This window comes from Sporolactobacillus sp. Y61 (assembly GCF_040529185.1).
Lineage (GTDB): Bacteria > Bacillota > Bacilli > Bacillales > Sporolactobacillaceae > Sporolactobacillus.
Genome location: NZ_CP159510.1, coordinates 1,153,429 through 1,211,099 on the forward strand (window position 1 = coordinate 1,153,429; position 57,671 = coordinate 1,211,099).

Here is a 57,671-nt window from a genome sequence, read left to right on the forward strand (position 1 = left end):
AGAATTGGGGAAGTGTGGACGGATGTGAAATTCTATTCAAAAACCGGAGATTAAGGCAGGATTCATTTGGTTGGCAGCACCAGGGTTTTAAAAGCTGCCAACAAATCGAAGCTTATGAGACGATGGGTGCACTGAACAACTGGCTGGGTAACCTAACCGCCTGTTGTGATGACCGTAAGTCGTTCTTTATTGAGGAAGTGCAGGAGATTCAGCAATGTCTTTTTGATGCAGGGCATGATCTTGCATGCGCCCCGAATCATTCTGATTGTATTTTTCCGATCATTAAATGAAGCAACTGGAACAGAAAATCGATTTTTAAAGTGCTCACTCGCCGGAAATCAGGCAATTCATCCTTCCAGGAGGCAGTAAAATGACAGCTGTTCTGTATCTTGCACGAACGGTTGCCCGCAGATTAGATTAGAGCGGAATACCTTTGTAATGAAGAATGAATCGACCATCAATCGGCATCATTAAAGTGTCAAACCCAAATCAACCGAGTAGTGTTCATACCAAAACGTATATTACGAAATGACCATTTATCAGATGACATTTTAACTTCCGGCCAAACCTTTTTTGCTCATTTTCATTTGGACCTAGATTGCGTGGGTCTTCAATATGACAAAGCGAAGGGGGGACTTTCTGCGTGCTGCTCTGCTATTTGCTCTGTACTATTTTTTCAACAAGTCGACGTATCGCGGTTATCCGAAGAATCAGGATCAGTTGAATTTCTCGGATAAAACGTTCCGCAACCTGCTCAACAACGGCTGGATCAACTAGCAAAAGTTTTTGATTCTGCTCTGCCGCCAAATGATCCGGTTCATCGAAACGGTGACGGATGCGACACGGAAGAACGTGTTCATTGTGGACGACTCCATGTACGAACGTGCCCATACCAAACATGTGGTCCTGGTAGCCTTTCAGTTTGAACACGCCAGGCATAGATCATAGATATACCCGCGGCATTCGCTTTCTTCAGCTGGGCTGGAGCGATGGCAACTCGTTCCTGCCGGTGACTTTTTCTCTGCTTTACGTTCAGCATCAGGTCTGCGGTGCATATGGGGTCCCAAAAAGTTTCTGAATAAACTGCCACCCAGCTTGCTATCAGAAACAGCTGAAAAAGGTAGCGGGCTGAGCTAATTTATCCAGGAAAAACATAGAACCAGCAAGGGGTAGGGACACTTTTCTATCTTTCAGAAAAATAAATGGTGATGTTATATGCTTATTCAGTATCTAAACGCAGAACACGACAACACTGAAATTCATGGTAAATCAGTTCCTCAGGAACGTTATACAGAAGCATTTGAATATAGCTTAATATGTTTGATTAAAGAAGGCGTTAAGCCTTATGCAGTCAAATATCGTGATCATCTGTGGGGCATTTCAATCACTTAAAGATGATTGGACGCACACAAAAATGGAACTGGTCTTTTCGACCAGTTCCAAAATAATGTAGTTTAATGGCCTAGCACGTCCGTTGTTGCATCGCCATCATGCTGACGATGACAGTCATGATCAGTGAAAAGACCTGTAAACGATCGGGACTCGTGCTGGACCCAACGAACAGCGAAACGCGAGACGCGAAACGCATTTTATGAGATATGGCGACCACATAACCGATTGATTGAAAGGCGCTTTGGAAGCCTGTCCCTATAATAACCGAGAGATCAGGTTCGTCATGTAGTTCGTGACAAATGCCGGTATAGTCCCGGCGATTACGACTAACAACAGGTCGATCGCGATGGTCGACTTTGCGCCGATATGTTCTGCGATCCAACCGCTAATACCAACATGATCGTGACGGAAATAGTGGGCACGGTCGCCAATATTTCGATTGCTACTAAAGTTTCTTCCGGCATCGCATGGCTCATGGGCGGGAGTGCCCCAGAGTTTACATAAGGAGAGGTCAAAACTAATGAAATTGACAGCAACGAGAATTATGACTCGCGCTGATAGATTGCTTCTTTACCATGATAATCCCTCAATTGATCTTTTTGTAGGCAGGCAATGATGCCAACGTGACTGGGACCTTTTTGGCCGTTTGACCTGTGATGATCGTCTGGTCATCGTCCAATGCTTGCCACTTGCCGGCTGGGAAGTACACGGTCTTCGTCGTCGCGCCTTTTTCGATGACCGGTGCGACGAGCAGCTTGTCGCCCAGCATGAATTGCGTCTTTAAGAATTGGACATCTGTTTCCGGATAGTCATAGTTCATCGGGCGCGTGATCGGTTCGCCAGTTTTTGCCGCATTTTCGGCCAGTGCGGCAATGTCATCGGCATATTGCACGTGCAGACGGGCTGCTTGTTGGCAAAGCGCAAGATGTTCCTCATCTAAGACCCGCCATGGCGCAACTGAGAATTGCATCATCGCCATGAGCGCCGCACATTGTGCAGATCGTACGATCAGTTCCTGGTCCAACGTACTTGTATGCAAGAAACTCAGATATTCCCCGCCGCCGATCATATCGGGGCAATTGTAGTAATAACCCAGCAGGCCCTGCGTCAGCGTGTCTGGGATCAATTCGGCCAAGCCGTCTTTGCCCCAATCAAAAGCTTTATCTTGCAGCCGGTTAACCAAGGGCAGTCCCTGATTTTTGTAGTTGATACGGTATTCGTTATATGGGAATTCGGTCCCAAAGCGGCCCCACAATTCAGGTTGCTGCTGCTTGGTCAGATGCATGTAAGACACATCGTTATCCGAGTAGTACTTCGGATCGCCTGCATCGAATTTGAACCCATCGACACCGGTGTCTGCTTGCAAGGCCTGCAGTTGATCCTTCATCCACGCATATGTCTCAGGATTCGACATGTCGAGCATCGCACTGTAACCGTTCCACCACTTGCGTACGATTGGTTCCCCATCCTGCGTAAAAAGTAGCATGTGCTTGTCCCGCAGCTCATGGTACTCAGGCGTATCCGCAGTCACATATGGGCAGACCCAGACCATGACCTTAAAGCCCATGTCGTGCAGTTCCGCGATCATCTTTTTCGCATCTGGAAACTTTCGGGTGGAGAACTGCCAGCGGCCATAATACTCGCCCCAGAAATCATCGATCATGATGATCCCGGCCGGGAACCCGTTATCCTTGATTCCGTGGGCATATTTCAGCACATCATGCTGATTCTGTTTGTACAGTAACTCGATCCATGTGTTCCATTGCGGCATCTTGAAAAATTCTTTAGGCGGCATTTGCCCGAGTGTGAAAGTCTTGTGCGCAAGTGTCTGCTGCGCATCCTTCAGCGTCTTTCCAGAATCATCGAGATAGACCGTACCGCGACTTATCAACGTCATCTTGTCGCTGACCACTTTTAAACTGAACGGTTCATCGCTCCACAAGGACCGGCCATGTGTCGACATGAATGCTGGTGCAACCTGGTTGGGGCTATCCAGATCGATCAGGTTCAATGCATAGCCACTGCCCGCAGTAAACGGATATTTCGAGCCGTCCATCACACACCCTCCATACCAATATTCATCTTGTTCGATCGGAATTGTAATTGTTGAACGTAATGAACTCCTCAATGTCTTTGACATCATTTATCACGCTCCATATCATAGTAATTGAACCGGCCACGAAATCCATCGACGGTCACTAACTTATTCCACTGGATTACATTTATATTGTAAGCGTAACAAGGGTCAGACAGTTAGGGACAGACGTGAAGCGTTTTTGGCTTTTTGTTGAATGTATCAAGTTAAAAAGAAGGTAGACCGATGGAAAAAGAAACCCTGATCAAAACATTCCCGGGTCATTGGTTGGATCTGCGGTTGCTCTTCACAGGAGCAGCAACCTGTTACAATGGCCATTCCTATGGTCCTGCCGTACGACCATATTATTTGATCCACTTCATCCGTTCTGGAAAAGGGATCTTAAAGATTGCTGACCATACCTTCCATTTGCATGCCCATCAGGCATTCGTGATCAAACCAAATGAACTCACTTATTATCAGGCAGATTTCGATGCTCCCTGGCAATACACATGGATCGCCTTTGATGGGCGGATGGCGGCAACTTTGATGACTCAGCTCGGCTTCGAGTTTCCCTTTGTTTTTGCCTCGTTATCCGCCGAGGAATTCCATGCGATCGACCAGCAACTGGGTCGGCTAAAACAACAAAATAACAATTTGGTGGTTGATCAATTGCTGGATCAGTCCTGCCTCTTAAATATCTTGCTGACCTTGGCCGAGATCAGCCGCATCCCAGGAACGCATAAGCGGTCCAATGTGGAACCCGCGGCGAAAAAATACGTCGATCAGGCGATTGCTTTGATCCAACAAAATTACAAACGACCGCTGACGACAAAAAAATTAGCAGCAAAAATCAACATAGATAGGTCCTATTTATCAACAATTTTTCGACGGCAGACTGGCATGACCCTGAAAGACTACCTGACTCTATTCCGCATCTCACGCAGCAAAGAAATCTTGTTCACGACGGATTGGCCCATCACCGAAGTCGCCCGGATTAGCGGATACAATAGTGTGTCTTACTTTTCAAAAGCCTTCAAACATCATTTGGGAATGTCTCCGCGTTCTTATCGGCAGTGGCGGCGCACCCGTTTAGAGGGCAAAAAATAGATTTGTCCAAATTGCGGTTCTGGGCAGGATTTAAATCGTTCTTGATTAAAGTCCATGTGCTTTTACGGTTACGGGCGAGGATCGGTCCGTTTGACCGGACACAGGGCAACAAAGGATAAAGAGGTCTGGATTGCGGCATTACAACGTTCTTCAATGTCTGCGGCAGCGAAACGGACCTGCAGTAGGAAAATAATATCCCATAGGTCATTCTAGCCGGCTGCGCACTCAATGTGAAACTGATGGTCCAAACTATAAATTGATGATTGAATATGACGGCGGGCGATATAAAGGCTGGCAGCGTCTCGGTGCAGAGGAGAAAACAATTCGGGGGAAATCGAACAGGCTCTGTCGCCTAGGACGGGAGACGGGATCAAGAATTTTCTCAATCATTATCTGCCGGAGGATATCAGTATAACGCACATCACGAGGGCCCCTGAACGCTTTCACGCACGTTATCATGCTAAAGGAAAAACTTATCTGTATAAGATCTGGAACAGGGATTATTCGCATCCGTTCCTGCGAAAATACAGCATGCATATTCCGGGGAAACTGGATCTTGACAGGATGAAGAAGGCAGCTTCTTTTTTTATCGGGGAGCATGATTTTACCGCTTATTCAAATGCGAAATCAAAGAAAAAGTATGATAATTAGAAAATGTTAAAGGGCAATTAAAATATTTACAGGGAATTGTTCAGTTGATCTTTCCAACGAGACATGCGGTTGGCCTTGTTTCTAACTCTCGTATTGTGGCTATGATTCACATTGAAATTGGAACAGTCAAATTAAAGGGAACTGGATTTGTGCCTTAACTTTAAGCGCGGGAAACATGTTAAGCAAGGTGATTTGTTAATTGAAAATTCTGGAATCCGGTTATAAGAAAGAAGGAATTGACGATACGGTCATTGTCACAATACTGAATTCCAATCAACTGACTTAATTTGAAGTGTTGAATGATAGTGAGCACGTCAAAAGTATCGAACCTCAACTCAATTTAAAAAAATAAACGAATAGTGTCATTACATATGCGGAGAGCAGCCTGACTATGATGGTGTGGGCGAATAGATGTATTTATCTACACCTTTTTTAACATTTAAGAAATCGTTAATGGAAAGAAATGAAATTAGACTAATATAATTTAGTAAATAATTGATTTGTTTACTAAAGTGTAATACAATGTTCTTGTGATAAAGCGCTTACTTTTGGGAGATGGTTATTTTGGAACGACTGGAGTCTAGGAAAAATTCAAATCTTTTTTTGGAACTGGAGTGGAATCCGTATTTTTTTCACCAGGCCGTATCAATTTGATTGGCGAACACACAACATACGTATTATAATGGCGGACATGCTTTTTCTTGTGCCATTACGATTGGTACTTACGGGTGCCGTTCACAAACAGCTAATTGGAAATTACATTCTATTTGGAAAACTTCAGAGACTTATCCATTATCGAATCCGACTTGAATCAATTAGAGTACCACCCAGAGGATAAATGAACGAACTATCCAAAGGGTATGATTCATTCTTGTAAAAATAAGTATGTGTCTAAAGTGAATCAGGGTCTTGATATATACCTTAACGGTAATATTCTTAAATGGCGTTGCCCTTTCGTCATCGGCTTCGATCGAATTGCTTATGGGTGTTATCCTGGATCATGTGTTTCACTTGAACGTAGACCAACTTGAACTTGTAAAAATGGGTATGCAGACAGAAAATGAATTTATTGGTGTCAATTTAGGTATTATGGATTAATTTGCTGTTGGAATGGGCAAAGCGGAACGAGTAATCCTTCTTGATACGCAGACACTTAATTAGATTATGTTCTGTTGGATCTGAAGGATAACGTTATTGTGATCATGAATACGAATAAGTGCAGGGAGCTTACCGATTCGAAATGAACGACGTGCAGAATGCGAAAAAGCTATGACGAACTAGCATAAGAAAGTTGGTGTGAAATCACTCGGCGATCTGACTTTTACTCAGTTTGATGAATATAGTTATCTGATTGAAGGGGAATATTGTTGCATTTGCCGCAAGTGCGCAAGTCATGCGGTGTTAGAAAATCAACGGACGTTGAAAGCCAAATCGGCTATGCTCCATCATTCTATATTGCTGAAGTCGCGGATGGAACACAAGTGCTCTAATAATGGGGGGATAAATCATGGCAATTTTAGTATTAGGCGGTGCGGGCTATATTGGTTCCCATACCGTGGACCGATTGGTTGAAAAAGGCGACAAGGCGGTTGTTGTTGATAATCTTGTGACAGGGCATCGACAGGCTGTGAATAAAAACGCAAAGTTTTACCAAGGGGATATTGCTGATCAGGAATTTATGCGTCATGTATTCTTAGAAAACCCTGATCTTGATGCAGTGATTCATTTCGCAGCGTTCTCACTTGTTGCTGAATCGATGACAAATCCGCTGAAGTACTTTGACAATAATACCGCAGGATTGATAAAACTGCTCGAAGTTATGAATGAAGTAGGCGTTAAGAAGCTTGTGTTTTCTTCGACAGCAGCAACCTACGGAATCCCGAAAGAAATGCCGATCAAAGAAACCGATTCGCAAGAGCCGATCAATCCATATGGGGAAAGTAAACTGATGATGGAAAAGATCATGCACTGGTCGGATCTGGCTTATGGCATCAAATTTGTGGCTTTACGCTATTTTAACGTTGCCGGTGCAAAACCGGACGGAAGCATTGGTGAAGATCACCATCCGGAAACGCACTTGCTGCCGATCGTTCTTCAGGTCGCAGCAGGATCGCGAGACAAACTGAAAATTTTTGGCAATGATTATGAGACACCGGACGGAACCAACGTCCGCGATTATGTACATCCCTATGACCTTGCCGATGCGCATATTTTAGCTGTCGATTACTTGCGTGCCGGGCATGAAAGCACCGCCTTTAACCTGGGTTCATCAAAAGGATTCTCAAATATGGAGATTTTGAAGACAGCGCGGGAAGTGACTGGAAAAGCGATTCCGGCTGAATTTGCTCCGCGTCGTCCTGGAGATCCGGATACATTGATTGCAGCTTCAGATAAAGCCAAAACTATTCTTGGTTGGAACCCGCAGTTTGATGATATTCATAAAATTATTGCCACTGCGTGGAAATGGCATTCCACTCATCCAAATGGTTATGAAGACGGCAGGTGATCGAAAATGGACGAAAAAACGCTTATTAATCAATTCGTTGAAAAGGTTATTGAGAACAGTAGTTTTCAAGAAATGGATAAAGTTTACCTGTTTAATCAGGTGCTTTCAATTGTGGGATTGACTGATCAGGATCTGGATATTGCGGATGGAGATTTTCTATCGTTACGCGACGCACTCGTGGAGGCTGCTGTAAAATCCGGTCAGATTGAAGATCTGTCGGGCATAAGAGAAATTATTGGCGCGAAACTCATGAATCTGATTACGCCTCCCCCTTCAACTGTTAATCAAGTATTTTGGGATAAGTATCAGGAACAAGGAGCCGATGAGGCGCTGAGTTACTTTTTTAACTTAAGCAGAAACAATGATTATATCAAAGTTAGAGAAATTGCTAAAAATATTTATTTCACCGTACCTACAGAATACGGTGAGATCGAAATGACTATCAATTTATCCAAGCCGGAAAAAGATCCGAAAATGATTGCAAAAATGAAGACATTGAAAGTATCCGGCTATCCATTGTGCCAGCTGTGTATGGAAAATGAGGGATACGCGGGCAGACTCGATTTCCCTGCAAGAACGAATCACCGGATCGTTCGTTGCGATCTGCTTGATGAAAAGTGGGGTTTCCAGTATTCGCCATACGCCTATTTTAATGAACACTGTATTTTTCTCGACGAAAAACATGAGCCAATGATCATCAATCAGAAAACGTTTGAACGCTTATTACGTATCGTTCAACTGTTTCCTTCCTATTTTGTGGGGAGCAATGCCGATCTTCCCATTGTCGGCGGTTCGATTCTGACTCATGAGCACTATCAGGGCGGAAAACATTGTTTTGCAATGGAGAAGGCGCCAATTGAAACGAAGCTATGCTTTACAGATTATCATGATATAAAGGCCGGCATTGTCAAGTGGCCGATGTCGGTCATCCGATTACAAGGTGATCATTCTGAACGGCTCGTCTCATTGGCTGTGAAAATTTTAAATAGCTGGGCACACTACTCCGATGAAGACGTTGATGTCAGAGCCTATTCTAAAGGAACCAAGCACCATACTGTTACTCCGATCGCGAGAAAACGGGACGGCAAATTTGAACTTGATCTCGTGTTGCGTGATAATCAGACTTCATCTCAATATCCGGATGGCATTTTTCATCCGCATAAAGATGTACAGCATATTAAAAAAGAAAACATCGGATTGATCGAAGTCATGGGCCTGGCGATATTACCGCCTAGACTGAAAAAAGAACTACACGAAGTTGAGTTGTACCTATTAAATAAAAAAAATGCAATTAATGACTATCATGTGCACTGGGCAGATGCGATTAAATCAAGACATCAGAAAATTAATGCAACCAATGTTCATGCAATTATGCAAAAAGAATTAGGCGACGTATTTGTTGAGGTACTGAAGGATGCAGGCGTCTTTAAAAGAGATGAAAAAGGTCAGCATGCATTTTTGAGATTTGCCGAAACAGTAGGCCTAGATGAGATTCAGTAAATTCTTTGATTTTAATCTGTATAATTTCAAGGAGGGCTTCCAATGTCTATCCATGTCAGTGGGAAAGAAAAAGTTTTTCACCTTCAGACCGATGAGAGCAGTTATATTTTTCGAGTGATGGAGAACGGTGAACTCGGTCAAATTTATTTCGGGAAACGGATTCATATTAAGAACCAATATGCAAATCTGATCAAAAGAGAACGCCGCGAAGCGATGCCATCATGGAAAGTTGATCAATATGACTTTCAGCCGGATCATCTCAAACAAGAATATGCAAGCCTGGGCAAGGGAGACTTTAGAGAGCCGGCTTATCAGGTTCAGCAGGAAAATGGCAGTCGAATAACCGAATTGCAGTATGTTGATTATCGCCTGCAGAAAGGTAAAAAAAGACTCTCCGGACTTCCATCGAGTTTTGCCGATGAATCCGGAGATGTGGAAACACTGGCAGTTTACTTGAAGGACGCTCTTTCGGGCTTAACTGTCACTTTAAGATACAGTGTTTTTCCACATCAGAATGTCATTGTACGCAGCGCCGAATTTGTAAACAAGGGAAAAGAACACCTGGTTCTGCGCAGAGCGTTGAGCTGTCAGATTGATCTGCCGGATAGTCATTATGATTTTATACATTTTGCGGGTACATGGTCACGTGAACGTCATGAAGTCAAAAGAAGCCTTCAGCCGGGTATCCAAAGAATCAGCAGCTTGAGAACCGAGTCCAGTCACCAGCATAATCCTTTTATCATGCTGGCAAGGCCGCAGACGACCGAAGATTGCGGAGACGTTTATGGCTTTAATTTTGTGTACTCCGGCAACTTTTTGGATCAAATCGAAGTTGATCAATATGGCACATCGCGTGTGCTGATCGGCATCAATCCGGAAGAATTTTCCTGGAATCTTGCTTCTGGGGCGACCTTCCAAACTCCCGAGGCGATTTTAAGCTTTTCAAGTCAGGGCAAGAACAAGCTAAGTCAGCAATTAGGCCATTTTTACTTGAACCATCTCGTTAATCCTCGATTCTCAAACGCAGATCGTCCGATTTTGGTCAATAACTGGGAAGCTACTTATTTTAACTTTAATGAGGATAAATTACTTTCAATCGCCAGTAAGGCTGCAGAGTTGGGGATTGAACTATTTGTTTTGGATGATGGTTGGTTTGGCCATCGAGATGATGATACGACTTCACTCGGAGACTGGTTCGTTGATCGAACAAAATTGCCGGATGGTCTGGCACATTTAGCAGATAAAATTCATGGATTAGGTCTTAAGTTTGGCTTATGGTTTGAGCCGGAGATGATCTCGCTTGAAAGTGATCTGTATCAAGAGCATCCGGACTGGATGATCGCAGCCCCGCATCGTACCTTAACTCCGGGAAGAAACCAGTACGTTCTTGACTTCACTAGGGATGAGGTGGTCGACACAATTTTCAAGATGATGGCTAAATGCATAGAGGAAGCCAGGCTTGATTATATAAAATGGGATATGAACCGATGCATTACGGAAATGTACAGTAGCAATCTCTCACCCTCTGAACAATTGGAAATGCCGCATCGGTATATTCTAGGCGTCTACAAATTATATCAGCGGCTGATTGATCATTATCCAAATGTCCTCTTTGAATCCTGTGCTTCAGGTGGCGGGCGCTTTGATTTAGGGATGATGTACTATGCGCCACAGGCATGGACGAGTGACGATACCGATGCTGCTGAGCGAATTCTAATTCAATACGGCACTTCTTACGGCTATCCGCTGTCTATGATGGGGGCGCACGTCTCTGCCGTTCCTAATCATCAGACCGGCCGTGTCACACCATTTGAGACAAGAGGACATGTAGCCTTTTTCGGTGATTTTGGCTATGAGCTGGATATTACGAAACTATCTAAGGAAGACCAGAAACAGATACGAGCGCAAGTTAACCTATATAAAAAGTATCGTCGACTCTTTCAATATGGCAACTTCTATCGATTGGAAAGCCCCTATGAGGGAGAAAAAAATGTTGCCAGCTGGGAAGTCGTGAATGACGATCAAACCTTAGCTATTGCTGCACGATATCAATTATTGAACCGACCGAATCCATCCTATCTGCGTTTATATGTAAGAGGTCTGAATCCTGACCAATTGTATCGAGTGAATGGCAGTCAAGAGACGTTTTACGGTGATGAACTCATGAATGCTGGCTATTTTGTTGATCAGGTCTTAGACATCAATAAACCCATAACAGGCTCTGCAGACTTCAGTTCGAGGCTCTTCATTATTAAAGCAGTAAAATAATGTCCGTTTTTTGAGAAGCCGGTTTGAATTGATAGAAAATGACCTTACAAGGGACAACTTTCAAAATCAGTTACTGAGTACCTCAATAGAAATCGCTGTGCTGCACTTGTCAGTTCTATCCAGACGCATGTACTTAAGATTTTCGCCAATGGATTCATGATTTTCTTCTTGTCCAGATTGTTGGCCATTCGTTATGTGGACTGGGGTTTGGGAAATGGAATACAGTGCAAAGCATTTATGTGGGGATTAGGGCCTTGTGCTGATCATTATCAGTGTTTATTTGATTAATGGTGGCTTCGACCTGTGTGACGGTGACCAACCTGAATATGTCGTGCTGTCTTATTCAACATTCAATTATTTAGCCTGCTCTACCCTGTCATATTTCTTCCAGTAGATTCCGGTTTGGCCAGCGCATCTGTTCTAACACCAATGAATGTTATTGTGTTTACACTTTTAGGGGGAATGATCCTTAAAGGAATGAAACAGGGACGCTGGAAGTGTTTACGGATTGGTTTAATGTTCATGATTATCGGAGCAGCCAATTCATGTTTGAATATATGGCGATATAAAAAATAATTTTAGCGGTACGAAAGCCTGGGGATGCTGCTCCTCAGGCTTTTTGTGATCAGAGATTAGAAAGAAATGAAGCAATGAAATTAATTAATACTGCTGTTTCTTAAAATCAGCCTGGTTGCCAGGGTGACCATTTGCGGTGGAAAGTTCTGTTCATCAAATTGTTGGCTTAATAAATTTAAGGCAGCTTCCCCCATTTGTTCTGTGTACACCTGCACTGTACTGAGACTGGGTATGATAAACCGGGAAATGGAGATATCGTTGAAGGCAATCAGACTGACCCGTTGTGGGACATTAATATTTGCTTCTTTTAAAGCACGTAACGCGCCGACAGCCATGCTATCGTTTGCAACAAAGAATGCTTCAGGAAGTTCGTCGCCAAGTTGTGCAATCGCGTTTTTCATCATTGAGTAACCGGATTCGGCGGAGAAGGCGCCGTAAAATAAATAACGCTCGTCAAATAGATTTTCAGTACTTAGGATATTTTTAAATGAGATTAATCGGCGATCATTGACCGTTTCAAGTTGATCGGATGTCTTTTCGACTCCGGAGAGCATCCCAATTTTTGACAGTTGATGTGATCTGAAATGGTTGATTACGGATGCAACAGCGCCTTCGAAATCAGGAACAACACAGTTTACATTCATGCAAAGGGTGTTACAGTCAACAAAAACGATCTTTGCACACAGCTGTGATAATTGCTTGATTTGGACCGTACTGTACTTACCAATGGCAATAATTCCATCAATATCCTTTAAAGCTTTGAAGGAGTCCTCATGGAACAGATTGATGATCTCAAGGCCTAAATCCTGAGCCTTTTTCTCAATCCCCAGTCTTATGGAATAATAGTACACGTCATCCAATTCTTTCTGTCGTGTGTACCATTCGACAATTGCGACCTTAGACAATATTTTTTTCGGCTTGTTACGTAAATGCTTTGAGTAATTTAAAGATGATGCGGCTGCAAAGATTTTGTCTTTTGTTTTTTTGCTGACCGACAAAGTTTCATCAAGATTGAGAACCCTTGAAACAGTCGCTTGCGAAACACCGGCTATTTTTGCGATTTCCTTAATGGTTGCCATTATCGTTCATACCTTCCCGGATAATCAGCTTATAATAGAACTGGTTTGAAAAGTTCGAGTTATCTTCAAAAATTATACCATTTTTAAAGCAGATTATCAGAATTGAGAACGATTTTATAAATGCTTCCAGGCGTTTGTTAACAAATAGTAAGTAATTTTACTGGCTTTTTCAAATGCGTATAAAAGGTTTGGCAAATAGAGTCTATGAATTTTTGCACTAAATGTTGGTAAAAAGTATACAGTAAGGATGGGCCTGCTTTTAAAAGTTAAGTGTGGTTTTTGATCAACTCTCAGATTGTGTCTGGCAGAAAATTTATGTTTGGTTGGAATTGAACATTTGGGATAGAGTCAACATTCTGCAATGTTCAGCGTACGTTCAATTATGGTCATACATAGGGAAGCCTATTATAATAGGGTGTTGAAAGGAGAAGAGTGATGAACGTGTTAAAACATTCGGTATTAATTGGAACTCCGTCATGTATAACAATGGTTAGCGAGGCAGGTGAGATCTCCAATCCCTGAACTCGGCAATAGATATTTTGGTGATGTGTTCGTGGATTGCTCATCTTAATCGCAACAAACCGACATTTTCGTAACCGCTTCAAAATCCGCAGTGAATTATGTGAAACTGAGGTGGAAAGGTATTCATTTCTCCCAGCGAGCGAAATTTCTCGGCGATGAATGGGGACGAGGATATGAGACGATGGGCTTCCATGGAATGATCGAGAACCGCCTGATGCCATGGTACTTTATTGTTTCTGGAAAGGGCAAAAAAATATGGGTATGGAGTCAAGATGCAGCCGTTGGGATGTGCTTCTGGAAATTTGATTCAGCTGGTTTTACGCTATTTTTGGATGTAAGAAATGGTTGAGCGGCGTACGACTAAACAGGAGAAGGTTGAAAACGACAACAATCATGGTTCGCATGTATGAGGAGACGTCTGCTGATAATGCTTGCTATTGACACCAATGCCTCGAAATATAGGCTAGGCATTATCGACTATATCCTGATGAGAGAAAATCGCACGGTTTTCTTTTTCCAGCAACACAAAGTGATGAAAAAGATTACCTTGGATGTACAGTTCATTTGCTGGAGTTAAATGATGCGCATCCATCATATCAAAATGAGTTATTTGATTTCCTGTAAGCAGGAGATACGGGCGAGCGGCCGCTCGGCAGAAAACGAACACTGTTTAAGCATGGATGATACCACTATTCAGTCAAAACAGATCCAGGTGTAAGTCCAAAGGTGCTGGTATTTGCTTGGTAAAAAAAGTTGTTGTGCTGCATGGTGTGAAGAAACATTCGCCTTCCTTGACGATATACGTCCGACCATTGATCCGATAGTAAACGCTGCCATTAAGGATAAAATGAAACATGTTGTACTTTCTGATCAGCGAACCAAAGGATTGTGTTTTTTGAGCAGGATTCATAGCCGCAGGATACCAGAAATAATTCAGTGAAGTAAGTTCCATGCTCTTCGTTATGTGGAACCCTCCTGGGACTGGAAATTTTAAGTAAATGCTTTTCGAAAGACCTTTTTATTTCATTCTATCATAAATTGAGATACCCAGACACAGGGTTCGGGTTAAAATTGAGGTGAAAAAAATGAAGAAGAGCAGCTTCATTCTTGAGAAAATGGGTTTACCCCCTGACTTGATCTGGGGATATGTTGGGTTAATGTTCTTTGTACTGGGAGCTGGTTTGGAGCAAAGTTGGTTTGCCGCTTATTTATCGAGCCAAGGCTTACACGCAAGCCAAATCAGTCTTCTCTTTACAGTCTTCGGTATATCCGCGGCTGTGTCATCATGGGTAACCGGTATCAGTACACAGATTTGGGGGATTAGAAATGTAATGTGGACGGGGCTTATTATTTATCTGATAGCATCCATTCCCTTCTTGCTCATTGCACTACCATCCCGCCAATATGCATGGATTCTCGTAACCTATATGCTAAGAGGGGCGGCTTATCCTCTGTTTGCGTATTCATTTCTGGTTTGGGTTACCTATCGGTCAGAAAAAGCGATTTTAGGGCGGGCTACTTCGTGGTTTTGGACCTTTTTTGGTATGGGTTTCACGATTATCGGGCCCTGGTATTCAGGCTGGATGATCCCTCAGCTAGGCTATTTAGGTGTTCTATGGACTGGTGTGGGATTCACACTAATTGGTGCCGGGTTTTCGCTGATGGTGAACCGTGATCAAGTAAAAGCGCTACGGTCAGAATCAGCATTAGCGGAATTTGTGGATGGCTTCCTGATCAATTTTCAAAGACCCAGACTTGGCATTGCGATCATTGTCAAGACAATTAATGATTTGGGAAAATTCGGCTTTGTCATTTTGATGCCAGTTTATCTAATTCATTACGGATTTTCAACTTCCGAATGGCTAATGATTTGGGGATTCACAAATATTGTGAGTCTGATTTTTAACTATATTTTCGGGTATATCAGTGACAAAATAGGGTGGCGCCAGACAGTGGTCTGGTTCTCAGGTTCATTATGCGGGACGGCGACTTTTCTGATTTATTTTGTTCCGCAATGGTTCGGTCATAATAGCGGAATGCTCTTTGCGGCGCTATCCCTTTATGCGATCGGAATAGGTGCATTCTGTCCGTTATCAGCATTAATTCCATCACTTGCACCGGATAAAAAGGGAGCAGCTGTTTCCGCTTTGAATCTCGGCTCCGGATTAAGTAATTTCGCGGGTCCGCTTGTGGTTAGTCTATGTATAGGACCTTTTGGAGTGAAGGGCGCAATGTTCGCAATCGCCAGTTTGTATCTCTTAGCGAGTGTTTTGACGATTTCCCTTAAAACGCCTGAGGAGCGGGAAATGATAAAAAGTAATAAACGACTTAAAATTGGCCCTCAACATGAAACTTGATCTACTCGGGTAGCGATTTATAGCTAGGTTTAAATAATTGGTCCTGTGTCATTTCCTTTTGGCTTCGTACAATTCCTGTTGTTGACAGAAGGATAGGCTGAAGAAAAAAATGGACGCGAATTTTGCGGATCTTGACAAACGTGCTGTGACACCGTTTCTTCTTATTCCAAACAGGCACGATCAGATGCTGATTCAGCAGAACATTTTGACAGTAATCAAACAGCTGAAAGAAATTTATCCGGAACGTCAATTCAAATTGGGCCATTACGGAGATATATTCGATAAAATTACAGATGATCAGGATCACTTTAATACCGTTCATGGAGAATTACATGACGGAAAATATATGCGTGTGCATAAGACCTGAATTCCCGTGCTTTTATACCAAGGTTCTGATAATTCCTGATATTAAGGCATCTTTGGCAAATAGCAACCAGCATAATTATACCAATGGGAAAAAGACCATTGTATTAAAAATCCTTTTCTGATGCGCCTTTTTGGACTCCTTGGTATAATTTTCCGGGAATGCAGGATAAGAGCATCTATTCTACACAAATGGATATCAAAGCCCTGAACACAGTACTGGAAAACCGAATAACAAATATCTTCGAACGCCTTGCTACACTCGCTTACAGTCTGGGTGTTGATTATCATCATGGACTGATGGAACTGATCTGGAAGGAAATGATGAAGAATCATGCCCACGATAGTATGGGAGGATGTTGTTCTGATAAAGTGAACCGGGAAATAAACGAGGTATGAACAGGTAGATTAAAAAGTAAATCGTTTGATTGATTTTTATAAAAGAAAAATTGTGAATGCGATGCCAGATGCGCCTCATCATGATAAGTGAGAGGAGCCCGTTGAAGCTTTCACTATGACGAAGTGTAAAGATTTTCCTTCATTGACAGCCTGATGGGTAAAACGGTTCCATACCAGTTGATTGGGCAGGAGCTGGTCGATCCTTGATTGACCGGCAAATTGTGCACTACTGGGAATACGATCCCCTTATCAATTCTCACATTGTATTCAATACTGCAGTGCCAGCAACTGGTTTTAGAACCTATAAAAGTGAGGCTTTTAATTATATAAACATAGAGGGGTATATTTATTTGACAAATCTTTTATATCATTACTGTAGTGTAGAAACTTTTGGATTAATTATGAAGAACAAAACATTTAGGTTTTCTAGTCTAGGGGTCGTTGATGATATGGAGGAGTCAATGACTTCTGATTATAAAAATATTGGAAAAATATGTTTTGTGTCCTGTTGGACTGATTTAGTGCAAGAATCTGTAGAAATGTGGAGGACATATACGGGTGGAGTAAATGGTGTTAGGATTGGACTCCCAAGAAATCTTTTTAGCACTGGGTTAAATGAAAAAGAAATATTTAAATTAAGCAGACAGATTGGTGACAAATGTGATGTTTCTATATCCCCGCCCTATCAGCCTGATCTTATACCAATAACTTATACAAAAGATGATTATTTGATTAATCTATCTGTAGTAAAAAAAGACAATGAAGTTTGTAAAAAGTGTGGTAAAGTAACAGCTAATTTTAATATCGATACTAGATATTTAGGGCGTTTCAAAAGAAATTATTGGTCAGGACAATCTGAATGGCGATATAGATTAATAGCGATTCCGCTAGAATACTATCGAAATAGCCAAAGCGGAAAATATTTAAAAGGAAAACCAGAAGAAATGGTAGAACTCATGCAATCAGATTTGATTAAGATGACCTTTAATAATGATTATATAGATTTCCCGTTTAACGAAAATGTTTTTGAGAAAATGGAGATATTATTAAGCCCTTTAAATGCAGAAGAAGATAATGATGTCGTAAAAAGTATTGTAAAAAAATATACAAACCTAACTGATTTTGAATTTAAATCATCTGAATTGAAAATTCGCAAATAAAATATTGTATTCAAAAATAATGGCAGTCGTGTTGGTTTTTATCAGTTGGGGGATTTTGTGCTGGAAAGCTGGGAGGAAAAAACGGCAGGACAGCCAGGCGCGATCAATCACATCGCCCTGGATACCAATGAGATTGAAAAAGCATTTCGTGCCGTAAAAGAATTAAATGTTGAGTTTAAAGATGAGGGCATTCAGGAACTCCCTTATTGGGAACATGGAATCAAGTATTTCAATTTCTTTGGACCTAACCGGGAAATTTTTGAGGTGTGTCAGATTCTTAAATAATTGACAGAGGGACATATATCTACCATTTTTATTAAGAAGAGAGGGGTATGCCCTCTCTTTTTGCGTTGCTAAACGTTATTCGAGCACTCAGGGAGTACAGAATCTTGTCAGAATCCATGCCTGCACCAGGTGCACTGATACCTGAACAGAATTCAACTAATTTCCAGCCTCCCGGGGCCAGTTAAGTGTCAGTATGTGCTGTTTCAGGAGCGCGCAAAAAGATCCCTCCAGGTCAGCAGATTTTTATTTCATCTGCCAACCCAAAAAGGATCATGATGATAACCGCTTACGGCACGCTATTCCTTAGATTTCACAACCCGATATAATCGCCACTTATCATCGTACGCCTTATAGAGTTTGGCGAAGATGGCGCCTTTATAATAGGAGTTCTTATAGCGTTCGTTGACCGCGTTGAGGGTGGCCACGCCTTCAGGCTTAGGAACTAAAATGTAATCAACCTGTTCTCCCGCCGGGTCATTAAGCTTCTTCTTAAAATCCAGGTCGCTGGTGACGATCAATTGTCTGGTTCGATCCATGTTAAGTATGATTTGAAAGCCGTTAAACGAGTCAAGGAGCAGCGTTGCCTTTTTATCTTTTTGCAGGAGCTGGTCGAGATCTTTGGCAATGTGCAGCGATGATCGGTTGCTGAGGTAGGTTGGACTGTTATGATAATGAATCGCCTGGTATTCCTCGGGTGACAGTCGCTCCTGGCTCATCGTGTAGCCGGTGAAGCAGGCCGACCCGCTTAAGATGATCAATGTCAGACAGCAGCCAGGGATGTAGCGGTGGCTGGCCTTCTCTTTGAGCTTATGCAATTCGAACGGGAGCCAGGCAAGAGTGATCACAAATGGGTAGACAAAAAAACGCAGCCAGCCATATGAAGCGCCTTTATATAACATGTAGATCTGCATAACGGGTATAGACAGCAGCAGGATGAGCAGGCAGAGCAATCCGGTACTGAATAGCTTCCGCCTCATGACGCGAATGAGGCAGACGGCGATCAGCGGTAACATAAACGGGAGGCTTCGTTCCACCACGAACAGCAGGGTCTGGGCCGGGTCCCCGATCACGTGGCTGACTGTCGGGTTCTTGCTTAATCCCTCAGACTGTGCCAGGTTGGAGTAGCTGGAACGCAGGAAAAATAAGCCATCTCCCATGATGGCTCCATTCAGTGCAATCCAGATCACGCCGGTGTAAATCGCCGGCAGAAGGGCGATCCATTCGCCGGCTTCCCATTTATGGTAGGTGCCGGTCAGGCCATATGGCCGGATTGCCGCTTCTTGACGCCTGCTCCACATCATCACCGTGAGCGAAAGGGCCAGAGCCGCTCCAAACAGCACCGATTCATAGCGGGTGAGAAAGGCCAGAGCGAGTGCAAACCCCATCGTAATCAGAGGAGAGACGCCGCGCCGGTCATCCATCCAGTCGGTAAAAGCCGTGACGCACAGGATGATGAAAAAGATGAAGATCATCTCACTCATGCCATTGGAGCCGTAAAGAAACATGAAGGGATTGAACGAAAACAGAAAAACAAACGCGCAGCTGAACAGCAGCGGCTGTTTTCTTCTTAATAAAGATTTCAGGAGCAGCATGGCTGTGCATGATGCAAAAACGGATGTCAGTAAGATCCCGGCAATGCCCTCTGAAGCGATGATTTTGACCCACGGCGTTACAAGCAGCAACGGAATCATGAGCAGGCTGGGCAGGGGATTCCAGACGAAGCCGATCGCCCCGAGATGAGGATCCCGGCTGAATAAAACGTAATAAGCATTGGCCACGCGGCTGATCGCGTCACCCGGGATAAAATGATTCCAATGCGTCATCCAGATGCCGAATGCTGATTCAAGACAGAAAATAACGAAACCGACGAGGTAAGGCATTTTCTTATTTAGGGACATGGTGGGTCACCGTCTCGATCGTTTTCGCGGGTTCAGGCGTTTGATGGCGGGCAAAGGTCCATCGGTCATGCAGGATATAGTTCCAGATGACGCCGGCAACAATACTGAGAAATCCACTCAACATCGGCCGGATATGAACGATGTAAAACAGAAAGGACAGGAAAGCGCTGGAAAGGCACAGCCCGCAGATGGATATCGCGGCATAACGGAGGAACTGAACCATCTGCCGGCTGGCCTGATGGCTCGTCCGCGACTTCCAGGTTAACGCGCTGTTTAGCAGATAATTTGAGATCAGGCTGACCAGTGACGAGAGGAGGAAGGCGAAGAACACCGTGCTGCCTGCGACCAGCATCCATTTGTATATCGCCAGATTCACGAGGACGCCGCTCAGGCCGACCCCGCAGAAAGCAAAAAGCCGGCGGTCTTCCTCGCTGATCATCACTAAGCGTCCAAGATGTATTAAATAGCGGATTTGTTCGCTGCTGCTCATCTTAGAGCTGCCCAGATCCCTGGCGTGGAAGTGATAGGGCACCTCGGCGACTGAGGTAATGTTGGCGCGGACAACCAGTTCGATCATGATTTTCCAGCCGATCGGGTGATAGATCTGCTCATGAACGGCCGACTTCCTTACGGCGAAGAATCCACTGGTTGGATCCGTGATTTTACGCAGCCTTTTTAAGGCCAGGCGGGCGAAGATGCGTGCGGTCCAGGAGACACATTTTCGATAGACATTCAGCCCGCCGTCGCTTCCTCCCGGAACAAAGCGGGACGGGATCACCATTTGATAACCTTCGTTCAGCTTGTCGAGGATAGCCGGGATCAGTTCGGGCGGATGCTGAAGATCAGCATCCATGACGATCAGAATGGTCCCCGCTGCATGCCGGAGCCCGTCGGTAACCGCGGTTGCGAGTCCCCGCCGGCTCGTGCGATGAAGGAAATGGACGCGGGCTTCGCACAGGCTGAGCTGCCGGAGGACGGCCGGCGTGTGATCGGTACTGTCGTCCACGAACAGGATTTCAAAGGTCTTGCCGGTCTGCTGCAGGACTTGTATAAGCCGACTGCTGATTAACCGGACATTATCAGCTTCATTAAATGTCGGGATGATGACACTGATGTCCATCTCACTTTATCCCCTTTCGGATACCCGGGTACTTTTTGTCGTATCAAAACGCTCCTGATCGAATCCGTGCTCTGTCTTCTCCCAATAAAAAGGCTTCCGGATCAGCTGCCACAGGGCCTTAAAGGATGCAATGCTCATCATCGCCCAGTAGAAAGGGGTCAGGAGCCCGTAGCGTACCAGACTGTAAGACAGCCAGGTTTCATTTTTTCGATGCAAGTCCTGTACGACCCAGTACGTACCGGCAAGGTTGGTATAGATGAAGAGAAAATTGCCGAGAAGCAGCTGGGCAGCTGCCAGATAATAGATGAAGCCGGGAAAGAATGCGGCGATCCATCCGGCGTGCGTCGCATGCCAGAGGAGAAGCAGGGACCAGAAAACAGGATTGAGCAAGGGAAGCAAGGGAGAGGAAAGCAGCATAAATTGAGCCCCCCAGAAGCCTTTGATCCCCAGTTCATGGTGCAGTCTGATCGGGTGACGCATATGGACAAGCCAGGTCTGCATATAGCCTTTAATCCAGCGTGAACGCTGGTTAATCCAGTTTCGAAACTGACTGTTGGCCTCTTCCAGGGTGCGCGAGTCCAGCACCTTCGTGATATAGTTTTCTTTATACAGACGGATGCCGAGATCTGCGTCTTCCGTCACGTTGTAAGGATCCCAGGCACCGAGTTTCCTCAGAACGTCTGTTTTGAAGTGGTTAGATGTTCCGCCAAGCGGAATGGGTATATTCAGCTGCATAATGCCGGGAAGCAGCAGTTCAAACCAGTGGCTGTATTCCTGAGTGAAAAATCGGGTCAACAGGTTCTGCTGACTGTTAAAGTAATTGAGCTTGGCCTGAATGCAGGCCGTGTTGTCCGGGCTCTGTCTGAAGGCCAGACAGGCTTTTTTTAACTGATCCGGGTCGGGACGATCCTCAGCATCATAGATCACGATGTATTCTCCCCGGGCACGAATGAGTCCGTAGTTGCAGGCTTTTGGTTTCGTCTTCGGCTGACCGTCCGGAATCACGATCATCTGAAAACAGCCGGGTAAATGCAGGGATTGAATCACGCGCTGCGCCTCAACATCGTCCTGTTCAATCAGCAGGCGAATATCCAGCTTGTTTCTCGGATAGTCCAGCCGGTTCAGGTTACGGACGAGCTGCGGGATGACTTTACTTTCCTTATACATGGGAACGAGAATGGAGTAGACAGGCAGCGTCCGTTCATCCATGCTCTGCACGTCCTGATCGCTGAAACGGATTTGCGCCTTTACCTTTGTCCCATGCAGAATCATGACAAATTTCATCACGGTCATCGCTACATAAATGAGCTGAATGATGACATTGAGCAGCACGAGCGTATAAAACCAGTTCCACACCATCGAGCCTGCAATCATGACCCCGATGACCATCATCCAGATGATCTGTACCGGGAAAAGGTTTGACTGGCGGAGTTCTCCGGTTGCTCTGTCCTCAGCTTTTCCGTACTTTCACGCAGCCAGTCTGACGCGTACGCAAGGGTCCAAAGGCGTTCCATCTCCTGCGAAGAAGCCAGCACCTGGGTAACAGGAGACGCAACGATCCGGCCAAGTTCGTGAATCTGAGTCGCACTGAGCGCATTTTCCGCAGCAACCACGCATTGACCGGCGGATTGCCTGATGACAATGGCTTTGAATTTTCTGGCTGCCTTTTCCGGCAGTTTGCTTCGAATGACCTCCTGTCTGTCATAGCCCGTCAGCCTTTTCATGTGGCCCTGAACAGCGAGCGCATCCGCCAGCTGAGCCGGCGAAATGAGATTCATGGAAAGAAGCATATCGCCCAGCATGCCGCCGGCCGACTCCTGTCTGGTCAGAGCCCGATCGAGATCTTTGCGTTTCACGTGGCCGGATTGGACGAGCAGTTCTCCAATTAAAGGACGCCGTCCAGACTGATCGATAACGCTTTGCAGCCGGTCGCGGCCAACATAGCCCAGTCGTACCAAAATCTCGCCGAGTTTTCCGCCGCTCCTTTTTTGTTCCCTCAAACTATTCATCAGCTGCCTGGCTGTAATCATTCCAAGCAGAAGCAGGTGTTCGCCCATGCGCGGACAGGGATCCATACGGGTGTGCAGCTGCTCCTTGATCAGCATTTGCTTTTGCGGGTCTTGATGTAACGCCTGTTCGATCCGGAGATAGGCCGCTTCAATGGCCTCCTGCAATTCTTGCAGATGTTGATCCAGACGTTGTGTTTCATCCAGGGCGCGGCGTTTCAATTGCCGGATTTGTCTCGCTTTGGTGACGATGGCTTCCTGCAACTGGCCAATCTGATCGGCTTTTCTTCTGAACAGGCTCATTGCGGTTTGCTCATGGAAAGACGTCTGATGGTCCGTTCGAGCTGGTGGACATGTCCCTGAACGGTCATCAGTTGTCTACGTTCTTTCTCATAGTGAGCCTTTCGAATGTTTTGTTCTTTAAGCAATGCGGCCAGTTCAAGATCCAGTTTCTTTTTTTCTTCTTTGAGATCAGCGATGATTTTCCGTTTTGAAGGTTTCATAAGTCTTTTGAACAATGGCGTCTCCCCTTCCGATAGATGTTTGCAACTCTTTTCCGCATTGCAGGTCCATTCTGGTGATTTGTCAGTCTGACACATGAGACTCGTCAGGGACAGGCCACCTTTTTAATCCGCGAAATTCGAACGAATGACCGCTTCGGTATTTTTTCTGACAAAGCTGAACGGGCGCGTTCCGTTGATCAATTCCTGCTCCGGATCCTGATAGACATCCAGCGCCCAGTAATAGAGCCCGTTGACCTGTGCTTTCTTTGCGGCCTGATACATCGCCTGAAACCAGCGAGCCTGGACGGTTTCATTTACAGGCGCCTTACTGTTCCAGACATAGGGCTTAGGGTACATGCCGGATTGCGCGGCGATCCCCGCTTCCTGGATCGTTAATCGTCCGCGCGCCGTGACGGGCAGCTGAGTCAGCCATTGATATAAAGCCTGCGTCAGCTGGGGGACGGTGGCCCGGTCACTCAAGTGTATTTTGGGGTAGGCATCGATGCCGGGTTCAAATGAAAGGTCGGCGTAGCTGTCCCAATTCGCCGCATAGCTGAGTTTTCCATCAAAACCGGCTGCTCTGATCCGCGTCTTAAGCGTCCTCCATTCGCTTTTTTGCGATTGAAGCGAGACAAGCTCTGTACCTGCAACGAATTCTTCAACCTCCAGTTGTGCTGCAAGCGCCGCATACGTGCTCAGGAGCGCACCGTAGGATTGAAACCAGCGTGCGTTATTTTCCGGCCGGATCGATCCACGCCAGGCAAGCGGCTCCTCGCTTACTATATTGGATTCATCCAGAATCGGACGCAGCAGGACGCGCAGCTGGCGCTTTTTGGCTTCAAGAATGGCGTTCTTCAGCAGACCCCGGCCAGGCGTTGCCGGACCGACATAGACGCGGGTCGGGGTAGCGCCATCCGTATAAATCGGGAAGCTGACTCCGACACTGTTTGCTCCGAGCTTCACCACATAGTCAAGATTTTGTCTGATGCGTTCCCTGATGAAGGCGTCACCGGCCTTGTCAGCGTGAAGATAAATCTGCACGCCCTTCTGGAACATGCCTTCTTTCCATGGATTCTCGACAACGGCTGCAGGAGGTGCTTTCACCGGCTTTTCATGCGTGTCAGATCCCCTTTCTGTCGGTTGATGCGACGGGCTGCAGCCACTGAGCAGTACGGTGACTGACAAAATAATCGTCACGAAGATTTTCTGCATGTCCTGAACCATCCCTGGCCGATTTTTTGAAGCATCATTTCGTGCGTGAGTCATTAAGACTAGATCTATCTGATGCTTGGAAAGCAGAGATTATGCCTGAAAAATCTCAAAGGGAGTGATTTAAGGAGGAAGGTGTGGGACAGACCGGGCAGAGGTGGTGGGGTTGGTGAGTTTTAGAACTCACTGATTATTGGCAGTTACGGTTCTATCGTAGATTATCGGGGAAATTTACCCCAATATGAAAAATACTTAGGGAGGTGACCTGGGATCCGCTCTTATCGGTTGGGAGATCCGGTTAAGCGCCTGATCAGATGAATAGACGGAAAAATTCCGCTTACTCAAGGAATAAATTTAACAATAGTTAAAATAGACGGAGAGATTCCGCCTATTGACTCAGAAGACGGGAAAATGGAGCTTTTTGCCGGGCATAACCGGAAAAACTCCGCTTATATACCGCCTCGAAAAGCGTTCCGTTCTCCCCTAATCGGAAAATCTCCGCTTATTTTACTTTTTGCTCTAAGGGCAAAACGTCTTATATACAAGAAAGCGGTATGAAAGCCCTTGCAATATGGGGCGATTTGGTATAGCAGGATGTCGCCTATAACAATAGGGGTAACATCTATTGTTTCTATATGGAAACCGGTGAAAGACGGGAGGTCTGTGGCGGCTTTGAAAAGGATCACAATACGCTGAAGAAGATTTGCCCGGCCAGGAAGGTAAACCTTGACAATCTGGAAAAGTTGTGCCGCTTAGATTGTCGTGATGAAAAAAAGCAACATCGCAAAAAACTCTTTTCAGATATGAATTGCCCCAATGATTTTAGTATACTGGATTTAAGGACCTGAATACATCTTCATATCAAATGGCTCAAAATATTGACAGTAGCTGAATTGAAGGCGCTTCTGATATGACGATGGCCGTATCCTGGTTATTGCGTCTGTTACTTGTTTTACAGGCGGCTATTTCCAGAATCCTGTTTGTATGGTACGTAATGATAAGCTGCAGGAATTCCTGGTTATTGATTGATCTATGTTGCGTTAAATGTAAGTATCTTACATGAAACTTGAAAAGGGGTGGATTACATGGTCAGTCAAGGTTCTCACATCATTGAAATTGATGGCGGTTTTCATGTTTGGACGCGTAAAGCAGGCGACAGTCCGATTAAGGTGTTGCTGCTGCATGGCGGTCCCGGGATGACACACGAATATCTGGAGCCGTTTGAGGACGCGCTGCCTCCGAAAGGGGTCGAAATCTATTTTTATGATTAGCCGAGAACACTCGTGACTTCAGTCATGAGATGAATCGGCGTATCTTTTCAATACTGTAATCACTAAATTGTTAAATGATCTGTTTTGTTCTTTGGCTATTTGTTCCAACTCTTTCTTTAAGTCTTTCTCAATGGTCAATAGTGTTCTTGTTTTGTTACTTGCTATCGTACCCATATCATTTCACCTCGTGATTATAATAACATTTAATCATAATGTTTACAAGACAATAACATCATGATATATTATAGTTAAAGAAAAGGTCAAGTCTTTTTTTATGTGTAAATTATCTCAGCCAGGATAGGGTTGATTATCCTGGATAAATGGCTGTCACTTTACTGGAATTAGCCACTTTGGGTTGTTTCGCTTTCCAGTCAAAATAGTCATCCATTCTCAGGTAGCGCCGGCCGTTCGACCACTTTTCGTCCTGCTCCATGAGAACAGAACCCATGAGGCGGATGATTGACTCGCGGTTAGGAAAAATACGAATGACCTGCTCCCGACGGCGAAATTCTTCATTGAGGCGCTCCATACCGTTTGTCGTTCGCAGGCGGCGACGATACGGCTCCGGAAGTGAAAGGACTGCAGTGACATCATCAAAAGCCTCCTCCACCATTTCAGTCACTTTAGACGCTTTCTCCTGATAAGTATCCAGAAAAGACTGAAGGAGCGTACGAGCGGTTTCGATGTCTGGGGCGTGCAGAATCGCTTTTACCTGTTCAGCTCCTTCTCGCTGTAAATCATCTGGGAACCGATCGTTTACGTTGCGCAGAAAGTGAGCCTGGCACCGTTGCCATGTGGCTCCCTGAAACGCTTTTTGAACGGCACCGACGAGACCCCCATGATCATCACTGACAATCACATCGACGCCCTTCAGACCACGAGACTTCAGCCAATCGAAATAGTTCTTCCACGCCTCCGTGCTTTCGCTGTCATCGACTTTCAGACCCAGAATCATGCGATACCCTTTCTCGTTGACGCCATAACTAATCAATACACCACGAGAACGAACACGGCCATTTTCACGCACCTTTGTATAAATCGCATCAACAAACAGAAACGGATAGCTGCCCTCCAGAGGGCGGTCATTCCAGCCATGGACCAGTGGATCCAGATGTCCGCAAAGATCCGATACGGTCGACTTCGAGAAGTCTGTGCCGCAAAGCTCTTCAGTGATGTGACTGACACGGCGTGTTGAAACCCCATTGATGACCATTTCCATCAAAGACAAAACGAGCGCTTGTTCACTGCGCTGATAGCGTTTAAAGAGATCGGTTGAAAAATGACCGTTGCGTAGTCGAGGAACGTTCAGCGAAAGCTTGCCCACACGGGTCGTTAGTTGGTGGGGATAGGAGCCGTTTCGGTAATCGGTCCGGGCCTCACTACGTTCATATTTTTCGGCTTTCAGTTGCTCACTGGCCTGCGCCTGAAGTACTTGATCTAAAATCGCCTCCAAAAGGGCATTCATGCCAGATTCTTTTGAATCGCCAAGAAATAATTGATGCAAAAGTTGTTCATCTAGAGTAATCTGTAGTTGAGCCATCCCTGAATCTCTCCTTTAGAATTTGGTTTTTGGTTAACTCTATTCTAACTGAGATGATGGGCTCCGGCTCATTTTCTATGAAAAAAATGACAGAGACGAGAGAGAAATGAAATCCCGCTGTTTTTCTGGAGGGGCTGGCCAGCCCCTCCAGAAAAACAGATTCCCTGCTCACCATTTTCTCATATTCAGAAACCCTTTTTACACAATTATACGGACTCAACTAAAGAAAAGAGGTGAAACAACAATGGTATTAAAAGGTTTAAAGTTAAGAATATATCCTAACAAAGAACAAAAACTTAAAATTAAATTAAACTTTGGCTATAACCGTTTTGTGTGGAATCAGATGTTAAACATGATGATTGAACGATACCGCAACAATCCCGACTCTTCTTTTCTTAACGCTTTTGCATTGAATAACATGCTTAAAGCCTTGAAGATTGAGTATCCATGGTTAAATGATGCTGAGAGTACCAGTTTACAATGTACGAATCATGATCTGGTGGAAGCATATAAAAAGTTTTTCAAAGAACATACCGGTTTTCCAAAGTTTAAATCAAAGAAATATCCGAAACAAAGTTATCAATCAAAATGTGTAGGTAAAAACATGAAACAAGTTAATAAACATCATGTTAAATTACCGAAATTAGGAATTATGAGATTCAAAGCAGGAATTAAAATTCCTGAAAAAATTAAATCAGTAACTGTTCGTCTATCACCAACAGGAAAATATTATGCTGTGCTGCTTGTTGAATATGAAAACCAAACATTCAACAAAACAGGAAGGCAATTAGGTATTGACCTGGGTGTTGCCGATTTAGTCATTGGATCGGATGGTATTAAGTTCCCTACCATTCGTTTTGACAAAATCTTAGCCAGGAAGAAACATTACTGGGAGAAACGGTTAGCTAGACGTAGATTGCAAGCTCAGAAAGAAATCGCATGGGATAAGCATAATAAGGTACTTAATCCCAGATGCCTTGATGACTTTAAAAATTATAAAAAAGCCAAATTAATGGTTGCTGAATACAATGAGAAAATGACTAATCAACGCAATGACTATCTCCATAAAATTACAATGCAATTAGTTAAAGATAATGATGTCATTGTCATAGAAGATTTGAAAGCAAAAAATCTTCTACGCAATCACAAATTATCCAGAGCAATTGTTGATCAATCCTGGCGGGAAATTAGACGGATGCTTGAATACAAATGTGCATGGTATGGTAAAACATTAGTCATTGTCAATCCCTATAAGACATCACAAATATGCTCGGAATGTGGTTATGATGACGGAAAGCATATGTTAGACATAAGGGACTGGACATGCCCTGGCTGTGGGCATCATCACGATAGAGATATTAACGCAGCAAAGAATATTCTTCGGCTCGGGACGAGCCTTGGTAAAAGAGTTGTGACCTCTGCCTGAACGTTAGGTAAGTGTGCAATGTTCCCAGAAGCACACGACTTGAGTCGTGTGAGGTTCACTCCTGAAGTGTTCATCACATAGCCTGTAGTGGATGGAAGGGCTCTGAATTTGAATGGAAGAATTTCTGATTTTCAGAGGTATTAAACCGATGGGATTCCGTGTCAGAAAGCATTGTTAATCTGCACAGAAAATAGCGGCGTATGTGATATATATTGACAGGCTATGTGTTATCATTTAATATATTATATATTGATCAATATTTATAAATTTTCAGACATAATGTGTTTCTTCTCAATACCTCCAGATCATAAAAGGTAAGCGAGCTTTTGACTTTTCAGCAACTTCTTTCAGCCGGTAATTTCTGAATATAGGTTCTATTGTCAATTTATATATAAAACAAAATAATATCAGGGGGGAAAACGGCTTTTATGAGGAAGAAAAATACGCTGTTCACACTGGTTGCGGGAATGTTTCTAATTCTGGGATTCGTTCTGGCAGGATGTTCGTCATCGGACACCAATAATTCCAAAGGCGGAGGCGGAAGCAGCAAAGGAAAGATCCTGGCGGCTGTTAAGGATAGAGGAAAAGTCGTTGTGGGTGTCAATAACGCGCTTCCCGGTTTTGGTTACGTGAATGAAGAAGGAAAATATGAAGGATTTGACGTAGACTTCGGGAAAGCACTTGCAGCAGCAATATTCGATGACCCGGACGCCATTGAATTCCGTCCGCTCTCCGCAGATGAGCGGTTTACCGCGTTGCAGTCCGGAGATATTGATGTGCTGATTCGAAATACAACCTGGACAACGAGCCGTGATACGGACAATGGTGCCAATTTTGGTCCCGTTACATTCTATGATGGGCAGGGCATCATGGTGCCTAAAAAAAGCGGGATCAAAAGCCTTAAAGATCTGGAGGGCGCCCGGATTGGTGTCCAGACCGGTACCACAACTGAACTGAATCTTGCTGACCAGTTCCGGAAACTGGGCATTAAGTACGAACCGGTTGTCTTTAACGATGCCGACTCCCTCGTGACTGCCTATGAGAAGGGCAGTGTCGATGCCTGGACGACCGACAAATCCGGGCTCGTATCCAGACAGTCCACACTGTCGGATCCGAATGAACACGTGATTCTTGATGCAACACTTTCTAAAGAACCGCTTGGTCCGTCGGTTGCTCAGGGCGATGATCAGTGGTACGACATCGTAACGTGGGTGACTTATGCGACGATGGAAGCTGAAGAACTGGGCATTAATTCGAAGAACGTCGATGATTTCAAGGGCAGCAAGGATCCGGTTGTCCGCCGCTTGCTCGGTGCTGAAGGCGGTCTCGGCAAGATGCTGGGACTTACCGATGATTTTGCCTATCGGGTGATCAAGCACGTCGGCAACTACTCAGAAATTTATAATCGTAATCTTGGACCTGATACCGTATTCCATCTGGAGAGAGGTCAGAACGAGAGCTGGACAAATGGCGGGCTACTCTATTCGCCTCCTTTCCGGTAATGCTGCCAGAACTCTCGATAGAAAGGAGGACCTGCCGTTTTCGTCAACATCACGGCCAGGTCCTTTCCTTTATTTCAGAAAACAGGTGGAATGATTAAAGATCACGCCTGTCAGAAGTCTCAGATGAGTCAGAGAGGTGATTGAAATTGGCGAAGAAAGCAAAGGTGGAGACGTCGACTCCCTTCTGGAGAGATAATCGAATCATTCCAATTTTACTGCAGACTGGCTTTGCCGTGGCTGTTGTTCTTGCGGCCTGGTATTTAATCAGTAATGCAATCAGTGGACTCAGGGCACAGGGGCTTAATCTCGGGCTTGGTTTCCTTCAGAATGCAGCATCCTTCACCATTGAAGAATCAATGATAGATTTTCAGCCTACGGATACATACTTGCGCGCCATTCTGGTCGGGATCTTAAATACACTTAAAGTTGCTGTGATTGGCATTGCTCTGACCACGATCCTTGGCGTGCTGATCGGTATCGGACGGCTGTCGGACAACTGGCTGGTGAGAAAAATCTGCGGTATGTATGTTGAAATCATCCGCAACACCCCGCTGCTTGTCCAAATGGTGATCTGGTATTTTGCCGTTTTCCTGCAGTTGCCGAAAATCGAAAACAGCATGCATATCGGACCGGTCTACCTGAATAACAGAGGAGCCGCCATTCCCTGGTTCCAACCGCATTCGGGAACTCTGGTCTGGATGATTTTTCTTGTGGCAGGCATCATCGCAGCCTTATTCCTCTGGAAGTTTCTTCTGCGCGCGCAGGAACGCGTTGGAAAAAGAAAATATCCGCTGCTCTGGGCTATGGGATCCTTGCTTGTTGCTGTGCTGATCCCTCTCCTTCTGACGCAGAGCGGCCCGTTCACGGTTGACAATCCGGAGATGGGCAAGTTCAATTTTGAGGGCGGATATCTTGTCTCTGCAAACTTTATGGCGGTCCTGATCGCGCTCGTTGTCTATACAGCATCCTATATCGCAGAAATCGTCCGGGCCGGCATTCAGTCCGTTTCAGCGGGCCAGCGGGAAGCAGCAAGGGCTCTTGGATTGAAGAGCTCGACGACGATGCGGCTTGTTGTGCTGCCGCAGGCTTTCCGTGTGATTGTGCCACCGATGACCAATCAATATCTGAATCTGACGAAAAATTCGAGTCTGGCCATCGCCGTCGGATATCGTGATATTGTGTCCATTGCCAATCCGATCATGAGCCAGACCGGACATGTTGTTGAGATGATCACAATTATGATCCTTGTCTACTTAATTATCAGCATCATTACATCGATACTGATGAACCTGTTTAATAAAAAAACGCAGATCGTTGAGAGGTGAGACGGATATGGAGACCCCATTTAGCAAAAGCGGGAACACGCAGGAAGATCTGCCGCCGAAAACAAAACCGGGTATTGGCGGCTGGCTGAAAAAAAATCTGTTCAGCAGCTGGTACAATACTTTACTCACAATTCTGTTTGCTGTTCTGCTGTATTTCATTGGAAAAGGGACATTCGGCTGGTTCATTGACCATGCAGAGTGGGCGGTCATCCGTAATAATTATAAATTATTCATGGCCGGGCAGTATCCGCCTGACCAAATCTGGAGACTGTGGACCTGTCTTGGCATCATATCTGCTCTGTTCGGCATTTCCGCAGGCGTCTGGAAGGGTACCGCACGGCATCTGGCAGTCGTGTTCTGCCTGATCTGCCTGCTGCATCTGTTGATGCCTTTTATCTCGGCATCTTCAAAAATAGCGCTCGCTGTGCTGATTGCAGTGACTGTTGTCGGTTACTTTGCCGGTCCACTGGTACCGAAGGGCAGGGCTGTGGCTATTGCCGGATGGCTGTTATCTTTTCCGGTCAGCGTTTTCCTGATTGATGGCTTTGGTGTGCTGACACCGGTCGGGACGAATCTATGGGGCGGCCTGCTCCTGACCATACTCCTGTCGATTGTCGCCATCGTGTTTGCTTTCCCAATCGGTATACTTGCTGCGCTTGGCAGAACGAGCAGACTTCCAGTCATTAAATATTTCTGTATTATTTATATCGAAGCCGTCCGCGGGGTGCCGCTGATTACCGTTTTCTTTATGGCTTCACTCGTCATCCCGCTGTTCCTGCCTGAGGGGCTGAATATCGATGCCGTGATACGGGCGATGATCGGAGCGACTCTGTTTACTGCTGCCTACATGGCTGAATATGTCCGCGGTGGTCTCCAGGCCATTCCGAAAGGGCAGCGTGAGGCAGCTAAGGCTATCGGACTCAACCCGGTACAAACCAATTTATTAATCATTCTACCTCAGGCGCTGCGGACCATCATTCCTGCGCTTGTCGGACAGAGCATCTCACTGTTCAAAGATACATCACTGGTATCGATCGTCGGCCTCGTCGATCTGCTGGGCATTGCTCAGACGGTACGCTCAAATCCGTCATACCTCGGGCATGCGATGGAAGTATTCCTTTTCGTTGCACTTGTCTACTGGGTCATTGCCTCAGCGATGTCTTACACAAGCCGTCGTCTGGAACGAACACTGGGCGTTGGCAAACGATGATCATGACAAATCCTATAGAATCCAGGAGTCATTACAGGTATCCGGATCCAACCGGGAATTCTTCTGGATTGAGCGCTTACTACTAATATACGAGGAGGAAGAATGATGGGACAGAATAGCCCTCAGCCGTCAGCCGATAATGAAAAAAATCAGATATTGATCGAATGCAAAAAGATAAATAAATGGTATGGCAAGCATCATGTGCTCAAAGATGTATCCCTGAACGTACACAAAGGCGAAGTACTCGTTATCCTCGGGCCTTCCGGTTCCGGAAAATCAACGTTTATCCGAACGATTAATGGCCTGGAAGAAATTCAGCAGGGAGACATCACAATTAACGGGATCGGCCTGTCCCATGATGTCCGGGATATCGAAGCGATACGCAAAGAAACCGGCATGGTGTTCCAGCAATTCAATCTGTTCCCGCATATGACCATTCTCAAAAATATCACGCTCGCTCCGATCTGGGTGAAAAAGAAGCCAAAAGCGGAGGCGGAGAAACTGGCCAGAGAACTGCTGGAACGTGTCGGCATTCCGGAACAGGCCGGTAAGTATCCAGGGCAGCTCTCCGGCGGGCAGCAGCAGCGTGTCGCCATCGCCAGGGCGCTTGCCATGCAGCCGCAAATCATGCTGTTTGACGAACCCACCTCTGCTCTTGACCCGGAAATGATTAAAGAAGTTCTGGATGTCATGAAGGAGCTCGCTGAAAGTGGCATGACGATGATTGTCGTGACCCACGAAATGGGCTTCGCCCGCGAGGTGGCCGACCGAATCGTGTTCTTCGATAACGGTGAGATTATCGAAACCGGAAAACCGGAGACCCTTTTTGATCATCCGGAACACGAACGGACCAAACTGTTTTTATCGAGAATTCTATAAGCCTGTCCGAATGTGATCGGTGACAGGCAGGAACAGTGGCAGCCAATGTTCCTGCCTGCTGCTCTTTGTTTATTGGTTCAGACATCTGTCAGGAGCGAGCTTATGGGCGTATTCAGTTTTCTTTTTTTCTCATTGTTCATTTGTTGTTAACCGTACAGCCTGTTTAAATGAGCGATTTCAGACTGCACGTTTCCCGGCAAGAGCGGAGCATTGTCATCGGGGACGAACCGCTGCATTCGTGTTAAATAGATAACCAAAAGCCAACCATCAGAAAGAAAGGTTCCTGGCATGCCGGATTTTCATCACAACTGGCCGTATGAATGCGTCATGGATGATATTTATTTTGCGGAGTGCCCGTCAGAGCCTTTATCCCAAAGCACTTAACAAACGTATAACAAACAAACCCCACGTCAAATAGCAAAATACCAATCATTTGAATGTGGGAGCAGTTCCGAGCTGGCAGAATAATTTGAACTATTGAATATAAGGATTATTTGGATCGTACGGATCATCGTTTTTGATATAATAAGCGATAAATGTAAATGCCATATCCAGTGATCGAACAGTGTAATTCTCTCTTCTCAGTCTTCGATCATTTGGACAATAATGGCAATGATGGGGTTCGGTTTTTGTCTTTAGTGAAGGGGCAGTACCAGGAGCATCATGCGGCTCGTTTCCCCAACTAATAATGTGACTTAGCTGGATACCTTTTATCGGATAAAAACATTTCCATTCATAATTATACCCTTTGACCAATCCTTGACCATCATATCTTTCTACAAAATGCATTCCGGTTATTCCATAATTATGATGCTTTTTTAATGGGATCCATCCTTCAATTTCTCTTGTTGAATTTTTAAATACTAGTGTATGGCATTGTGGATATTGAGGATATTCTTGAAATAGATCACTATATTTTTGGGTTATATTATATATGTTTGCTGGACTTAGTAAAGAAGGCGCTTCATGAGTATTCATTTCTCTTTAGTTTCCTTTAGAATCTCTGATCGTTCTTCTTCCAGGTCTCGCCAATGCCAATAGTCAGTGGTATCGTCCATTTCGTCACCATTATAACCCTTAAAAGCTTCTGAAAAATGCTCACAACTATATTTGGCTTGCAACTTTTTTATCTCTTCATTGATCTCAATTAATCGATCATGAGGAGACTGAGAAATAGATTTCTTTTTTTGATAGATCATTTGCATCTTAAGACTATATGCAGGATTGTTCCAGAGCTCGACAGCAAATTTAGGAACTTTTTTATGCTGCGCTGTATGCGCTGTTTCTAAACCGTTTCGGACATATTTATTGAATGTTACTCTTGATATATTTAACTGGTCTGCAGTCTCTTTTGGTGTCAGAAGATAATCCTCTTTGTATTCAAAAATGATATGCTTTCCACCGAATTCTAAAAACAAAAATTCTAAGTCAATCTTTAGTTTACCAAACTCCAAATCAGAGACATCTGGATGAGATATAGCAAAACGATTTACCCAGTCGATGAGCATATCAAGCTTTTGTACTTGCATGGTATAACGATAATTTTTAAACGAATCGATCATTTCCTGGGTATCTACGTTAATACTTAAAATTTTATTACTAAATATATGTTGGAATTTAAGAATGAGTGTAGAAAATACGCCTTCCAGGCCTTCGTATACAGCGTCAGCCTCTCGATGATCGATACCGTGTTTGATTTCTTCTTTGGTTTTATCCAAAATAGCTGATGGCATTTTTATCATCTCCTTTACCTCCATTTTATGCTTAGTTAACGATTTGTCAATATCGTTAACCAGTGTATTCATTTAAATATTTTTTATACATGAGGCTAACTTGAGTCTAGAAAATGTTGTTAAGATGTGAGAAAATAGACCTTAATGCTGAACAAGTGGAGATGACGATACAGCCGCTAATCTCATTTCATAACAATTAAAGGCAGAAGTCGAATATTATGAGCAAATTAAACGTGGGTCGTTTTTTAATCTAGTATATAAATTCACCGATATTGGTAAGACATTAATCGCATATAGAATTTATTTGAATTTCCCACAAGTCGAATTAGCTAATCGGCTAAAGGTAAGTGAAGCTCAAATTTCCAGAGATACTACGGTGCATACTGAAAAAATTGAAAATGTTATGAGAGCTATGGAAATGAAGGTTACGATAAATATAGAAATTACAGATGAATTAGGGGCATAGTTGCTGGCAACTCAATCCATTGGTTCACGGTAACCATGCAGGACATATATCGTGTAATCTCATTTACAGATATATGTCCTTCTTTTTCTTTAGAAATGAGGGACTTAGATTTTACCCTGTTCTTCTCATAGGTGACAAAATATCGATAATAGTTTTGCGAGGTCAGGTCACTGTCCGGTTGAAGAACTGATCCGACAGTGATGTGAAGCCAGTGAGCGTATTTTTTATGAACTACTGATCGGGCCCGGTTCCAAAGACCTATTATATTCTGTCTGATTTTGTTGCATATTATTTTTTTGACAGTATATTTTTGAACAAATTGTGTCTTTTGACTGTGTCCGTTTTTCATGCGTTCTTCTATAATTAAAGAAAATGTAACGGCTTACTTAAAAAAGGGTTTGTGTCCGTCGTAAGAGAATAATATTTTGCGGAATGTGCTTCGGTCGTACGACGGGCAGCCGACGTAGCGTGCCACCATTCTGGAAAACATTGACTGGCAGATTGACCAGACAGATAAACTGTAGAGTTGAAGCTGAGAAATGCCGAAGCCATCAGCTGAGTTCGGTGTTTTTTTCTTTAAGAAACTATAAAAATTGTTTGCGGAAAAATAAGCTCGGCAACGTCTGCGACTCGTCAGTCGGCAAGCTGTTTTTTATGAATCTTTCTCAAAGATCTGCGAGGGAGGGTGACAGATGAGAGCGAGCCTCAATAATCAGATCCGGAGATCGCTTCAGAACGACCTTTCGTCTCTTCATCGGACTGAATCGATACTGACAGATAAAATACACGAACTGCGTGCATTGATCGCAAAGATTGACCGGCACTTGTCTTCATTTGAACATAATCGGGCACAATTCCATTCGATTTATAATCCACGCAGTGAATGGAATGGGACAGAGCGTCGTCACTTTGATGATCATATGAATTCGGAAATACTGGATGATTACCGGTCGTTTCTCACGTCTGTCCGCCGTTTGAGAGAAGACGTTCAGGATGAAGCCAGGCGTCTGAATAACCATCTGTACCTTTGCCGGTCAGATATCCGATCGGTTCATTCTTCTCTGTCTGCGCTTAACGACTAACGAGGGGGGAATCCGGGATGAGAACCATAGAATTTAATGCAAATGCCTTTCACATTAAAGTTTCACAGCTTAGCCGGGCTGTTGAAAACCTCAATACCGATCATACTGTGAAGACACATCTTGACGAAACGGATGTCGGATCGATCAGGGAACTCGGAAGAGCGATTGATCAATGGCAGCAGCTCTTAAAGCGTTACGAATCATCCCTCCACGCAGAAATTTCAAAACTGAGTTCCATTGGCTCTCAATTCGAAGAAACCGATCAGAAACTGGCCCAATCTCTTACCGCTCATTTCGGAAAATGAAGAGGTGTTTCCCTGTTGAAAATCCGTATAGCCGAGTCGATCAGAATTGAAGAACAGTTGTCATCCAAAGTGGAGAACACGACGGAAGCGCTTCGAAAGGTGCAGAGTGAAATCAATGACTTCACAGCGCTGCGCTTCGGGGGCGAGACATCGGACAGCATCCGCTCGTACTTCGGGGAAGTCCATCTCCCCCTGATCAAAAGTCTGATTCAGGCAGGTGAGGGACTGGATCAGTCCTATAAGAAAATGATGCAACGCTTTAGCGCGCAGGTGGACAGTTCCTCGCATGCGGTGATCCGGTCAGAACATCTGGATGAGGTGCACAAAGATCTGCAGCGGCTGAAAAGCCATTTTGACCAGATCCATCATCAGCTGTCGACAGATGTCCGCTCAGCCGGAGATATTTCCAGTTTTCATATCCCTTCGGCAGCCCGTATGGATGAGGCAGTCGAACGACAGAAACATGAGGTCAGCCGATTAAAGGATCATTTCAGCACTTTTGGTTCAGCCGATTATGCAGGGAACATCACGCCTCTTCTGTCAGCCATCGGGCATGCCATGTCTAAAATCAAAAAGGATTACACTCCACATTTTGGCGAGGGTTCATTTTACACTGCAGGATCATTTGCCAGCTCAGATATTGGGGAAGAGCTGGTGAGGAGAACGAAGGTTGTGGCGAAAAAATCTGTTCAGTCTGAACCAAAACAGGAACTTTCCGAGGATCCTGGTCAACTAACTATTAATGCGGCATCGGCTGTTACTGCCGGTCTTCCCGCGTTAATAGCGAGAACTAAAGGGCTGAAGATGAAAAGAGCAGGAAAATATATCAGAATTACTGGCGGGAAGAAAAATCTGAAACTGTTTTTTGACAGGTGGGGAAAATCGAAAACATTCAGTAACTTTAATGTTAGTTTATCAAATGGACAGAATGTTAGTGTGGGAAGAAGGGTAATCGATGGAAAGTCAGTCATGTCGAGACAAGGACGTCATTTAATTTCTGAGTCAAGCGCTGTGAGAAATTATTTAACTAAGAACAAATTAAAAGTTTTCGGAAGAGAATTTAAAAGCAATCTAAATGACCTATGGAATTTTGTGAGTAAAGACAGCTGGTCTAAGGTTGGACATGTTGGCAAATTTGGGAAGTCATTGGGAGTGGCTGGTCTTGGATTTACAGTCTACTCGGATATTAACGCTTACCGTAATGAAAAAATGAGTGTTGAAAAGGCAGCTAAAATATCAGGGGATATCGCTGTTGATACAACTACTGGTGCAGGTGCTGTGGCTGCAGGTGCAGCTGTTGGATCATTTTTTGCTCCACCAATTGGAACAGCCGTTGGGGCAGGTGCAGGCTTCCTTGCTAACACGGCTTTAAATGTCAAATTTATTAAGGGAAAAAGCATTGTTGACTGGAGTAAAATTGGAATGCACAAATTAGGTCAAGGCATTGCTTCATGGTTCGATAACCATTGATGAGAGGGAAACACTTTATGAAGATTTTTAAGAACTATTCCGAAGAAGACTTTGAGTATTTTAAAAATGGTGTAGTATCAGGACGACTGAACCCCGTAAGAATGGGGAAATTGCTCTGGGTGTTCCCGTTGCTCTCCCTGTTATTTGTATTTGTTGTTTCATTTGCAGTTTTTGACGAATCAACGCGTCGTTTATATAGTGGATGGATATCGATATTTTATATACAGTGGGGATCCATAATCGTCTTTGGAATTATTTGTATCTTTTTTCTCTTTAAAAGAGTAAGTTTAAAATTTCAAAGAACACAGATGATAATACTTATCCTGAGTTCCTGTCAACTGGCGTATGATATGGCGCTTTTTGCGTTTATAAAAACGAAAATTGATTTTGCCACCTTTCCGTTTACTCCTGTCATGAATCTCTACACTTTGTCTGTCTTTCTCATTTTTTGTTTCTCAATTTTAAGGGCAGTGAATCTGCTAAAAAAGGGAGCATTTAGAAAAAATGGTTGGGGTTTGCTGGGACGACAGTATAATGAAAAGACTTCAAGTTTCTCTAATGTTGCAATATTTGCATTAGTTGGATCTGTTATTGGCCTGATCGCCATGTCATTGTTTGGGGCGCTTGGACAGGATGTCCTTATTATCGTTGTTATGCTTTTTGTGTCAATCTCAATTTTTTCTGTCGGTATCACAGAATTTATTTTTGTTCTATACTGCAAGATTCGGTTCCCGTCGTTTAATATTTCAATGAGGGATCAGAAACAGATCGACAAAGAAGATGCTGAAATAGATGATTTGATTGTACAAATTGAAAAAGAGAATCGGCAAGAGTTTAAGAAACTGAAAAGAGAAAGAAAACAGGAAAGAAAAAAGCGTAAGCGAAATCGATGGTGGGATGCGAAGTGATCTATTGAAACATTCAACGTCAGACAGGTACGGTAATTGGTGCTGAAGTAGGATTTGGTGTCAGCATGCCTGCTAGTGCAAACATAGTTCAAGGAAAAGTAAGCCCGTTTAACATTCGTTTCATTAAAAGGAGTAGCCGTATTAATGATAAAACAAAGTTCACTTGTTTTGCTGAATCTCCTGAGTCGGAAGGTCATCTGTCGTGACAGCAGCTGGTATGAAGAGGGAGAGGAACTGAGGCGGCTGGCGCTTGAAAGTGGTGTTTACCCGAACGGGCCACTTGTCATGACGGCTGCAGAAGTACCACATGAACCGGAATTTACTGAGTACACCGTGTATCTTCCGGTCAGTTCGCCGCTAAGCGTGGATGGAGACGATTCCCCTGGCTTTCTTGAAATGCTTCAACTACGCCGGACGCTGGTGTTTCGTCATTATGAGGCAGACGAACCGTTTACCCATACCTGTCAGATGATCGAAGCGTACGCACAGCAGCATCGCATTATCCTGGACAAGCCCTTTTACCATGTCTGCCTGGAAGTGAACGGGGATGTCTTTTTTGACATTCATGCGCCTGTTAAGGAAGTGACAGTGAAATGATCGTTGAAAACGATTCGATTGAACTGAAAAATGTTGTTTCCCGCAAATATGGGCTACATTATTCGCAGTTTCCGGAAGTCATGAAGGATTTTTATCAATTGTTGCATGATAAAAAACTGACACCGACAGGTACTCTGTTCTATACCTTGAATAATATCCCGATTGATGAACAAATGGCAGTTGAAGTTTTTGCGACCGTTAAGGAATCATATGTTCCTCAGGATACCGACCTGTTTTTCCGCAGTTACTTTACAGTGACCGATATGATCATGACTTACTACTTTGGGGATGTGGAAAAACTGACTGAGCTGGCTTATGCAGAGCTCATCCGGTTTGTTGAGGAAAACGATTTTGAGCTGGCTTCGCCGTTCTTTCATTTTTTTAAAGGGGATCAGAATTTCCAGTATATTGAATTGAAAGTGGGTGTTCGGTAATGGGTGACTATGGATCGCAGATCAACGAATCGTCACTCCTGTTATTCAATGTATTGAGCCGGACTGAAGTGATTGAGAAGGAACTCTGGCTTGAACGCACAGAAGAACTGAAAATGATGGCGATCCGGCACAGCCTTTACCCAATGGGTCCGCTTGTCATGACTATGGAGCAGATTCCAGAGGATGAAAGCAAAACGCGTTTTACTTTTTATCTGCCACTCAACGGAAAATACCATCCGGATCCGGAAGACGGCTGCAGTTTTTTGCCCGCACTGACACTTGAGCACACTCTGTCGGTTCGCCATCATGAGGAGGGAAAGCCCTTTTCGGCATCCTATGAGGAAATGGAGTGTTACGCAAGGGAACATCACCTGTCCGTTAAAAAGCCAGTTTATCATGTGATGATACCCGTTTATGGAGATTATTTTGCGGAAATACACATGCCGGTTGGATAATGTGCAACGCAGCGAAAGGGCTCCCTGGAAACCACTCTTGTGGTACTGTCTCATTCGGATTTACGGAACTGATCCAACATATGACACGGCAGAAAACCGCCTTCACGACCTGACTTCAGAAACGTAGCCATGATACAAAGAACATGGCCCCACTGGGTGCCACTGAGTCGGTGATGAGCCTCATGGCAAGACGAATGAAGGATCATCGGAGTTGGAGTGACGAAGGGTATGATCACCTGAAAGAGCTGGTCATCGCGAAAATCAATGGTTTAAAGCTGCCCGGAGAGCCTCGGCTTTTCTGTCTAAAACATACTGAAGCGCAGGACGCACTGTCTGTTGCCCAGGTTTTGCCGAAAACAATGTATGAAAAGGCAGCGGCGGACACGCTGCATGATCAATTTATAAATTCCAGATTAAAGTCTGGGTGCACGTCGTAAAGGCTGTTTCACTGTTAAACCCTTCTCGAAGCAATAAAAGTTTCCCTTCCTGAACTGGACCCTGCCCGTCTTTTTGTAGCCTAACTTTTCATAAAGATGGCAGGCAAAGCTGTTTTTCGTAAATGTATCCAGTCGGATGGAATCATAGCCTGCACGTCTGCCATATTCTTCGGCGAACCCCATTAACTGAGTGGCTATGCCTTGACCCTGGTACTGCGGGCTGACGCATAATCGGTGAATGACCAACTGTTTTCCTGAACGAAATGTCCAGTCCACAACTCTGTATTCTTCAGGCTGATCCTCATTCAGAACGATCACTCCTTTGAGACAACTGTCATCTTCATAAACGTAAAGAGTGCCGGCCGCCTGATCGTTCATAATTACTTCTTTATCAGGATAGGTATTGTCCCACTGATCGATTCTCCTGGATTGCATGTCTCTAACGACATGTCGAATGATGCTCATGATGGCCTGTATTTCGTTTATGTGTGCTTTTCTGATCAAGTTTGTCCTGCCGCCTCTTTTCTCATAAATTTTCGATGACAATGGATTCTTTCAGTTTAACACAAAAAAGCCTGAATCTTTTTAATGATTCAGACTCAATTCATGATAAGATACATGAAGCATATTGCATGTGTTCAACCTTCTCATTTATGCCCGGACCCGGCACCACAGAGCTCTGCCTGCAACTAGAACAGCCTATTCACCATTACCGGAAAACATTTTTTGGATGATAATGCGTGATGCGCCTATTTTCTTCAAAGCAGATTCATAGTGCCTGCAGACATACACATAATAGAGGACATCAACAGTAAAGAGTTGTGCAATCAAAGATGTAGTAGCCGCACTTCTCAGCAATACGGGTTCTCCGCCTCCATGCCTGATGGACAAATCAACCTGTTCACTTAATTGGTTTGTTCCGTTATGTGAGATTCCAACGGTATACAGTCCGTTTTGCCGGGCAATCCGGACCATTTTGATCACCTCATCAGTTTCTCCTGAATTTGAAATAGCAACCAACATGCAATCCGGGTCAGCATTGATTAATGCAGATGCCAGTAAATGGTGATCTGAATAACTCATTACGGCCTTCCCGATTCTGGAGAACTTATGCGCTAAATCCTCAGCAACGACTCTTGATGCTCCCAGACCATAAACATAAATGACCCGTTTCTGATCGATTAAATCTGAGAAACTGTTCATGGACGGGCTATCCATCAGTTCTTTTGTCTGAGCAATAGACTGCTGAAAACGAAAGGCCAGTTTTTCTGCAATCTCACCCGTCTGTTCTTCGGGTTCGATGTCCGTGTAGAGGGATTGATCCATCACCCCCATCGACTCAGCATAAAGCCTAACTTTTAATTGTGAGAAACCGGACAGGCCGATCGACCGGCAGAACCGGACAATCGTTGCCGGACTTACTCCAATCATCTGAGCTAACTCATTTGTACTATGATTGACTGCATCAGCCGGATGCTCAAGAACATATGCTCCAATCTTTTTTTCGCTTCTGGACAGATCATTCATTCTCTCCTGAATTTGCAGGATTACACTGGTATCCACTATATTCACCTGATCATTTTTCATCAATTTCAGTTGGCTTCATGGCATCTTTAGGGACACCGAAGAAATAGGTAGCAAGGAATCCCCCGGCATAGCCGGATAATAGACCGAAAATATAACCCATCCAGTGTCCGGTAGTGATCAGCGGAATAAGCGGTATCCCACTCGGCCCAATGGCTATAGCACCAATTTGACCGATACCGGCAACAACGGCTCCGCCTATACCACCACCGATACAAGCTGTAATAAATGGCCGGCCAAGTGGCAGCGTCACGCCATATATCAGCGGTTCACCAATACCCAGGAAACCCACAGGGAGGGCGCCTTTAATCAGCTGCATCAGCTTTTTGTTCTTTCTGCATTTAACCCATAGTGCAATGGTTGCACCAACCTGACCGGCGCCTGCCATAGCCAGAACCGGAAGCAAAGGAGTCGCACCGGTTGTATTTATCATCTCGATATGGATGGGCGTCAGAATCTGATGCATTCCGAACATGACCATAGGCAGGAAGAATAAGCCAAGAATAAACCCTGAAAATGCCCCGCCGACATCCAGAACCCAGGTTACCGAACCAACGAGTGCTCCGGAGACGAGACCGGCGATCGGCATGACGATAAATATCGTGAACAACCCGACGAGTAAGAGTGCTATTGTTGGTGTAACGATGATATCCACCGAATTCGGAATCACTTTATGCAATTTCTTTTCGACCAGAGAAAGGATCCATACGGCAAAAATGACACCTATGATTCCGCCCTGACCGGCAGTTAAGGGTTGACCATTGAAAATGTTCTGAAGCGGCGCATCCGGATTCATACCTGTCAGCATTGTTGCAGCCCCAATGACCCCGCCCAGTCCTGGCGTAGCACCAAATTCATGAGCACTGTTAATCCCAACATAAATGACTAAATATGCAAACATGCCGTTTTTCAATATATTTAATGTTGTAATGATCGCCCCCCACTCTTTGCCGATGTCTCCCGCGGTCATCAAATTTGAGAAAATGGCGGCAATCCCGCCAATGAGACCGGCACCGACAAACACGGGAATCAGTGGAATAAAAATATTAGCAATGGATTTGAGGACTCTTTTAAATCCAGAATTATGGTTATGCTTTGCTTTTTCTTTCGCCTTGTACTCAGCAGCTCTGGCTTCCACCTTCTGGCGATCCGTCAGTCTTGAAGAGTGATCTTCTGTGGCCGAAAAATATTCACCAGGCTTGACACCAGCCATTTCCGCCATCTTTTCAGCAACTTTAGTACAGACGCCCGGACCCACAACAACTTGAATTCCGTCATCATCAACAACACCCAGTACACCATTGGTCGCTTTCAGCCCCTGAATATTAGCCTGATTACGGTCTCTGACTGTCAGCCGGACACGTGTCATACAGTTCATCACATGTGTAACATTTTTCACACCGCCAACATTTGCATAAATTTCTCGGGCCAAACGTTCGATATTGGTGTTACTCATGAGTTTTCCTCTCCTTTATGAATGGCTTTTCTGACGAATCCTTGTGTTTCTTTAAGTCGTGTACCGGCTTCTTCAGCATTAAGTCCGGTCAGTAACATCACGATGGCCACCTTCACATTCCTGTTTGCCTTGAGAAAAAACTCAGATGCTGTTTCATAGGTGCATTCTGTTGCTTCCATGATTATTCGTTTGGAACGCTCAATCAGCTTGTCATTTAATGGCTTAACGTCAACCATCAGGTTCTTATAAACTTTGCCCGTGGCAATCATCGATGCGGTCGAGATCATATTCAGAATCAGCTTCTGTGCCGTTCCTGACTTAAGACGTGTGGAACCGGTCAGAACCTCTTGCCCGACATCCACTTCAACAGGAATTTTTGCGAGCCGGCTAATTTCAGCATGCACATTACAGGAAAGACTGACCGTTGTTGCGCCGATTTTGTTCGCATATGCCATGCCTCCAGCCACATAAGGTGTCCGGCCGCTCGCTGCAATGCCAATGACAACATCCTGCGGGGTCAAATGAAGCTTTGACAAGTCCTCCTCACCCAGTTCTGGTGAGTCTTCCGCCCCCTCAATAGAACGGGTCATTGCAGCAGGTCCTCCAGCAATCAGCCCAACCACTGTGGAGGGGTCGCTGCTGAATGTTGGAACACATTCCGCAGCATCCAGAACCCCAAGTCGACCGCTCGTGCCGGCCCCCATATAAATTAATCGCCCATTGTTTCGGAAAGCAGCAATTGTTGCGCTTACTGCTTTTTCTACCTGCGGCAATACATGCCGCACCCTCCCCGGCACATGCTGATCCTCATCATTCATGAGATGTAATATTTCACTTACCGACAATTGATCCAGATTCATCGTTTTTTTATTGCGCTGTTCAGTCGTTAATTTTTCTAACATCATACGATTTCCCTTCCACTATAAATTCCGTTCCTTGCTCGATAAAATCGATCAATGGCAGATCCCTGCTGGAAATGTGCCCGATTACATTCACTTTTGAGTCTGGAGGCAGGGGATGTTTGACAATCTGTATCTCTCCCTTATATCTGCCGTATTGGTCATTGTCGATGGTAATTGTCCCACGATTACGCGCTGAAGTATTTTCAGCAGTAATCTCCATCATCCGGTTTACAGATCTGGAATACCTACTCCGAATCACATCTCTGGCTGGATCCGGGCGATTGACATGCTTACGGAAGATAGAAGAGGACCATTTTTCATCGACAGCTTTACCCTGGAGCAATATCGCCTTATCCTGAATGTACATGGAAAATTGTTTCTGAGTATGTTTCGTCAAATGCGGGTCACCTATATAAACCCGATCTGTCTGGGAATGCATGATCAATGAGAGAGCAGCAGCAAGTGGATTCAGATAACGATGGGCTTCGAGTGTAGGCAGCGTACGATAGATCGGGCCACGAAGCTCACTATCCCCTGGTGCAAAAGCAGCAACTGTCATTCCCTTTTCTTTCAGCCAACGATTTCGCGTTCTCAGCCAGGAACTATCGAGACCGGTTTCCGGGCGCGGGTAATAATTATGCCACGCTTCAATATGCGTAAAATCGGCATGATACTTATTCAAAGCCCTATAGTCCTCTTCAGACAGTGTACTGGCATTCAATGCGATGGTTATAAAATGGGAGAGAGCAGCCACAGATTTCATGGACAAGCCCCCATCGATACGCAGGCCACTTATTCCTTTCTTTTTAATACTACTGGGATCATTGACAGATAAACCCACCGTTTCAAGAGCTCGACCCGAAACATCAATCATTAGACTCAGCTTCTCGCGTTTTGCAATGTCCATTAAGTTCCAGAGACGTTTTCTGTAGCTGGCTGGATCGTCTTCAGGAATTTGAAGAGATGTAAAAATGCCTTCAAAACCAAGACGTGACATGTGATGAATAGAGGATTCGTCATCTGGCAAAAGATCTCGATTCAAATACACGGAAAATCCAAACAATAGAGCCACCTCCTGTAACCGCTTACATTATATCGTTTATGATATGATATTTCAATACATTAGTGATTATTCTTTTATTATTGAAATGAATTTTCATAATTACCTGGAGTAGTGGGGAAATTTTTAAGGATGCGATTAGATGGCCATCAGCTGGGACTCTTTATGGGATTGTGAAGCCCTGGGCTGTTGATGGTTATATGTGTTGACCATAAAAATATTTGACCTGGACGTTCAGACATAATGAGCCTGACTTGGGGAAAGTTCTTTTGTGCTGGATCGCAATTAAAAAACGCAGTGAATCAATCATTTATAACTGGTCGGATTGGCATAAACACCGTCTTCTCCAGACAGGGAGGGCGGCGTTTTCAGCGACCGGGCATGTAACTTATGGAGGGCGGGGAGTCTGAAAAGAAGCCGGACCTGCGTGATACCACTTAAATCATACTTGACTAATAAGAATAATGTAGTTAAAATATGAAAGACTTTAAAGGAATGGACTGTTTACTGGATTCCTTTGAAGTTGTCATGATTGAGAGAGAAAAGGTTAAGCATGGAGGTGCGTGTTTTTGGATATTATTTTTATTCTGATTAATCTGCTTGTTTTTGCCTTGTTGATAGGCTTCTTAATTTTTCTTCGAAGAAAACACGTGTCGTTTTCAAAACGTGTTTTTTCAGCACTCGGACTCGGCATACTTTATGGCACCGCTATCAATCTCATTTATGGAGCGACGTCCTATGTCACGGCCCAGTCGATTGACTGGTTCAATATTGCCGGCAACGGTTATGTTGCTTTGCTGCAGATGGTTGTTATGCCGCTTGTTTTTATCTCGATTGTCGGTGCGTTTACAAAACTTAAGATTACGAAAAATATAGGGAAAATCAGCTCGCTCATCATCGGGTCATTGCTTGGTACGGTTGCCATTGCTGCGCTGACCGGTATCGCTTATGCACTTGCATTTGGCCTGAACGGGATCAGGCTGACGTCGGGTGCTGCGGAGGAGGCCCGAAACGAAGCCCTGAAGTCGAGTGTGGAGAGCGTGCAGGACCTGAGTTTTCCACAGCAGATTGTGTCTTTACTGCCTGCTAATCCATTTGCTGATTTTACTGGAGCACGTCCAACATCGACGATCGCTGTTGTTATCTTTGCAGCAATTATTGGGATCGCTTATCTTGGTGTGAAACGGAAACAACCGGAACATTCAGAACTGTTTGCCCGTCTGGTAGATACCTTTTATGCCGTAATTATCCGGATGGTACGTCTGGTTCTGCGTCTGACTCCTTATGGCATCTTGGCTCTGATTGCCCGATTCACCGCGACGAGTAATTATTCGGCTATTGTTAAACTGGGACAGTTTGTTGTTGCCTCCTATGCTGCCATCGTGACCATGTTTGTCATCCATCTGATTCTAATCAGTCTGCTAAAACTCAGTCCGGTTATTTATGTGAAAAAGGCGTTGCCAACACTGACATTTGCTTTCACATCCCGTTCAAGCGCGGGGACTTTACCTCTGAACGTGGAGACGCAGACCCGCCAATTTGGCATTCCGGACGGGATTGCCAACTTTGCCGGATCGTTCGGATTGACAATAGGCCAGAACGGTTGTGCGGGCATCTATCCGGCGATGCTGGCGATTATGGCTGCCCCGGCTGCCGGTGTGGACCCGACGAGTCCATCGTTCATTCTGACACTCGTCCTCGTTGTGGCGATCAGTTCATTCGGCGTCGCCGGTGTTGGCGGAGGAGCGACTTTTGCTTCGCTGATCGTTCTGTCAATTCTTGATTTCCCTGTAGCGATTGTTGGTCTGCTCATCTCTGTTGAGCCATTAATCGATATGGGGCGTACGGCGCTTAACGTGAGTGACTCGATGCTGGCAGGGCTTATTACCAGCAGAGCAACCGGTGAGCTGGATAAAACCGTCTATGATCAAAAAAATTCCGAACCGCAAAGCGCTGTGTGATAGCTTTACAGAAGACGGACATCTGAATAAGAACATTAAAACCTCGTGAACCGTTCGACTGCGGATGATTTGCGAGGCTTTTTTAGTGAATGGGAAGGCCGCCACCTTCTCTCTTTCAAACATATGGAAGACAAGAGACCGGGAAGGGCATCAGTACAGGATCACCTGCCGTTTCCGTTGTTTTTGTGGATTTGCCTCAGGAGTTTTGAATCCATGGTACGCGTTCCTCTGCTGGCCGGCCTGCGCCAACAGGAGGTGACTGTCCGACATGTTAATAAATATATGCTCAATATGGTAAAATGTAAATACATAAATAATATTGAGCATGTGAAAAGCAGGTGACCAGGGTATGACGATTGATCACAGTTCGAAAAAGCCGATGCATCTTCAAATAAGAGAGGATTTACTGAAAAAAATCCTCTCTGGTTATTATAAGGAGAATCAACTCATCCCGAAGGAAGTTGAACTGGCTGAAGACTATGGTGTCAGCCGTCCAACAGTCCGGCAATCCATTCAATCTTTGGTTAATGAAGGCTATCTGGAGCGAAAGAAAAGAAAGGGAACTATAGTTCGCCGACGGAAAATCCCCCAGGAATTTACGCATATTATTGAAAGCTATAACGCCGAAATGGATCGAAAAGGGCTATTACCCAATACAAAAGTTCTGACCTTTAAGGAGGAGGTTGCAAATGAGGAAATTGCAGAAAACCTGGAAATAAAGGAAGGCGATGGGGTTTACAAACTGATACGACTGAGATTCATAGAAGATGATCCAATTGTGCTTGTGACGACTTATTTGCCGGCCAAATTATTAAAAGACTTTTTAAATGTCGACTTTTCACAGCAGCAGCTATATAGTGTATTAGCGAAACAGGGCTACCCGGTTAAATCGGTCAGAAGAAAGCTGGAGGTTATGAAAGCCGGTGAAACGGTCGGAGCATTGCTTGATATTGATGAGATTGATCCAATTTTCTATTTCCATACAGTGGGCTATACCGATTGCCACGTCCCGATTGAATATTCCATATCAAAATACAGAGGTGATCTGAATTCCTTTATTTTCGAGATTTCAAATCACACTTCAGATTTTCATAACGAATAAAAGATACAGCATCTCTTAACTGACGCCGTATCTTTTATTTTTTGCTTTGGATGTAAAACTGAAAGTAGAGAAAACAGTTCAATTCTGCCGGATCTGTGAATCAAATGTCAATGAACGTTTTTCCGGCTGATGCCATTTGTTCTTTGATTTCCGAGATAATTTGAATACTTGCACTGCAGCCAATTCGTTCGGCTCCATTTTGAATCATCTTGACAAAAGTCTGTGCATCGCGTATTCCCCCGGCTGCTTTCACCTTTACTGCTGGTCCAACGGTTTTTTTCATGAGCTGGACATCTTCAAACTTTGCACCACTGGGGCCAAAGCCTGTGGACGTTTTAATGAAATCCGGTTTCACCTCTCTGGCGATTTCCGCCAGCCTGATTATTTCGTCTTTTGTTAAGAAGGCGTTTTCAAAAATAACCTTGGAGATGGCTTGGTGAGCGCGGCACAGCCCGACGATCTGTGACATTTCCTTTTTAATATAGTCGTCGTTTTTATTTTTCAGTTCTGAAATATTAATGACATAATCAATTTCGTCTGCCCCGTTTTCAAGTGCATCCCTGGTTTCCGCCAGCTTAGCTTTAATAGTTGTCTGACCAAACGGGAAACTGATGGCTGCCCCGACATGGATGTCTGTACCCTCTAGCAGGGACGCACAAAGTGCTGTCTGCACTTGATTAATGGCGACCATCTTAAAGTGATAGGTTTTTGCTTCCTGGCATAATTTCTCCATGTCTTCTTTAGTGGCGTTTGGTTTTAAATTCGTGTGATCAATGAAACGGCTTAAATCGTCAATTGTGTATCGAGTCAATTAAGGCACCTCCGTATATGTCATTACATAAAATGTATATCAATGCCTCACACGTGTCAATGATTATTTATTTATACACAAAAACTTGAAAGATAGAAAAGTGTACCTACTATTTTTGCCCCCTCGCTTCGCCAAGAACTGACACGGCTTTCGAGACACTGAAAATAGCTTAAAATCAAGAAAAAAATAACCTCGTAAGGGATTCTGCAAAGTACTAATTGTTTAATACTAACATTAGAAGGAGCATTATCCGAGGGGTTATCATTCTGTAATTTATTCTGTTTCCCCGCGTTTGACTCCTAAACATGTGAATCAGCAATGACATTAACCTTCCGATAGTGTCAATAAAGGTCTGTAAATTCCTCTCCATCACTTTTGATGGTCTTAGGAACAATTGAGAGACTTGAATATCGCTTTATCTGATTGCCTATGAGCAGACTTCTGCAGATTGTACTAATTACCTATATTGGGGCCCGAATCGCTTTTGCGTTCGGTATATTCAAGATAGAATCGTTATTACCGCAAAAACAAACCGGGGCAACAGCAAAAAGTGCCGAAGTCCCGGTGCGGAGATCATTGACCTACTGATCAATTGCTGATGTCGAAACGCAAAGTGGCTATTTGGTATGGATTCATCAGAATTTGCAGTTTATCATGATTTATCTCTGTGACAGGGATATTCTTTTTCTGTTCGTCAAGCTTCACCTGTACGACATTAACATAGCGAAATTGCGGCTGTACGGTAATCACATTCTTCGTGCCCGAGTAGTCGTGCAGTCGAATAATGACGGCTTTTTCATCCTCACTCATCTTTATCGTATCCAAAGCGACAGGAAATTCACCGGATAAATTAACTAAGGCAGTGAGTTGATCGTCGCTTGCATTGGTTACGATTTGCAGCGGATCGTTGAGCTCTTCGCTCACTTTTTCCACGTCGCCGGACAGAAAATCTCCCTCATGGGGCAAGAGGCTGTATGTGAATTTGTGTCTGCCCTCGTCTGCATTAGGGTCCGGATCAATCCCGGACTTCAGAAGGGTAAGCGACATCTGTTGGCCCTTAATTCGATAGCCATACTTACAATCGTTTAACAATGCCAAACCGCAATCCCGCTCGGATAGATCGGCCCATTTGTGGGCCACTGTTTCGAATTTTGCCTGATCCCAACTTGTATTGTCGCTTGTTGGCCGCTGCACGTTTCCGTATTGAATATCATAGCGAGCGTAATCCGATTGGATTGTTGTGTTAAAAGCAGTGCGTAATAGCGTTTGATGCTCATGCCAATCAACTTGTGTGATAAAGTCGATTCGCGGTGAATGGGCATAGAAGCGGATGACTTGGTGCATTTTGGAATGACCAAACGAAAAGTCCATACTTAAATCGGCAAACAGAGAATTGTTCGTAGTCAGTTCAACATGCTGTGCGTGCAATTGCTTTGGCTTATCCGGATAGTCAGCGTCAATATTCCAGTCATCGAAGTCGAGAGGCCGGTCTTCATACAAAGTGAACACATTGCCGCCCTGCTGTCTGGCCAGCCATTCTCGATGCGTTTGTCGATCCACGATACTTTCAAAAACGCCATCGGCCCGATAAATAACATCGTAGTAACTTGTGTGCAACGTGTTTCCGTCGATTCGGACCGTTTTGTTTGAGCTTTCCGTTGGTAGAATGCCACGGGTTGCATGGGCCACGCTACCTAACGCGGGAACATCTACAAGAGCATACGATTGGTTTCCGTCGGTGGTTGTTGGCACGTCCTCGACGTTAGTCACACCCTTTGGGAGACGAACCAACTGTTTGACAGGCCAAGGTAAAGAGTTTCGGAAAAGTAGGCAGTTCTCGTGCTTTTTGGTTAACTGATGATCCAGCTCTTGCCGGAGTTGCCGCACACCGTCGAAAAGCTGTTTAAATTCTTTGGCAGTGTCTTCGTAAACCTCTTTGATCGCTGAGCCGGGCAAAATATCATGAAATTGGTTGCGCAGCAAAATAATCCATAATTTCCTTATTCTTTCTGCCGGGTAAGAAATACCTTTCTGAACATGAGCCGCCGTATACCATATTTCCAGTTGACGTAGCGCATATTCAGCCCGGCGATTCCAATTTTTTACCTTTGCCTGAGAGGTATAGGTGCCTCGGTGGTATTCCAGATACAATTCACCATCCCAAATCGCTACGGGTTCCTGTGTGTGTGCGATGCGGTCATTCAATTGATCAAAATAATTGTCAACACGCCCATTTTCTATCGTCGGCATTCCGGGCAATTCGTTAATAATCCGGATGTTCTTAATCTCTTCACGTGTCGGACCGCCGCCACCATCACCATAGCCATAGCTTAACAATAAATCATTATTAATGTCCTTATCAGTGTAGACATGGTAAGTTCCCAATACAGTACGCGGATTAATTTCACCGTTGTAGGTGTAGCGCCATTGTTTTGGATCATAGAAATCTGTATTGGCTTCCACTGTAGTAATAAAATGTGTCAACACCTTGGAACCGTCGATACCACGCCAATAAAAAGTGTCATGAGGCATTCTGTTAGTGTCGTTCCAACTAATTTTCGTCGTCATGAAATTGGGGATATCGAAACCCTGAAGAATCTGCGGGAGAGCAGCCGAATAGCCAAAAACATCTGGCAGCCACAAAACATTTTGTCGAGCAGCAAATTTACTTTGGAAATAATCAATACCATAGAGAAATTGTCGTGTAAGTGATTCGCCGCTGGGAATATTCGTATCAGGTTCCAACCAAGTAGCACCATTTGCTTCCCAGCGCCCCTCAGCGATACGCTGTTTAATCTGATTATACAGTTCCGGATAATCCTCCGCCAAGAATGCATAATCCTGGGGTGTACTCTGAAAGAAGCGATAATCGGGATACTCTTTCATCAGCTCTAACACTGTGGAGAACGATCGGGCAATCTTCTCCCTGGTATGCCGCAAGCGCCAAAGCCATGCGACATCGATATGAGTGTGTCCCACGGCTGTGATATGATATCCCTTCTTTTCGCCAGCGTGCTGGGAAATGAAGCGATGAATGATCGTAAGTGCCTGATTGCATGTGGCCCCGATCGTTTCAGTACTTTCGTTAGACCAATAAAACCTCTTAATGATCTGTTTCACCAAATTGATATATGCATATTTCAGCGGTTCGTCATCATCCATTTCTTGGATGACATCAACAATATTGCGAAGGTAATCGAAACAATCAACGACCGATTGCGGTATAATGCCGACGGCCAAAGCACGTAAAACATAATGTTGAATAACCGGCACGCCGCCACCTTCCAAACCGGTCCACAGTTTGATATTGACGTCTAATTGCGAGTTGCTGAAAGTGTGATCAAAATACGCATCTTCGTGATTACTATCCACGGCCTGCCGGGGATGGCCGTTGACAAAGACTAGGCCTTCAAAACCAGAGTTATTTCCTTCGCCTGTTCTGCCGAGATCCATGTGCAACACATAATGCTGTCCGTCCTGCAAATGAGGAACAGAAAGACTGAATTTTAGCCAAAAGTATCGATCTCGGCCGTCCCAGTGATCACCGATTTTTACAGGTGCCCACTCACCGTGCTGTGGAATGCGGCGCTTATCATCCCGTGTATCTTCCATAATCACGGCCTCTTCGACATTTGCAAAGCCGCGATAGAAATAGTCATGCAGATAGTCCAACTGCTGATTGGCCTTTCGCAAGAATTGTTGAAAATCTTGTCCCATTGTTTAACCTTCTTTCTGAGTTATTTAACTGCCCCGCCAAAGCTGAAGCCCTGAGACATGTATCGTTGCGCAAATACATAAAGGACCACCACCGGCAACGTATAAAGAACTGAAAATGCGGCTAATTGCCCGTAGTTAACGAGGCCGTTATTGCCAAAGAACTGGAAAATGGTAACAGAAGCCGGCAGCTTTTCCGGTGTAGTGATCAAAATAAAGGGGACAAAGAAGTTGCCCCAGGATCCAGTAAACGTAAAGATTGCAATCGTGAAGATGCCTGGCAACATTAATGGTATCACGACTTTCCGTACGCCTTCCCAGACCGTTGAGCCATCCATCCATGCTGCCTCTTCCAATTCTAACGGTACAGAATCCATAAAGTTCTTCATCATCCAGATACCATAGGGCAAGCTAGTGGAAATCATGAAAATTGTGGTGGCAATCAGTGAATCCTGCATCTTCAGATACAAGAACATTTCGTATACCGGTACAATGACTGCGGTCATTGGCAGTGATGTCAAAAATAGAATTGACAACAGAAACGGCTTTTTCCATGGCAACGGATAACGGGAGAGCGGATACGCCGCCAATACACTGACAATAACGACGAAAAGCGCTTGAAACCCGGACACCATCAGACCTATCACAAATGAGCGCATAATGCTGGGACTGGTCAAAATTGCTGCGAAATTCTCCAGTGTGGGTTTCTGGGGTAATTGAATGGCCTGTATTGCACGCCCATCGACAGAAGAGAACAGCATCCAAACAAGAGGAAGTAGAAATAAAACAGCGATAATCGCCAGTATGCCATACTGAATAGCTCGGGCATTTTTGCTTTCTCGCATCATCATAATCACCTCATTTTTACATTTTTAAATTCGAACTTTGAGCACCCTCATATACAAAAGGCTGGCGAGAGCACCAATTAACAATAGAACCAGTGAAATTGCGGTGCCATACCCTAGTTGGTAACTGACAAAGGCCTGCTTATACATGAACACGGGTAAAGTCGATGTTGCATTTCCTGGACCGCCGCCGGTCATGGTGTAGATTAAAGCAAATACGCCTAGCGTTTGCAGCGTCACCAACATAATATTAGTGGCAATTGTCCCACGCACCATCGGAATTGTGATTCTTGTGACCGACTGCCACCGAGTAGCACCGTCCATGACAGCGGCTTCCTCAACTTCAGACGGAATATCGTCTAAAGCAGTCTGAAAGATCATCATGGAAAATGCCGTTCCCCGCCAAATATTCGCTATTATGACGCTGACCATTGGAAAAGTATAGAGCCACGCGACCGGTTTAATACCCAACAGACTATGGGCAATCATGTTTAAAGTTCCATTATCACCGAGAAAGGCTACCCAACAAAAACCAACAACGACTTCCGGAGTCACCCAGGCTGCGATGACAATGAGACCGACAATACGTCGAAATGTCCTATTTTTACCCCGCATCATGAAGGCAATGAGAAAGCCGAAGAAACACTGGCCAATGATGGCCGAGAACACGACAAAAATAAGCGTATTCCATATTGATTGAACCAATTGCGGGTCTCGGAACATCTGTGCAAAATTTTGAAAACCAACGAACTGCAATGCCGAAGCATTCGCACCGGTTAGTGAGAGATTGGTGAATGAGAAAAGAATCGTTAAAAGCATCGGCGTGATAAAGAAAATCAGCAAAAGGACAAAACTAGGGAGCATCAGCCAAATTGATAATCGCCGCTCAGACCTGATTCGTCCTGTCCTTCCAGTTTTTCTCGCCACAGCTGCAGAGTTGGGTGTATTCATTGATATCACCTCTGTTTTAAAAAGGGCGCGGTGGATACTCAATTTTGAACCCGCACCGTGCCCAGATTTTTTTATTTCTGTGTTTCTGTATTTTCGGCGCCAACAATGCCTTTGACATCTGACGCATACTTTGCCGCAGCTTCATTCGGAGATTTTTGTTCAGTAGCTACGGATTCAACCATTTGTTGGATGGCAATGGAAACCTTTGGATACAGGTCATTCTTCGGGCGGAAGTAGGCATTTTTCAGGGCTTCGGTGGCCTCCTTTATAAACGGCTTCTTCAAGTATTCAGGATCTTTAGCGGCATCGTCGCGAACGGTCAACGTACCTTCTTGTAAGGCACGTTGAACGGCCAGTTCCTTGGTGTTCATGGCTTTCAGCACTTCGAACGCGGCATCTTTATGCTGAGAATTTTTGGGGATCGCCCACGACCAGCCGCCGGCCATGGTAACAAATCCAGGTTTCTCACCGTTTTGCGTTGGCATCAAATTAAATGCCAGTACCTTGGCCATATTTGGCATTGGCGCCGCACCACCTTTAGACCAGTTGCCGGTATTCCAAATACCATCCATAGCCAAACCTACCTGATTCTTCGGAATCTTATCTTGGAAAATCGTGGAACCGTAGTTACTATTCATGGCAACTGAAAGACTGGGCCCTGTCTTATCCTTGTTGTAAATCTGGTTAATGAAATTCAGACTGGCTAAAATTCCTTTCGAGTCGACATTCCACTTCTTTGTTTTTTCGTTATAAAGTGTTTCACCCGTGCCATATAAAAGCTGTTCAAAAGTTTGCATGGAGACAGATTCACCGTTAGTTGTCGATACACCCATTGCGAACGGGATGACATTTGGTTCCGCGTTCTTAATCTTCTTTGCGGCATCGATTAAATCTTGCCAAGTCTTTGGCTTCCAATTGGTAGAAAGGCCGGCCTTCTTGGTCACGTTCAAGTTAGTCCACACGCCGCGTGCATCTGTCGTACCGGGAATACCATATTGTTTACCATCTGATCCCTGGCTTCCCTTCTTCAGTGAATCGGTAAAGTTTTTCCAATCAGGCCATTCGGATAAATAAGCATCCAAAGGCTGCAGATAACCTGCCTTCGCATCGGCGGGCAAAATGAAGGTATCCTCATTAACGATATCCGGAGTGGTTTCGGCAGATTTCATGGCCAAATCAAGTTTTGAAAAATAGTCGCCCTCTGTGGCATTGATTGGCTGAAGAGAAATTTTAATATTCGGATTTTCCTTTTCAAAATCGGCAATCC

Annotated in this window: 53 protein-coding genes and 3 pseudogenes (1 of these 56 running past the window's edge); 33 read left to right on the forward strand and 23 right to left on the reverse strand. The window is 44.6% G+C overall.

The features are described from left to right. Positions 1–14: 14 nt before the first annotated feature. From ABNN70_RS05640 to ABNN70_RS05650, 3 genes are all read left to right on the forward strand, one after another. Positions 15–290, forward strand: coding sequence for an ATP:cob(I)alamin adenosyltransferase (locus ABNN70_RS05640; RefSeq protein WP_353949034.1), 276 nt, complete (start codon positions 15–17; stop codon positions 288–290). A 47-nt stretch (positions 291–337) separates the two neighbouring features. Beyond that, on the forward strand, positions 338–421 hold the full coding sequence (locus tag ABNN70_RS05645; protein ID WP_353949387.1) for an ATP:cob(I)alamin adenosyltransferase: 84 nt from the start codon (positions 338–340) through the stop codon (positions 419–421). Between the two features lie 194 nt (positions 422–615). Continuing rightward, positions 616–777, forward strand: a complete 162-nt coding sequence (locus tag ABNN70_RS05650) for a hypothetical protein (RefSeq protein WP_353949035.1) — start codon at positions 616–618, stop codon at positions 775–777. A 1,201-nt stretch (positions 778–1,978) separates the two neighbouring features. Here the strand turns inward: ABNN70_RS05650 and ABNN70_RS05655 are convergent. Further along, entirely contained in the window at positions 1,979–3,448 is a 1,470-nt protein-coding gene (locus ABNN70_RS05655) for a glycoside hydrolase family 31 protein (protein ID WP_353949036.1), read from the reverse strand. Positions 3,449–3,712: 264 nt separating this feature from the next. On the opposite strand from ABNN70_RS05655, the gene ABNN70_RS05660 reads away from it, so the two are divergent. The 8 genes and pseudogenes from ABNN70_RS05660 (at position 3,713) to ABNN70_RS05695 (ending at position 11,501) form a co-directional block, all read left to right on the forward strand. Further along, complete coding sequence (locus ABNN70_RS05660) at positions 3,713–4,576, forward strand: AraC family transcriptional regulator (RefSeq protein WP_353949037.1); 864 nt, start codon at positions 3,713–3,715, stop codon at positions 4,574–4,576. A gap of 259 nt (positions 4,577–4,835) precedes the next feature. Beyond that, positions 4,836–5,215, forward strand: a pseudogene (locus ABNN70_RS05665) (tRNA pseudouridine(38-40) synthase TruA); the annotation flags it as partial. Positions 5,216–5,262: 47 nt separating this feature from the next. Beyond that, on the forward strand, positions 5,263–5,385 hold the full coding sequence (locus ABNN70_RS05670) for a PTS glucose transporter subunit IIA (protein WP_353949388.1): 123 nt from the start codon (positions 5,263–5,265) through the stop codon (positions 5,383–5,385). A gap of 438 nt (positions 5,386–5,823) precedes the next feature. Beyond that, positions 5,824–5,910: pseudogene (locus tag ABNN70_RS05675) on the forward strand (galactokinase family protein); the annotation flags it as partial. A gap of 226 nt (positions 5,911–6,136) precedes the next feature. Beyond that, a complete protein-coding gene (locus tag ABNN70_RS05680) occupies positions 6,137–6,325 on the forward strand; it encodes a hypothetical protein (protein ID WP_353949038.1) in 189 nt (62 codons plus the stop codon). Between the two features lie 409 nt (positions 6,326–6,734). Further along, positions 6,735–7,733: a UDP-glucose 4-epimerase GalE gene (galE, locus tag ABNN70_RS05685; RefSeq protein WP_353949039.1), complete on the forward strand. Its 999-nt coding sequence runs from the start codon at positions 6,735–6,737 to the stop codon at positions 7,731–7,733. A 6-nt stretch (positions 7,734–7,739) separates the two neighbouring features. Beyond that, entirely contained in the window at positions 7,740–9,233 is a 1,494-nt protein-coding gene (gene galT / locus ABNN70_RS05690) for a UDP-glucose--hexose-1-phosphate uridylyltransferase (RefSeq protein WP_353949040.1), read from the forward strand. 117 nt (positions 9,234–9,350) lie between these two features. Beyond that, positions 9,351–11,501 (forward strand): alpha-galactosidase, encoded by a 2,151-nt coding sequence (locus tag ABNN70_RS05695; RefSeq protein WP_353949389.1) that lies wholly within the window; start codon positions 9,351–9,353, stop codon positions 11,499–11,501. Between the two features lie 656 nt (positions 11,502–12,157). Here the strand turns inward: ABNN70_RS05695 and ABNN70_RS05700 are convergent. Continuing rightward, on the reverse strand, positions 12,158–13,156 hold the full coding sequence (locus ABNN70_RS05700) for a LacI family DNA-binding transcriptional regulator (RefSeq protein WP_353949041.1): 999 nt from the start codon (positions 13,154–13,156) through the stop codon (positions 12,158–12,160). Positions 13,157–13,778: 622 nt separating this feature from the next. On the opposite strand from ABNN70_RS05700, the gene ABNN70_RS05705 reads away from it, so the two are divergent. After that, a complete protein-coding gene (locus ABNN70_RS05705; RefSeq protein WP_353949042.1) occupies positions 13,779–14,027 on the forward strand; it encodes a hypothetical protein in 249 nt (82 codons plus the stop codon). 348 nt (positions 14,028–14,375) lie between these two features. On the opposite strand, the gene ABNN70_RS05710 is transcribed toward ABNN70_RS05705, so the two are convergent. Next, positions 14,376–14,630, reverse strand: coding sequence for an AraC family ligand binding domain-containing protein (locus tag ABNN70_RS05710; protein WP_353949043.1), 255 nt, complete (start codon positions 14,628–14,630; stop codon positions 14,376–14,378). Between the two features lie 133 nt (positions 14,631–14,763). On the opposite strand from ABNN70_RS05710, the gene ABNN70_RS05715 reads away from it, so the two are divergent. The 5 genes from ABNN70_RS05715 (at position 14,764) to ABNN70_RS05735 (ending at position 18,242) form a co-directional block, all read left to right on the forward strand. Continuing rightward, a complete protein-coding gene (locus ABNN70_RS05715) occupies positions 14,764–16,035 on the forward strand; it encodes an MFS transporter (protein WP_353949044.1) in 1,272 nt (423 codons plus the stop codon). Positions 16,036–16,144: 109 nt separating this feature from the next. Continuing rightward, on the forward strand, positions 16,145–16,402 hold the full coding sequence (locus ABNN70_RS05720; protein ID WP_353949045.1) for a hypothetical protein: 258 nt from the start codon (positions 16,145–16,147) through the stop codon (positions 16,400–16,402). 188 nt (positions 16,403–16,590) lie between these two features. Further along, positions 16,591–16,797 (forward strand): hypothetical protein, encoded by a 207-nt coding sequence (locus ABNN70_RS05725; protein WP_353949046.1) that lies wholly within the window; start codon positions 16,591–16,593, stop codon positions 16,795–16,797. Positions 16,798–17,000: 203 nt separating this feature from the next. After that, positions 17,001–17,957 carry a DUF2971 domain-containing protein gene (locus tag ABNN70_RS05730; RefSeq protein WP_353949047.1) on the forward strand — a complete coding sequence of 319 codons (957 nt, stop codon included), beginning with the start codon at positions 17,001–17,003 and terminating at the stop codon, positions 17,955–17,957. 57 nt (positions 17,958–18,014) lie between these two features. Further along, positions 18,015–18,242 (forward strand): hypothetical protein, encoded by a 228-nt coding sequence (locus tag ABNN70_RS05735; protein WP_353949048.1) that lies wholly within the window; start codon positions 18,015–18,017, stop codon positions 18,240–18,242. A gap of 296 nt (positions 18,243–18,538) precedes the next feature. On the opposite strand, the gene ABNN70_RS05740 is transcribed toward ABNN70_RS05735, so the two are convergent. The 6 genes from ABNN70_RS05740 to ABNN70_RS05765 form a co-directional block, all read right to left on the reverse strand. Beyond that, entirely contained in the window at positions 18,539–20,140 is a 1,602-nt protein-coding gene (locus ABNN70_RS05740; protein ID WP_353949049.1) for a hypothetical protein, read from the reverse strand. Then, positions 20,127–21,260: a glycosyltransferase family 2 protein gene (locus tag ABNN70_RS05745; protein ID WP_353949050.1), complete on the reverse strand. Its 1,134-nt coding sequence runs from the start codon at positions 21,258–21,260 to the stop codon at positions 20,127–20,129. The genes ABNN70_RS05740 and ABNN70_RS05745 overlap by 14 nt, the downstream gene beginning before the upstream one ends. Positions 21,261–21,266: 6 nt before the next feature. Further along, positions 21,267–22,652 carry a glycosyltransferase family 2 protein gene (locus ABNN70_RS05750; RefSeq protein ID WP_353949051.1) on the reverse strand — a complete coding sequence of 462 codons (1,386 nt, stop codon included), beginning with the start codon at positions 22,650–22,652 and terminating at the stop codon, positions 21,267–21,269. Next, positions 22,649–23,569 (reverse strand): hypothetical protein, encoded by a 921-nt coding sequence (locus ABNN70_RS05755; RefSeq protein ID WP_353949052.1) that lies wholly within the window; start codon positions 23,567–23,569, stop codon positions 22,649–22,651. The genes ABNN70_RS05750 and ABNN70_RS05755 overlap by 4 nt, the downstream gene beginning before the upstream one ends. Next, positions 23,566–23,784, reverse strand: coding sequence for a hypothetical protein (locus ABNN70_RS05760; RefSeq protein WP_353949053.1), 219 nt, complete (start codon positions 23,782–23,784; stop codon positions 23,566–23,568). The genes ABNN70_RS05755 and ABNN70_RS05760 overlap by 4 nt, the downstream gene beginning before the upstream one ends. A 108-nt stretch (positions 23,785–23,892) precedes the next feature. Further along, positions 23,893–24,981 carry a hypothetical protein gene (locus ABNN70_RS05765; RefSeq protein WP_353949054.1) on the reverse strand — a complete coding sequence of 363 codons (1,089 nt, stop codon included), beginning with the start codon at positions 24,979–24,981 and terminating at the stop codon, positions 23,893–23,895. 1,082 nt (positions 24,982–26,063) lie between these two features. On the opposite strand from ABNN70_RS05765, the gene ABNN70_RS05770 reads away from it, so the two are divergent. Further along, on the forward strand, positions 26,064–26,249 hold the full coding sequence (locus tag ABNN70_RS05770; RefSeq protein WP_353949055.1) for a hypothetical protein: 186 nt from the start codon (positions 26,064–26,066) through the stop codon (positions 26,247–26,249). Between the two features lie 18 nt (positions 26,250–26,267). Here ABNN70_RS05770 and ABNN70_RS05775 read toward each other — a convergent pair whose 3' ends face one another. Further along, the gene (locus ABNN70_RS05775) at positions 26,268–26,423 is read right to left on the reverse strand and encodes a hypothetical protein (RefSeq protein ID WP_353949056.1); all 156 of its coding nucleotides are present in this window, start codon (positions 26,421–26,423) and stop codon (positions 26,268–26,270) included. Between the two features lie 133 nt (positions 26,424–26,556). Then, the gene (locus ABNN70_RS05780) at positions 26,557–27,789 is read right to left on the reverse strand and encodes an IS256 family transposase (protein WP_353948950.1); all 1,233 of its coding nucleotides are present in this window, start codon (positions 27,787–27,789) and stop codon (positions 26,557–26,559) included. A 244-nt stretch (positions 27,790–28,033) separates the two neighbouring features. Between ABNN70_RS05780 and ABNN70_RS05785 the strand changes: the two genes are divergently transcribed. From ABNN70_RS05785 to ABNN70_RS05805, 5 genes are all read left to right on the forward strand, one after another. Beyond that, on the forward strand, positions 28,034–29,215 hold the full coding sequence (locus tag ABNN70_RS05785; RefSeq protein ID WP_353949057.1) for an RNA-guided endonuclease TnpB family protein: 1,182 nt from the start codon (positions 28,034–28,036) through the stop codon (positions 29,213–29,215). A 428-nt stretch (positions 29,216–29,643) separates the two neighbouring features. Further along, the gene (locus tag ABNN70_RS05790; protein ID WP_353949058.1) at positions 29,644–30,717 is read left to right on the forward strand and encodes an amino acid ABC transporter substrate-binding protein; all 1,074 of its coding nucleotides are present in this window, start codon (positions 29,644–29,646) and stop codon (positions 30,715–30,717) included. 146 nt (positions 30,718–30,863) lie between these two features. Next, positions 30,864–32,042 (forward strand): ABC transporter permease subunit, encoded by a 1,179-nt coding sequence (locus ABNN70_RS05795; protein ID WP_353949059.1) that lies wholly within the window; start codon positions 30,864–30,866, stop codon positions 32,040–32,042. A gap of 7 nt (positions 32,043–32,049) precedes the next feature. Further along, complete coding sequence (locus ABNN70_RS05800) at positions 32,050–33,252, forward strand: amino acid ABC transporter permease (protein ID WP_353949060.1); 1,203 nt, start codon at positions 32,050–32,052, stop codon at positions 33,250–33,252. Between the two features lie 105 nt (positions 33,253–33,357). After that, the gene (locus ABNN70_RS05805; RefSeq protein ID WP_353949061.1) at positions 33,358–34,131 is read left to right on the forward strand and encodes an amino acid ABC transporter ATP-binding protein; all 774 of its coding nucleotides are present in this window, start codon (positions 33,358–33,360) and stop codon (positions 34,129–34,131) included. A gap of 474 nt (positions 34,132–34,605) precedes the next feature. Here the strand turns inward: ABNN70_RS05805 and ABNN70_RS05810 are convergent, their stop codons facing one another. Together ABNN70_RS05810 and ABNN70_RS05815 are read right to left on the reverse strand one after the other, a co-directional pair. Continuing rightward, positions 34,606–35,109 carry a DUF6516 family protein gene (locus ABNN70_RS05810; protein ID WP_353949062.1) on the reverse strand — a complete coding sequence of 168 codons (504 nt, stop codon included), beginning with the start codon at positions 35,107–35,109 and terminating at the stop codon, positions 34,606–34,608. After that, entirely contained in the window at positions 35,106–35,873 is a 768-nt protein-coding gene (locus tag ABNN70_RS05815) for a DNA-binding protein (RefSeq protein WP_353949063.1), read from the reverse strand. The genes ABNN70_RS05810 and ABNN70_RS05815 overlap by 4 nt, the downstream gene beginning before the upstream one ends. A 1,149-nt stretch (positions 35,874–37,022) precedes the next feature. Between ABNN70_RS05815 and ABNN70_RS05820 the strand changes: the two genes are divergently transcribed. The 8 genes and pseudogenes from ABNN70_RS05820 to ABNN70_RS05855 all read left to right on the forward strand — a co-directional run. Beyond that, positions 37,023–37,412, forward strand: a complete 390-nt coding sequence (locus ABNN70_RS05820) for a DUF5082 family protein (RefSeq protein WP_353949064.1) — start codon at positions 37,023–37,025, stop codon at positions 37,410–37,412. 17 nt (positions 37,413–37,429) lie between these two features. Next, a complete protein-coding gene (locus ABNN70_RS05825) occupies positions 37,430–37,717 on the forward strand; it encodes a TIGR04197 family type VII secretion effector (protein WP_353949065.1) in 288 nt (95 codons plus the stop codon). 15 nt (positions 37,718–37,732) lie between these two features. After that, positions 37,733–39,187 carry a T7SS effector LXG polymorphic toxin gene (locus ABNN70_RS05830; protein WP_353949066.1) on the forward strand — a complete coding sequence of 485 codons (1,455 nt, stop codon included), beginning with the start codon at positions 37,733–37,735 and terminating at the stop codon, positions 39,185–39,187. A gap of 17 nt (positions 39,188–39,204) precedes the next feature. Next, positions 39,205–40,095: a hypothetical protein gene (locus tag ABNN70_RS05835; RefSeq protein WP_353949067.1), complete on the forward strand. Its 891-nt coding sequence runs from the start codon at positions 39,205–39,207 to the stop codon at positions 40,093–40,095. A 144-nt stretch (positions 40,096–40,239) separates the two neighbouring features. Continuing rightward, entirely contained in the window at positions 40,240–40,692 is a 453-nt protein-coding gene (locus ABNN70_RS05840) for a hypothetical protein (RefSeq protein ID WP_353949068.1), read from the forward strand. Next, complete coding sequence (locus tag ABNN70_RS05845; RefSeq protein ID WP_353949069.1) at positions 40,689–41,126, forward strand: DUF5085 family protein; 438 nt, start codon at positions 40,689–40,691, stop codon at positions 41,124–41,126. Before ABNN70_RS05840 ends, ABNN70_RS05845 begins: the two co-directional genes overlap by 4 nt. Continuing rightward, positions 41,126–41,581, forward strand: a complete 456-nt coding sequence (locus tag ABNN70_RS05850) for a DUF5085 family protein (RefSeq protein WP_353949070.1) — start codon at positions 41,126–41,128, stop codon at positions 41,579–41,581. The genes ABNN70_RS05845 and ABNN70_RS05850 overlap by 1 nt, the downstream gene beginning before the upstream one ends. 125 nt (positions 41,582–41,706) lie before the next feature. Further along, positions 41,707–42,018: pseudogene (locus ABNN70_RS05855) on the forward strand (UPF0236 family transposase-like protein); the annotation flags it as partial. Here ABNN70_RS05855 and ABNN70_RS05860 read toward each other — a convergent pair. From ABNN70_RS05860 to ABNN70_RS05880, 5 genes are all read right to left on the reverse strand, one after another. Continuing rightward, positions 41,995–42,522 (reverse strand): GNAT family N-acetyltransferase, encoded by a 528-nt coding sequence (locus tag ABNN70_RS05860; RefSeq protein WP_353949071.1) that lies wholly within the window; start codon positions 42,520–42,522, stop codon positions 41,995–41,997. The pseudogene ABNN70_RS05855 and the gene ABNN70_RS05860 sit on opposite strands and share 24 nt — an antisense overlap. A gap of 195 nt (positions 42,523–42,717) precedes the next feature. Continuing rightward, on the reverse strand, positions 42,718–43,581 hold the full coding sequence (locus ABNN70_RS05865) for a MurR/RpiR family transcriptional regulator (protein ID WP_353949072.1): 864 nt from the start codon (positions 43,579–43,581) through the stop codon (positions 42,718–42,720). Between the two features lie 13 nt (positions 43,582–43,594). After that, positions 43,595–45,058, reverse strand: a complete 1,464-nt coding sequence (locus ABNN70_RS05870; protein WP_353949073.1) for a PTS transporter subunit EIIC — start codon at positions 45,056–45,058, stop codon at positions 43,595–43,597. Next, on the reverse strand, positions 45,055–45,963 hold the full coding sequence (murQ, locus tag ABNN70_RS05875; protein WP_353949074.1) for an N-acetylmuramic acid 6-phosphate etherase: 909 nt from the start codon (positions 45,961–45,963) through the stop codon (positions 45,055–45,057). The genes ABNN70_RS05870 and murQ overlap by 4 nt, the downstream gene beginning before the upstream one ends. Beyond that, on the reverse strand, positions 45,938–47,023 hold the full coding sequence (locus ABNN70_RS05880; protein ID WP_353949075.1) for a MupG family TIM beta-alpha barrel fold protein: 1,086 nt from the start codon (positions 47,021–47,023) through the stop codon (positions 45,938–45,940). Before ABNN70_RS05880 ends, murQ begins: the two co-directional genes overlap by 26 nt. A gap of 566 nt (positions 47,024–47,589) precedes the next feature. Here ABNN70_RS05880 and ABNN70_RS05885 point away from each other — a divergent pair. After that, positions 47,590–48,981, forward strand: a complete 1,392-nt coding sequence (locus ABNN70_RS05885) for an L-cystine transporter (protein ID WP_353949076.1) — start codon at positions 47,590–47,592, stop codon at positions 48,979–48,981. A gap of 349 nt (positions 48,982–49,330) precedes the next feature. Further along, positions 49,331–50,083, forward strand: coding sequence for a GntR family transcriptional regulator (locus ABNN70_RS05890; protein WP_353949077.1), 753 nt, complete (start codon positions 49,331–49,333; stop codon positions 50,081–50,083). 100 nt (positions 50,084–50,183) lie between these two features. Here ABNN70_RS05890 and deoC read toward each other — a convergent pair whose 3' ends face one another. The 5 genes from deoC to ABNN70_RS05915 form a co-directional block, all read right to left on the reverse strand. Beyond that, a complete protein-coding gene (gene deoC, locus ABNN70_RS05895) occupies positions 50,184–50,894 on the reverse strand; it encodes a deoxyribose-phosphate aldolase (RefSeq protein ID WP_353949078.1) in 711 nt (236 codons plus the stop codon). A gap of 588 nt (positions 50,895–51,482) precedes the next feature. Continuing rightward, a complete protein-coding gene (locus tag ABNN70_RS05900; protein WP_353949079.1) occupies positions 51,483–54,611 on the reverse strand; it encodes an alpha-mannosidase in 3,129 nt (1,042 codons plus the stop codon). Between the two features lie 20 nt (positions 54,612–54,631). Beyond that, a complete protein-coding gene (locus ABNN70_RS05905; RefSeq protein ID WP_353949080.1) occupies positions 54,632–55,459 on the reverse strand; it encodes a carbohydrate ABC transporter permease in 828 nt (275 codons plus the stop codon). Between the two features lie 21 nt (positions 55,460–55,480). Further along, the gene (locus ABNN70_RS05910; protein WP_353949390.1) at positions 55,481–56,317 is read right to left on the reverse strand and encodes a sugar ABC transporter permease; all 837 of its coding nucleotides are present in this window, start codon (positions 56,315–56,317) and stop codon (positions 55,481–55,483) included. Positions 56,318–56,475: 158 nt separating this feature from the next. Next, positions 56,476–57,671: the 3' portion of an extracellular solute-binding protein gene (locus tag ABNN70_RS05915; RefSeq protein ID WP_353949081.1), read on the reverse strand. The gene runs 172 nt beyond the window's last position; 1,196 of the gene's 1,368 nt are visible here — the last part of the coding sequence; its start codon lies off the right edge, out of view; its stop codon occupies positions 56,476–56,478.

Coding starts and splice junctions, on each gene's coding strand:
- ABNN70_RS05840 (WP_353949068.1), top strand. CDS start 40,240: ATGATAAAACAAAGTTCACTTGTTTTGCTGAATCTCCTGAGTCGGAAG.
- ABNN70_RS05870 (WP_353949073.1), bottom strand. CDS start 45,058: ATGAGTAACACCAATATCGAACGTTTGGCCCGAGAAATTTATGCAAAT.
- ABNN70_RS05660 (WP_353949037.1), top strand. CDS start 3,713: ATGGAAAAAGAAACCCTGATCAAAACATTCCCGGGTCATTGGTTGGAT.
- murQ (WP_353949074.1), bottom strand. CDS start 45,963: ATGATGTTAGAAAAATTAACGACTGAACAGCGCAATAAAAAAACGATG.
- ABNN70_RS05785 (WP_353949057.1), top strand. CDS start 28,034: ATGGTATTAAAAGGTTTAAAGTTAAGAATATATCCTAACAAAGAACAA.
- ABNN70_RS05800 (WP_353949060.1), top strand. CDS start 32,050: ATGGAGACCCCATTTAGCAAAAGCGGGAACACGCAGGAAGATCTGCCG.
- ABNN70_RS05770 (WP_353949055.1), top strand. CDS start 26,064: ATGGTCAGTCAAGGTTCTCACATCATTGAAATTGATGGCGGTTTTCAT.
- ABNN70_RS05710 (WP_353949043.1), bottom strand. CDS start 14,630: ATGGAACTTACTTCACTGAATTATTTCTGGTATCCTGCGGCTATGAAT.
- ABNN70_RS05725 (WP_353949046.1), top strand. CDS start 16,591: ATGGATATCAAAGCCCTGAACACAGTACTGGAAAACCGAATAACAAAT.
- ABNN70_RS05805 (WP_353949061.1), top strand. CDS start 33,358: ATGGGACAGAATAGCCCTCAGCCGTCAGCCGATAATGAAAAAAATCAG.
- ABNN70_RS05765 (WP_353949054.1), bottom strand. CDS start 24,981: ATGCAGAAAATCTTCGTGACGATTATTTTGTCAGTCACCGTACTGCTC.
- ABNN70_RS05700 (WP_353949041.1), bottom strand. CDS start 13,156: ATGGCAACCATTAAGGAAATCGCAAAAATAGCCGGTGTTTCGCAAGCG.
- ABNN70_RS05850 (WP_353949070.1), top strand. CDS start 41,126: ATGGGTGACTATGGATCGCAGATCAACGAATCGTCACTCCTGTTATTC.
- ABNN70_RS05695 (WP_353949389.1), top strand. CDS start 9,351: ATGGAGAACGGTGAACTCGGTCAAATTTATTTCGGGAAACGGATTCAT.
- ABNN70_RS05825 (WP_353949065.1), top strand. CDS start 37,430: ATGAGAACCATAGAATTTAATGCAAATGCCTTTCACATTAAAGTTTCA.
- ABNN70_RS05715 (WP_353949044.1), top strand. CDS start 14,764: ATGAAGAAGAGCAGCTTCATTCTTGAGAAAATGGGTTTACCCCCTGAC.
- ABNN70_RS05755 (WP_353949052.1), bottom strand. CDS start 23,569: ATGAGCCTGTTCAGAAGAAAAGCCGATCAGATTGGCCAGTTGCAGGAA.
- ABNN70_RS05900 (WP_353949079.1), bottom strand. CDS start 54,611: ATGGGACAAGATTTTCAACAATTCTTGCGAAAGGCCAATCAGCAGTTG.
- ABNN70_RS05845 (WP_353949069.1), top strand. CDS start 40,689: ATGATCGTTGAAAACGATTCGATTGAACTGAAAAATGTTGTTTCCCGC.
- ABNN70_RS05720 (WP_353949045.1), top strand. CDS start 16,145: ATGGACGCGAATTTTGCGGATCTTGACAAACGTGCTGTGACACCGTTT.
- ABNN70_RS05910 (WP_353949390.1), bottom strand. CDS start 56,317: ATGCTCCCTAGTTTTGTCCTTTTGCTGATTTTCTTTATCACGCCGATG.
- ABNN70_RS05780 (WP_353948950.1), bottom strand. CDS start 27,789: ATGGCTCAACTACAGATTACTCTAGATGAACAACTTTTGCATCAATTA.
- ABNN70_RS05745 (WP_353949050.1), bottom strand. CDS start 21,260: ATGGACATCAGTGTCATCATCCCGACATTTAATGAAGCTGATAATGTC.
- ABNN70_RS05820 (WP_353949064.1), top strand. CDS start 37,023: ATGAGAGCGAGCCTCAATAATCAGATCCGGAGATCGCTTCAGAACGAC.
- ABNN70_RS05905 (WP_353949080.1), bottom strand. CDS start 55,459: ATGATGATGCGAGAAAGCAAAAATGCCCGAGCTATTCAGTATGGCATA.
- ABNN70_RS05790 (WP_353949058.1), top strand. CDS start 29,644: ATGAGGAAGAAAAATACGCTGTTCACACTGGTTGCGGGAATGTTTCTA.
- galE (WP_353949039.1), top strand. CDS start 6,735: ATGGCAATTTTAGTATTAGGCGGTGCGGGCTATATTGGTTCCCATACC.
- ABNN70_RS05740 (WP_353949049.1), bottom strand. CDS start 20,140: ATGTCCCTAAATAAGAAAATGCCTTACCTCGTCGGTTTCGTTATTTTC.
- ABNN70_RS05775 (WP_353949056.1), bottom strand. CDS start 26,423: ATGGGTACGATAGCAAGTAACAAAACAAGAACACTATTGACCATTGAG.
- galT (WP_353949040.1), top strand. CDS start 7,740: ATGGACGAAAAAACGCTTATTAATCAATTCGTTGAAAAGGTTATTGAG.
- ABNN70_RS05810 (WP_353949062.1), bottom strand. CDS start 35,109: ATGAATACTCATGAAGCGCCTTCTTTACTAAGTCCAGCAAACATATAT.
- ABNN70_RS05655 (WP_353949036.1), bottom strand. CDS start 3,448: ATGGACGGCTCGAAATATCCGTTTACTGCGGGCAGTGGCTATGCATTG.
- ABNN70_RS05835 (WP_353949067.1), top strand. CDS start 39,205: ATGAAGATTTTTAAGAACTATTCCGAAGAAGACTTTGAGTATTTTAAA.
- ABNN70_RS05815 (WP_353949063.1), bottom strand. CDS start 35,873: ATGATAAAAATGCCATCAGCTATTTTGGATAAAACCAAAGAAGAAATC.
- ABNN70_RS05890 (WP_353949077.1), top strand. CDS start 49,331: ATGACGATTGATCACAGTTCGAAAAAGCCGATGCATCTTCAAATAAGA.
- ABNN70_RS05750 (WP_353949051.1), bottom strand. CDS start 22,652: ATGATGGTCATCGGGGTCATGATTGCAGGCTCGATGGTGTGGAACTGG.
- ABNN70_RS05650 (WP_353949035.1), top strand. CDS start 616: ATGACAAAGCGAAGGGGGGACTTTCTGCGTGCTGCTCTGCTATTTGCT.